Source organism: Marinomonas sp. KMM3893, from assembly GCF_004352855.1.
Taxonomy (GTDB): Bacteria; Pseudomonadota; Gammaproteobacteria; order Pseudomonadales; family Marinomonadaceae; genus Marinomonas; species Marinomonas arenicola.
Map to the genome: position 1 here is coordinate 633202 of NZ_SJSC01000002.1, position 57671 is coordinate 690872.

The 57671-nt window shown below is 46.1% G+C and carries 52 protein-coding genes and 9 tRNA genes (1 of these 61 running past the window's edge); 39 read left to right on the forward strand and 22 right to left on the reverse strand.

Annotated elements, in window-relative coordinates:
- From E0D71_RS07365 to grxB, 3 genes are all read right to left on the reverse strand, one after another.
- Positions 1–169 carry the 5' portion of a putative quinol monooxygenase gene (locus tag E0D71_RS07365; protein ID WP_133002662.1) on the reverse strand. It extends 122 nt beyond the left edge of the window, so only the first 169 of its 291 coding nucleotides appear in the window; its start codon is at positions 167–169; the stop codon falls past the left edge of the window.
- A 313-nt stretch (positions 170–482) separates the two neighbouring features.
- Entirely contained in the window at positions 483–1508 is a 1026-nt protein-coding gene (locus tag E0D71_RS07370) for a zinc-binding alcohol dehydrogenase family protein (RefSeq protein WP_133002663.1), read from the reverse strand.
- Between the two features lie 37 nt (positions 1509–1545).
- Entirely contained in the window at positions 1546–2178 is a 633-nt protein-coding gene (gene grxB / locus E0D71_RS07375) for a glutaredoxin 2 (RefSeq protein ID WP_133002664.1), read from the reverse strand.
- 379 nt (positions 2179–2557) lie between these two features.
- Between grxB and E0D71_RS07380 the strand changes: the two genes are divergently transcribed.
- The 8 genes from E0D71_RS07380 to E0D71_RS07415 all read left to right on the forward strand — a co-directional run bounded on the left by E0D71_RS07380 (position 2558) and on the right by E0D71_RS07415 (position 12090).
- Complete coding sequence (locus tag E0D71_RS07380; RefSeq protein ID WP_133002665.1) at positions 2558–3325, forward strand: FCD domain-containing protein; 768 nt, start codon at positions 2558–2560, stop codon at positions 3323–3325.
- A 66-nt stretch (positions 3326–3391) separates the two neighbouring features.
- Complete coding sequence (locus tag E0D71_RS07385; protein ID WP_133002666.1) at positions 3392–4417, forward strand: LacI family DNA-binding transcriptional regulator; 1026 nt, start codon at positions 3392–3394, stop codon at positions 4415–4417.
- A 156-nt stretch (positions 4418–4573) separates the two neighbouring features.
- Positions 4574–5668, forward strand: a complete 1095-nt coding sequence (locus E0D71_RS07390; protein ID WP_243711966.1) for a mandelate racemase/muconate lactonizing enzyme family protein — start codon at positions 4574–4576, stop codon at positions 5666–5668.
- Between the two features lie 105 nt (positions 5669–5773).
- Positions 5774–6736 carry an ABC transporter substrate-binding protein gene (locus tag E0D71_RS07395; RefSeq protein WP_133002667.1) on the forward strand — a complete coding sequence of 321 codons (963 nt, stop codon included), beginning with the start codon at positions 5774–5776 and terminating at the stop codon, positions 6734–6736.
- A 73-nt stretch (positions 6737–6809) separates the two neighbouring features.
- Positions 6810–8375 carry a sugar ABC transporter ATP-binding protein gene (locus tag E0D71_RS07400; RefSeq protein WP_207923342.1) on the forward strand — a complete coding sequence of 522 codons (1566 nt, stop codon included), beginning with the start codon at positions 6810–6812 and terminating at the stop codon, positions 8373–8375.
- Positions 8376–8410: 35 nt separating this feature from the next.
- A complete protein-coding gene (locus tag E0D71_RS07405) occupies positions 8411–9415 on the forward strand; it encodes an ABC transporter permease (RefSeq protein ID WP_133002668.1) in 1005 nt (334 codons plus the stop codon).
- Positions 9415–10419, forward strand: a complete 1005-nt coding sequence (locus tag E0D71_RS07410) for an ABC transporter permease (protein ID WP_133002669.1) — start codon at positions 9415–9417, stop codon at positions 10417–10419. Before E0D71_RS07405 ends, E0D71_RS07410 begins: the two co-directional genes overlap by 1 nt.
- 42 nt (positions 10420–10461) lie before the next feature.
- On the forward strand, positions 10462–12090 hold the full coding sequence (locus E0D71_RS07415; RefSeq protein WP_133002670.1) for a GMC family oxidoreductase: 1629 nt from the start codon (positions 10462–10464) through the stop codon (positions 12088–12090).
- 93 nt (positions 12091–12183) lie between these two features.
- Here E0D71_RS07415 and E0D71_RS07420 read toward each other — a convergent pair whose 3' ends face one another.
- From E0D71_RS07420 to E0D71_RS07430, 3 genes are read right to left on the reverse strand one after another with little or no spacing between them, the layout of a single operon-like run.
- The gene (locus E0D71_RS07420) at positions 12184–13176 is read right to left on the reverse strand and encodes a DctP family TRAP transporter solute-binding subunit (protein ID WP_207923343.1); all 993 of its coding nucleotides are present in this window, start codon (positions 13174–13176) and stop codon (positions 12184–12186) included.
- A gap of 19 nt (positions 13177–13195) precedes the next feature.
- The gene (locus E0D71_RS07425) at positions 13196–14476 is read right to left on the reverse strand and encodes a TRAP transporter large permease subunit (RefSeq protein WP_133002671.1); all 1281 of its coding nucleotides are present in this window, start codon (positions 14474–14476) and stop codon (positions 13196–13198) included.
- Complete coding sequence (locus tag E0D71_RS07430; protein WP_133002672.1) at positions 14473–14955, reverse strand: TRAP transporter small permease; 483 nt, start codon at positions 14953–14955, stop codon at positions 14473–14475. The genes E0D71_RS07425 and E0D71_RS07430 overlap by 4 nt, the downstream gene beginning before the upstream one ends.
- Positions 14956–15199: 244 nt before the next feature.
- On the opposite strand from E0D71_RS07430, the gene E0D71_RS07435 reads away from it, so the two are divergent.
- The 4 genes from E0D71_RS07435 to aldA are packed head-to-tail and all read left to right on the forward strand — an operon-like array spanning position 15200 to position 20196.
- Complete coding sequence (locus E0D71_RS07435) at positions 15200–16696, forward strand: mannitol dehydrogenase family protein (RefSeq protein WP_133002673.1); 1497 nt, start codon at positions 15200–15202, stop codon at positions 16694–16696.
- Entirely contained in the window at positions 16693–17712 is a 1020-nt protein-coding gene (locus tag E0D71_RS07440; protein WP_133002674.1) for a zinc-binding alcohol dehydrogenase family protein, read from the forward strand. The genes E0D71_RS07435 and E0D71_RS07440 overlap by 4 nt, the downstream gene beginning before the upstream one ends.
- 16 nt (positions 17713–17728) lie before the next feature.
- Positions 17729–18739, forward strand: coding sequence for an Ldh family oxidoreductase (locus E0D71_RS07445; protein ID WP_133002675.1), 1011 nt, complete (start codon positions 17729–17731; stop codon positions 18737–18739).
- 14 nt (positions 18740–18753) lie between these two features.
- Positions 18754–20196, forward strand: a complete 1443-nt coding sequence (gene aldA / locus E0D71_RS07450) for an aldehyde dehydrogenase (protein ID WP_133002676.1) — start codon at positions 18754–18756, stop codon at positions 20194–20196.
- A 113-nt stretch (positions 20197–20309) separates the two neighbouring features.
- Here the strand turns inward: aldA and uxuA are convergent, their stop codons facing one another.
- Together uxuA and E0D71_RS07460 are read right to left on the reverse strand one after the other, a co-directional pair.
- A complete protein-coding gene (uxuA, locus tag E0D71_RS07455) occupies positions 20310–21491 on the reverse strand; it encodes a mannonate dehydratase (protein ID WP_133002677.1) in 1182 nt (393 codons plus the stop codon).
- A gap of 11 nt (positions 21492–21502) precedes the next feature.
- Positions 21503–22972 (reverse strand): mannitol dehydrogenase family protein, encoded by a 1470-nt coding sequence (locus E0D71_RS07460; RefSeq protein ID WP_133002678.1) that lies wholly within the window; start codon positions 22970–22972, stop codon positions 21503–21505.
- 437 nt (positions 22973–23409) lie between these two features.
- Between E0D71_RS07460 and E0D71_RS07465 the strand changes: the two genes are divergently transcribed.
- Positions 23410–24138 (forward strand): FCD domain-containing protein, encoded by a 729-nt coding sequence (locus tag E0D71_RS07465; protein WP_133002679.1) that lies wholly within the window; start codon positions 23410–23412, stop codon positions 24136–24138.
- 81 nt (positions 24139–24219) lie between these two features.
- Here E0D71_RS07465 and E0D71_RS07470 read toward each other — a convergent pair whose 3' ends face one another.
- Positions 24220–27279, reverse strand: coding sequence for a response regulator (locus E0D71_RS07470; protein WP_133002680.1), 3060 nt, complete (start codon positions 27277–27279; stop codon positions 24220–24222).
- 287 nt (positions 27280–27566) lie between these two features.
- Between E0D71_RS07470 and E0D71_RS07475 the strand changes: the two genes are divergently transcribed.
- The 3 genes from E0D71_RS07475 to ppnN all read left to right on the forward strand — a co-directional run bounded on the left by E0D71_RS07475 (position 27567) and on the right by ppnN (position 30993).
- Positions 27567–28232 carry a glutathione S-transferase gene (locus E0D71_RS07475; protein WP_133002681.1) on the forward strand — a complete coding sequence of 222 codons (666 nt, stop codon included), beginning with the start codon at positions 27567–27569 and terminating at the stop codon, positions 28230–28232.
- A gap of 20 nt (positions 28233–28252) precedes the next feature.
- Positions 28253–29518, forward strand: coding sequence for a cell division protein ZapE (gene zapE, locus E0D71_RS07480; protein ID WP_243711967.1), 1266 nt, complete (start codon positions 28253–28255; stop codon positions 29516–29518).
- A gap of 101 nt (positions 29519–29619) precedes the next feature.
- A complete protein-coding gene (gene ppnN, locus E0D71_RS07485) occupies positions 29620–30993 on the forward strand; it encodes a nucleotide 5'-monophosphate nucleosidase PpnN (protein ID WP_207923344.1) in 1374 nt (457 codons plus the stop codon).
- 80 nt (positions 30994–31073) lie between these two features.
- On the opposite strand, the gene glsB is transcribed toward ppnN, so the two are convergent.
- From glsB to E0D71_RS07505, 4 genes are all read right to left on the reverse strand, one after another.
- Entirely contained in the window at positions 31074–31985 is a 912-nt protein-coding gene (gene glsB / locus E0D71_RS07490; protein ID WP_133002682.1) for a glutaminase B, read from the reverse strand.
- 112 nt (positions 31986–32097) lie between these two features.
- Positions 32098–32922 carry an NAD(+) diphosphatase gene (nudC, locus tag E0D71_RS07495; RefSeq protein WP_133002683.1) on the reverse strand — a complete coding sequence of 275 codons (825 nt, stop codon included), beginning with the start codon at positions 32920–32922 and terminating at the stop codon, positions 32098–32100.
- Between the two features lie 72 nt (positions 32923–32994).
- On the reverse strand, positions 32995–34020 hold the full coding sequence (tdh, locus tag E0D71_RS07500) for an L-threonine 3-dehydrogenase (RefSeq protein WP_133002684.1): 1026 nt from the start codon (positions 34018–34020) through the stop codon (positions 32995–32997).
- Between the two features lie 11 nt (positions 34021–34031).
- Complete coding sequence (locus E0D71_RS07505; RefSeq protein ID WP_133002685.1) at positions 34032–35228, reverse strand: glycine C-acetyltransferase; 1197 nt, start codon at positions 35226–35228, stop codon at positions 34032–34034.
- Positions 35229–35403: 175 nt separating this feature from the next.
- Between E0D71_RS07505 and E0D71_RS07510 the strand changes: the two genes are divergently transcribed.
- From E0D71_RS07510 to E0D71_RS07550, 9 genes are all read left to right on the forward strand, one after another.
- On the forward strand, positions 35404–36474 hold the full coding sequence (locus E0D71_RS07510; RefSeq protein WP_133002686.1) for a polysaccharide deacetylase family protein: 1071 nt from the start codon (positions 35404–35406) through the stop codon (positions 36472–36474).
- Between the two features lie 62 nt (positions 36475–36536).
- Positions 36537–36627, forward strand: a tRNA-Ser gene (locus E0D71_RS07515).
- Between the two features lie 48 nt (positions 36628–36675).
- Positions 36676–36751, forward strand: a tRNA-Asn gene (locus E0D71_RS07520).
- A 3-nt stretch (positions 36752–36754) separates the two neighbouring features.
- Positions 36755–36831 (forward strand) — tRNA-Pro (locus E0D71_RS07525).
- Between the two features lie 26 nt (positions 36832–36857).
- Positions 36858–36933 (forward strand) — tRNA-His (locus E0D71_RS07530).
- Between the two features lie 14 nt (positions 36934–36947).
- Positions 36948–37023, forward strand: a tRNA-Lys gene (locus E0D71_RS07535).
- A gap of 37 nt (positions 37024–37060) precedes the next feature.
- Positions 37061–37136: transfer RNA gene (locus tag E0D71_RS07540), tRNA-Asn, on the forward strand.
- Positions 37137–37138: 2 nt separating this feature from the next.
- Positions 37139–37215: transfer RNA gene (locus tag E0D71_RS07545), tRNA-Pro, on the forward strand.
- A 31-nt stretch (positions 37216–37246) separates the two neighbouring features.
- Positions 37247–37322 (forward strand) — tRNA-Lys (locus E0D71_RS07550).
- Positions 37323–38091: 769 nt separating this feature from the next.
- Here the strand turns inward: E0D71_RS07550 and E0D71_RS07555 are convergent.
- The 6 genes from E0D71_RS07555 to E0D71_RS07580 form a co-directional block, all read right to left on the reverse strand.
- A tRNA-Tyr gene (locus E0D71_RS07555) sits at positions 38092–38175 on the reverse strand.
- A 54-nt stretch (positions 38176–38229) separates the two neighbouring features.
- Positions 38230–39192: a ProQ/FINO family protein gene (locus tag E0D71_RS07560; RefSeq protein WP_133002687.1), complete on the reverse strand. Its 963-nt coding sequence runs from the start codon at positions 39190–39192 to the stop codon at positions 38230–38232.
- A 182-nt stretch (positions 39193–39374) separates the two neighbouring features.
- The gene (locus E0D71_RS07565) at positions 39375–39851 is read right to left on the reverse strand and encodes a hypothetical protein (RefSeq protein ID WP_133002688.1); all 477 of its coding nucleotides are present in this window, start codon (positions 39849–39851) and stop codon (positions 39375–39377) included.
- Entirely contained in the window at positions 39848–40078 is a 231-nt protein-coding gene (locus tag E0D71_RS07570; protein WP_133002689.1) for a cell division protein ZapB, read from the reverse strand. The genes E0D71_RS07565 and E0D71_RS07570 overlap by 4 nt, the downstream gene beginning before the upstream one ends.
- Positions 40079–40134: 56 nt before the next feature.
- A complete protein-coding gene (locus E0D71_RS07575; protein WP_133002690.1) occupies positions 40135–41325 on the reverse strand; it encodes a flagellar assembly protein T N-terminal domain-containing protein in 1191 nt (396 codons plus the stop codon).
- A complete protein-coding gene (locus E0D71_RS07580; RefSeq protein ID WP_133002691.1) occupies positions 41325–41942 on the reverse strand; it encodes an LPP20 family lipoprotein in 618 nt (205 codons plus the stop codon). Before E0D71_RS07580 ends, E0D71_RS07575 begins: the two co-directional genes overlap by 1 nt.
- Positions 41943–42276: 334 nt before the next feature.
- Between E0D71_RS07580 and dinB the strand changes: the two genes are divergently transcribed.
- From dinB to E0D71_RS07625, 9 genes are all read left to right on the forward strand, one after another.
- A complete protein-coding gene (gene dinB / locus E0D71_RS07585; protein ID WP_133002692.1) occupies positions 42277–43338 on the forward strand; it encodes a DNA polymerase IV in 1062 nt (353 codons plus the stop codon).
- A gap of 68 nt (positions 43339–43406) precedes the next feature.
- On the forward strand, positions 43407–44387 hold the full coding sequence (locus E0D71_RS07590) for a hypothetical protein (RefSeq protein WP_133002693.1): 981 nt from the start codon (positions 43407–43409) through the stop codon (positions 44385–44387).
- Between the two features lie 187 nt (positions 44388–44574).
- The gene (locus E0D71_RS07595) at positions 44575–45243 is read left to right on the forward strand and encodes a dienelactone hydrolase family protein (RefSeq protein ID WP_133002694.1); all 669 of its coding nucleotides are present in this window, start codon (positions 44575–44577) and stop codon (positions 45241–45243) included.
- Between the two features lie 29 nt (positions 45244–45272).
- Complete coding sequence (locus tag E0D71_RS07600; RefSeq protein ID WP_133002695.1) at positions 45273–46070, forward strand: inositol monophosphatase family protein; 798 nt, start codon at positions 45273–45275, stop codon at positions 46068–46070.
- Between the two features lie 83 nt (positions 46071–46153).
- A complete protein-coding gene (locus E0D71_RS07605; protein ID WP_133002696.1) occupies positions 46154–46618 on the forward strand; it encodes a DUF2489 domain-containing protein in 465 nt (154 codons plus the stop codon).
- A 53-nt stretch (positions 46619–46671) separates the two neighbouring features.
- Complete coding sequence (locus E0D71_RS07610) at positions 46672–46986, forward strand: hypothetical protein (protein WP_243711969.1); 315 nt, start codon at positions 46672–46674, stop codon at positions 46984–46986.
- 41 nt (positions 46987–47027) lie between these two features.
- A complete protein-coding gene (locus tag E0D71_RS07615) occupies positions 47028–47858 on the forward strand; it encodes a mechanosensitive ion channel domain-containing protein (protein ID WP_133002698.1) in 831 nt (276 codons plus the stop codon).
- Between the two features lie 95 nt (positions 47859–47953).
- Entirely contained in the window at positions 47954–48463 is a 510-nt protein-coding gene (gene greB, locus E0D71_RS07620; RefSeq protein WP_133002699.1) for a transcription elongation factor GreB, read from the forward strand.
- On the forward strand, positions 48460–49323 hold the full coding sequence (locus tag E0D71_RS07625) for a DUF72 domain-containing protein (protein WP_133002700.1): 864 nt from the start codon (positions 48460–48462) through the stop codon (positions 49321–49323). The genes greB and E0D71_RS07625 overlap by 4 nt, the downstream gene beginning before the upstream one ends.
- A gap of 70 nt (positions 49324–49393) precedes the next feature.
- Here the strand turns inward: E0D71_RS07625 and E0D71_RS07630 are convergent, their stop codons facing one another.
- A complete protein-coding gene (locus E0D71_RS07630; RefSeq protein WP_133002701.1) occupies positions 49394–50404 on the reverse strand; it encodes a D-cysteine desulfhydrase in 1011 nt (336 codons plus the stop codon).
- 150 nt (positions 50405–50554) lie between these two features.
- Between E0D71_RS07630 and E0D71_RS07635 the strand changes: the two genes are divergently transcribed.
- The 5 genes from E0D71_RS07635 (at position 50555) to E0D71_RS07655 (ending at position 55846) form a co-directional block, all read left to right on the forward strand.
- Entirely contained in the window at positions 50555–51460 is a 906-nt protein-coding gene (locus tag E0D71_RS07635; RefSeq protein ID WP_133002702.1) for a LysR family transcriptional regulator, read from the forward strand.
- A 661-nt stretch (positions 51461–52121) separates the two neighbouring features.
- Complete coding sequence (gene hisD, locus E0D71_RS07640; RefSeq protein WP_133002703.1) at positions 52122–53435, forward strand: histidinol dehydrogenase; 1314 nt, start codon at positions 52122–52124, stop codon at positions 53433–53435.
- Positions 53436–53445: 10 nt separating this feature from the next.
- Positions 53446–54636 carry a DegT/DnrJ/EryC1/StrS aminotransferase family protein gene (locus E0D71_RS07645; protein WP_207923345.1) on the forward strand — a complete coding sequence of 397 codons (1191 nt, stop codon included), beginning with the start codon at positions 53446–53448 and terminating at the stop codon, positions 54634–54636.
- Complete coding sequence (locus E0D71_RS07650) at positions 54636–55367, forward strand: amino acid racemase (RefSeq protein ID WP_133002705.1); 732 nt, start codon at positions 54636–54638, stop codon at positions 55365–55367. The genes E0D71_RS07645 and E0D71_RS07650 overlap by 1 nt, the downstream gene beginning before the upstream one ends.
- 167 nt (positions 55368–55534) lie before the next feature.
- Positions 55535–55846: an NGG1p interacting factor NIF3 gene (locus tag E0D71_RS07655; protein ID WP_133002706.1), complete on the forward strand. Its 312-nt coding sequence runs from the start codon at positions 55535–55537 to the stop codon at positions 55844–55846.
- Here the strand turns inward: E0D71_RS07655 and E0D71_RS07660 are convergent.
- Together E0D71_RS07660 and E0D71_RS07665 are read right to left on the reverse strand one after the other, a co-directional pair.
- The gene (locus E0D71_RS07660; RefSeq protein ID WP_133002707.1) at positions 55824–56369 is read right to left on the reverse strand and encodes an NUDIX hydrolase; all 546 of its coding nucleotides are present in this window, start codon (positions 56367–56369) and stop codon (positions 55824–55826) included. The genes E0D71_RS07655 and E0D71_RS07660 overlap by 23 nt on opposite strands.
- A 10-nt stretch (positions 56370–56379) precedes the next feature.
- Complete coding sequence (locus E0D71_RS07665; protein WP_133002708.1) at positions 56380–57636, reverse strand: HlyC/CorC family transporter; 1257 nt, start codon at positions 57634–57636, stop codon at positions 56380–56382.
- Between the last annotated feature and the right edge of the window lie 35 nt (positions 57637–57671).

Below are 57671 nucleotides of genomic sequence, written 5' to 3' on the forward strand. Positions count from 1 at the left end.
TCTCATAGAACATAAAATGCGTGGCTAGTTGGTTATCTTGATGAAGGTCGTAGTTGATGCAGCCTTCTTCGGCGCGAGTGACATCAATCAGTTTCAGCAAAGCGGTTTTGACGAGTTCAACTTTGTCTTCTTTTGCTACGATATGGGCAACGACGGTTAATTTAGTCATGGTTCAATCCTAATGGTTTTTTATAGTGAAGGTGTGCCAGATGCCACCTTGTGCCTGTTCAATAGGCACATAGTATGGAGGTTATGGCAGTGGATAAAGCGCTTAAAAACGGAATGATTTTCAAATTAAAATTGAAAGATTTTGAGCTGGGTGATTGTTACCCTAAGCGCTAGGCTTAAAAAGCGTTCGAAATGATTGTCCGCTATCCTCTGGTTATCTTTGAGTATCCTCTGGTGTAAAAAAGGCAGAGAAAGGCGCATAAAAAAGCACTCAGTGTTGAGTGCTTTTAGTGGGTCTTTTAACAGAAAAGAACTTAAAACTGAATTGCGGTTTTCCCAATGGATCGGCTGCTTTCAATGCGTTGGTGAGCGGTTTTGAACACCTCTGCCCTGAACCCCGTTAAGGTTTCAGTTAACAAGGATTTTAAGCGTCCAGCGTCCAGTAAATTGGCGATTTGGAATAAAATCTCTTGTTGTTTGATCATGTCGTCAGTTTGGAACAAGGAGCGAGTAAACATAAGTTCCCAAATAAAACCTGCGGATTTACCTTGTAGTTTTGATAGATCAACGCCCCCATCAAACTCAACGATAGAGCTGATAAAGCCTTGAGGCGCAATCAGTTCAACCATCGCATCCCAATGGCCTTTGGTGTCCGCAACATTGAAAATATAGTCAACGTGCTCAATGCCTTGCGCTCGAACAGAGTTAACAAGATCATGATGGTTAACCACATAATCCGCGCCCATTTCCGTTACCCACTTCTCGGTTTCTGGTCGAGACGCGGTCGCAATAACCGTCAGGTTTGTTAGTTGCTTAGCGATTTGTATAGTCGAAGAGCCGACACCGCCAGCACCGCCAATAACCAAGAGTGTTTTCTTTTCTGTTGGCGTAACTCTTAGGCGATCGAAAAGAGCTTCCCAAGCGGTCAGAGAGACGAGCGGCATAACCGCTGCTTCGGCATCAGTTAGGCTTTTAGGGGCATGCGCTGTGATGCGATGATCAACGGCTTGGTATTCTGCATTCGACCCTGGACGAGTCACATCACCCGCGTAAAAAACACGATCGCCAATATTAAAACCGCTGACTTTTTCACCTTTGTCGACAACGATACCAACCGCGTCATAGCCAATAACTTTAGGCTGTTCTAGGGTTTTGTCGGCCGCTGAACGAATGCGAATCTTGGCGTCTGCTGGGTTGATCGAATTGGCTGTGACCTGTACTAACAAGTCATGCTCACCGGGTTTTGGTAAGTCTAGCGTGATCTCCACTAAGCTGTTTTCTTGCTCAATAGCTAGGGACTGAGTAAAGCCAACGGCTTTCATCGTAGAAGGTAAAGACATAGTCTGCTCCGTTAAAATAGAAGAATGAATGTAACGCTTACTTTAGAAGCGACAAGGGTAAGTGAGTGCTTTGGTTTTGCATCCAGGTGTCTAATTGAATAGGCCATTGGACGCTGTCTTCGGAATAAAAGCCGCGTAAAATCGAGAAATAAATGGCTTGATCGATTAAAGGAAGTTGAGACACGCCACCTTTAAAACAAAGGTACTTTTCAGCTTCTAGAATGAGCGGATTAAGGTAGTTAACTATCTCTCCTGTCTGCTCAAGTAAACGCTCAAAATTCAGCGTTTGCGTGTGTTTTTTCTCTCTCCATAGGGCTTTGCTTTCAGGCTTTAAAAACTCTTTTAACGACAAATTTGCCCACCGAGGGTAGCCAATGGCTTGCAGCAATGGAAACGCACGGCTTTGCCAATCAAGAGTATTTGCGGTGGCTGGTGCCGCCGTTGGATGATTTTTCAAAGACAGCAAGTACTGAATGATGTCGCCACTTTCTGCCATAGGTTCGCCATCTTCTTTAATCAGCAGTGGAACCATTTTGGTGCCAATGAATTTGTTGATGGTTGTGTTGTCGTCGTAATCTACGACAGTTTCTTTTATCTGGATGCCAAGAGAAGCCGCCACATAGCGAACACGAGCGCAAAAAGGGCAGTGTTCATAAATATACATTTCCATTGAGTAACACCTTTTTGAAACCCTAATAAAAGGGTTCTGAGTCGAATGAGATAGAGTCGTTGGAAGTAGAATAACGAAGAGGGTGCGCCAGAAAAACGCGCTTATAGCGGAATAACTATCAAATTTTTTTGGATAATAAGCCTCATTTGTTTAATAGAAACTGGATAGTCGGTGTGTTTTTGTGGCCATTGGCTTGGTTCGAGCTTGGACTAAGCTTTGTCAAAGGAGAGGATTGCGTGCATCTTGCCTTTTTCTTCTGTGAGGGAGGTGGTATTTTCTTAGAGCAAAGATAGCAGAATGTCAGATTTAGATGGTTTGAGTCTGGCAATAGTGTGGTGTTTGTATAAAATAATCGTCATTTACTCAATAAGAATTCTTTATGTCGTTCAGTGGTCGTCGCTACCAACAAGTCGGTAAGCAAATTCGAAATACATTACTCTCTGGCGAGTTGCCCGTTGGTGGGCGCTTACCTTCAGAGCGTGATCTCAGTGAGCGTTACGGCGCTAGCCGAGCGACCATTCGAGAAGCGATTATCATGCTGGAGCTGCAAGGCTTAGTAGAAGTGAAACAAGGTTCGGGCATTTTTTTCGTCGAGAATGTGGACAATAATTCATTGATTGGCGAAGCCGAAAGCAGCATTGGCCCTTTTGAACTGTTACAAGCTCGTCAATTGCTAGAGACCAATATCGCGTCTTTTGCCGCGACACAAATCACCGCCGCGCATGTGCGTGAAATGCGAGCCTTGTTGAAGGCGCAAGAAGAAGAAATCAATGGCGACAGTAAGCGCTTCAATGAGCTAGATCATAATTTCCATATGGTGATCGCAGACGCAACGCAAAACAATATGTTGATTCAGATGGCCCAGTCTATGTGGGACAGTGTGAGAACGGAAAACCCATTATGGGACGCCTTGAATGAACAGTATTTTCATGAGAAACGTTTGCAGTCTCTTTGGCTGTCTGACCATAAAAACATTTTAATCGCATTGCAAAAACGCTCACCTCAAGAAACCAAGCAAGCGGTGTGGCAGCACATTGAAAACGCCAAAAAAGAGCTGTTTAAACTGTCGAATGTTGAAGAGCCAGACTTTGAAGGTTATTTGTTCGCCGCCAATGCGGTGCCCACGTTAAATAATGATGTTGACTAAATTCCCCGTTGCCACGCTCAATGCTTTGTGGGTATATAAGAGTAAGTGTCTACGGAAGCCAAGATAATGGTACAAAAAAAACATTTAACCCTGAAAGACATTGCGAAAGAGTTAGGCGTGTCTACTGCCACTGTGTCTCTGGCGATCAATAATAGCTCCCTGGTTGCGGAAAAAACTCGCCTACTGGTGCTCTCAAAAATCAAAGAAGTGGGTTATGTTTATAACCGCCGAGCCGCGAGCTTGATCACAGGTAAGAGCGGCATGGTTGGTTTGGCCGTACACGATTTTACTAACCCATATTTTACTGAAGTGTGTGCCAGCGCCGAGAAAACGCTCGCGCAAGAAGGGCGCATGTCTTTGTTGTGCAATAGCCACGAATCGTTAGCGCTGCAAGAACGTTTTATTAACGCATTAATCGAGCATAACTCCGACGGTTTGTTGTTGTGCCCTGTGGTTGGCACCGAGGTGGCACAGCTGCAGCCTTTGTTAACGCGTGGTTTGCCGACTGTGTTAGTGACACGAGATGTGGAAGGCGCCAATATGGATTTCGTCGGCAATGACGAACGTTATTCTTTGCACCTTGCTACCCGCCATTTGATTAATCTAGGCCATAAGCGCATTGCGTTTGTCGGGGGCAATCTTGATGCCAAAGCCGCCAGAGACCGACGCTCGGGTTATGTCGATGCGTTGAAATTAAACAATTTGCCCTTTGATGAGGGCTTGTTGTTTGATTGTGAAAACAGCTCTGAAGCCGCTGAAAAAATCCTCCCTGACATATTGTCCATCGACTCACCACCAACGGCCATCGTCGGTTTTTCTGATCTGATTGCGCTGGGGGTGATCTCGGGTTTGATCGAGTTGGGTTTGCAACCGGGCAAAGACATTGCTGTGGTGGGGTGTGACAATATTTCGGAAAGTAGCCGTCATTATTCTCAGCTTACGACGGTGAATGTACAAAAATCACAAATCGGTCAGATGGCCGCGACCTTTCTTTTTCAGCGTTTGCTGAATCCACAGATGCCGCCACAAAGAAAGATTTTTGAATCTGAATTAGTGATTCGTCGTTCTTGCGGTGCTTATCTCGCTAGTTAATTGTTTTCCTTTATAAAAAGTCGAGTTTGTTGACGCTGCGTTCGAAATGAAATTTAAATCGATTTAAAAACAGCCTTGCCTGTGCTTTTGCTTTGCGCTATAAATTTAAATCGATTTAAAAAATAACAATAAAACGCTTTGTTTTGGAGATAAATAGTGGATAACTCGATCATAAAATCGATAGATGTACAGCTGTTTGCTGTGCCACTAGAAGAAGTGTTATCGGATGCTATGCATGGCGATCATACCCACTTTGAGCTGTTAACTGTCACCATCACCTTAGCGGATGGTTTGCAGGGAACCGGTTATACCTACACAGGCGGCAAAGGTGGGCACGCCATTCGCTCATTGATTGAAGCCGATTTAAAGCCTATTTTGTTAGGAAAAAATGGCGCAGATATCGAACAATTGTACTCTGCGATGGAGTACCACATTCACTATGTTGGTCGTGGTGGTATTGCGGCGTTTGCCATTTCTGCTATTGATATTGCGCTCTGGGATCTGCGTTGTCGCCGATTAGAAAAACCTTTGCATCAAATTTCAGGCAACCTTAACCGCAAAGCGAAAGCGTATCGTGGCGGCATAGATTTGAATTTTTCTCTAGAGCGTTTATTGGAGAACATACAAGGCTACCTAGACGATGGCTTTAACGCCGTAAAAATCAAAGTAGGTAAAGCGGACCTTGCAGAAGATGTGGCGCGAGTGAAGGCGGTTAGAGAGCTGATAGGGCCTGATGTTCCCTTTATGTTGGATGCCAATTATTCGATGACGGTAGAGCAAGCGATTGCCGCATCAAAGGCGTTTCAAGCCTATGATATTTTGTGGTTTGAAGAGCCAACCATTCCAGATGATTACCTTGGTTTTGCAAGGATTGCAGACGCGACGAATATTCCTCTGGCGATGGGGGAAAACCTGCATACGATCCACGAATTTGGCTATGCCTTTGAGCAAGCCAAGTTGTCTTATATTCAACCGGATGCGTCCAATTGTGGTGGCATCACAGGCTGGTTAGCGGCGGCACGAATGGCGAACAAATTTGCTATTCCTGCGTGTTCCCATGGCATGCAAGAGTTGCATGTTAGCCTAGTCGCGTCACAACCCAACGCGGGTTGGGTAGAGGTGCACAGTTTCCCTATTGATCAATACACTATGCGACCTTTGGTAATAGAAGATGGGATGGCCATTGCGCCTGAGACGATTGGGATTGGTGTTGATTTTGATTGGGATAAGCTTTTTTCATTTAAAATTTAAATCGATTTAAATTCATGGAGGTGCCGTTAAGGTAAGAAAGAATGTGTGACATTGCTCGTTTCAACATTTAGCGCGAAAAATAACAATAAATTAGGAGATGTTAAAATGATTTTCAAAATGACCGTGGTTTCTGCACTCATTGCTGTTGTGTCTAGTGCGGCGCTGGCTGACTTGCCAACGCTAGAGAAAAAAGATCGCTACAAAGTAGGTTTTGCTCAAACCGAGAGTAATAACCCATGGCGTATCGCCGAAACAAAAAGCTTTAAAGATACCGCTAAAAGCTGTAACTGGGACTTGGTGTATACCGATGCCGCCGGTTCTGCTGCCAAGCAAGTGTCGGATGTAGACTCCATGATTGCGCAAGGCGTGGATGTCATCTTCTTACCACCTCGTGAAGAAAGGCCGCTACTTCCTGCGGTATTGAGAGCCAAGGCACAAGGTGTCCCCGTCTTTCTTGTTGACCGCAGTGTCGATGAAAAAGTGGCCAAAGCTGGCCGTGATTACGTGACCTTTCTGGGTTCTAACTTTATTGAGCAAGGGCAAATTGCGGCCCAATGGCTGATTGAAAAAACCGGTGGAAAAGGCCTTATTTTAGAGCTTGAAGGCACCACTGGCTCCTCTCCTGCAAACGATCGTCGTAAAGGTTTTGATGACGAAGTTGCTAAGCATCCAGGAATGAAGATTCTGGCCTCTCAGTCAGGCGACTTTGCCCGCGATAAAGGGCGCAAAGTGACCGAGACATTATTGCAAACTTACCCTAATGCCAATGTGATTTATGCCCACAATGATGAAATGGCGATCGGTGCGATTCAGGCGTTAGAAGCCGCCGGTAAAGTGCCAGGCAAAGACGTATTGATCGTTTCTGTGGATGGTACTCGTGATGCCTTGCAAGCCATTATCGACGGCAAAATGGGCGTGACGGTTGAGTCGAGCCCTTTCTTTGGTCCACTCGCTTGTAAGACGATGAAGCGCTACGCCAATGGGGAAAAAATCGAACCTTGGGTGCGAGTCAAAGACCGCGTGTTCACGATTGATAATGCCGCTAAATACATCGATGACGCTTATTAATCTCACTTTGTCATGAAAAGAAGCAAGCCGTTGGCTTGCTTCTTGTTTTTTAGAATTTTGAATTGAGGTTTCCATGACTAACGTAGATTCGATAGACGTACCTAATGCGGATCATAAACCAGCCCAGCGAAACGAGCCGGAAGTGGTTTTGTCCATGCAGGGTATTCATAAGCGTTTTGCCGGTGTGCCTGCTTTAACCAATGCAAAATTGGAACTCAAGGCTGGGGAAGTGCACGCCATTATTGGTCAGAATGGCGCGGGCAAATCAACACTCATTAAAGTGTTAAATGGTGCTTATAAGCTGGATGAAGGTGAGATTCATTTTATGGGCGAGGCGGTCAGTTACGCGTCGCCTCACCATGCGCAGATGGCGGGTATTAGCACGATTTTCCAAGAAGTAAATTTAATTGCTTATCGTTCTGTAACAGAGAACATTTGTTTGGGCCATGAGCCTAAGCGGTTTGGCATGGTGGATTGGCGCAAAGCCCACGCTCATGCACGAGAAACCTTGGCGCGTTTCGGCCTAGAGCTGGATGTAGAGCGACCATTAGGGTCTTTTAATATTGCGATTCAACAATTGGTTGCCATTGCGCGAGCGGTCGCGCTCGACGCCAAAGTGGTGATCATGGATGAGCCGACCTCCTCATTAGATGAAAAAGAAAAAGAAGTGTTATTCCGCGTTATTAAAGAGCTGCAAGCCTCTGGTGTGGCGATTCTGTACGTCAGCCACCATTTGGATGAACTGTTTCAAATCTGCGATCAAATCACGGTAATGAGAGATGGGCAAACCGTCGATCAAAGGCCGATAGGCGCCATGAATAAGCTGGATATGGTCGCCGCTATGTTAGGGCGAGACCCTGAGGAAATCGCCAAAGGTGGCGCCACTAACTTTGCCTCTACAGGCTCAAGCAGCGATGAAGTTCTCTTGTCGATCGAGCACTTAAAGGGCGCCGCTGGCCTTAAAGACGTGTCTTTTAATCTGCATAAATCTGAGATTCTAGGTCTGGCTGGGCTGCTGGGCGCGGGACGCTCCGAGGTAGCTCGGGCTATTTTCGGCCTCGATCATGATTTGAAAAGCGGCAAGATGACCTTGTCGGGTAAAGAGGTGGATTTTAATCATCCTATTCGAGCGATTGAGGCGGGTTTTGGCTTTTGTTCTGAAGATCGAAAAGAAGATGGGATCATTCCGCAGTTGTCTGTACGTGAAAATCTCACCTTGGTGTTGCTGCCTCGTATTGCCAAATATGGCCTGATCGATGAGGAAAAAGAGCGTCAATTAGTGGAAGACTTTATTCACCGGCTTGGCATCAAAACCGCCTCAATGGAGCAGCCTATTTCGCAGCTATCGGGAGGAAACCAACAAAAAGTATTGCTGGCTCGATGGTTGGTGACTCACCCCAATATCTTGATTCTAGATGAGCCAACGCGTGGCATTGATGTGGGCGCGAAAGGCGAAATTCAAGCGCTTATTCGACGCCTAGCCGACGACGGTTTGACCGTATTAATGATTTCTTCAGAGTTCGAAGAGCTGGTGGAAGGGGCGGATAGAGTCATTGTTTTACAAGACGGCCATAGCATTCAAGAGCTGGCCAATGAGCAACTCACTGAGAATGCCATCATGAAGGCCATTGCTCAATAAACTCACGGTGATGTGAGATGAATGGAGACAACAGAATGAACACGTCTATTTTAGAAGAGCAGCGTAAAGTGCCTCGCACTCTGTCCGCAAGGGCGCTGTCACAAGTGAAAAACAATGGTGCGCTATGGGCGTTTTTTCTATTGTTGCTGATCAATATTTTGATCACGCCTAACTTTCTACAAATCCAAACCCTGTACGTCAATTTAACTCAGGTGGCGACGGTCGCCATCGTGGCGATTGGCATGACCTTGGTGATCGCATCGGGTGGGATTGATTTGTCTGTAGGAGCGTTAATGGCATTGGCGGGCACCATAGCGCCGATGATTTTCCTCTCAGATTTTGCCGCTTCTTCTCCTGCGCTAGGGTTATTTTTGGCCATTGTGGTGGCGATCAGTGCCGCAGGGTTAGCGGGCTTATTTAACGGTTACTTGATCAGTGTGTACAAAATACAGCCTATTATCGCGACCTTGATTTTGTTTATTTCAGGGCGAGGCATCGCACAAGTGCTGACCAATGGTGAGCTGCAAACCTTTGATAATCCAAGTTTTGAGTTTATTGGCACAGGGCGAATTTTTGGAATACCTGTGCAGGCGATTATCACCATGGTACTGGCGCTTTCCATTGCTTGGGTATTAAAGCGTTCTATCTATGGGCGTTTTTTGTTGGCCGTAGGAGGGAATGAAAAAGCCGCTGAATTGGCTGGGGTGCCGGCGAAAAAAGTCAAAATGATCACCTATATGGTGTGTGGTTTGTTGGCGGGTATTGCTGGGCTTATTACCACGGCGATTAACTCTGCGTCCGACGCGAACCAAACCGGACAATTGATGGAGTTGGACGCTATTTCCGCCGCTATTGTGGGGGGCGTGCTGCTAACCGGTGGTAAAGCACCGATTCTGGGTGCTGTGTTAGGCGCGGCCATTATTCAGTTGGTGGGTTATACCTTGTTGGCAAATGGGGTGCATGATGCGGTCGCTATGGTGGCAAAAGCCATCATCATTATTGTGGCTGTGTATCTTCAGCAAGTGAAGGGAGCGAAATAATGAACATTCTTTCTATGGTTTCTAATTTGCCGGGTATGAAACGAAAAGCGCATTCCTCACGACAGGCAGAAGGCGTGTTGGTTGCCCTGGTGGTGATTACCTTATTTGCGAGTTTGCGCTATGACGCCTTTTTGAGTGAATACAACATCATGACCTTTTTGGCCTACAACTCGATGTTTATTTTAATCGGCCTTGGTATGTGTTTTGTCATTATGACGGGCGGGATTGATTTGTCCGTGGGCTCGGTGGTGGCGCTGTCGAGTGTGGTGGTGGCTAAGGTCAGTGAATATGGCATTGAGGTTGCTTTGCCGGTGGGCATTTTGGTTGGGGTGACAACCGGTGCGATCAATGCGTTTGTGATTACTCGGCTCAAGATTGTGCCTTTTATTGCGACCTTGGCGATGATGCTAGGCGCCCGTGGGATGGCCTTGGTGATCTCTGGAAATCAGTCTGTGGATGTGTCGTGGGAGAGTAACTTTACCCAGTTTGGTTTAGGGAAAATGTTCGATTTTATCCCTTGGCCTGTGGTGGCGATGTTGGTGGCGTTTGCTTTTTGTTGGTTGCTGTTAGAGAAGTTTGCGTTTGGTCGTCATGTGCTGGCCATCGGCGGTAATGAAGAAGCCTCAAAGCTGATGGGGCTGGAAGTAAATCGCACCTTATTTGGTGTGTATGTCTTAAGTGGTGCCTTGGCAGGATTGTCGGGTGTGATGTTGGCATCGGGCTTTGGTGCGGGTCAGCCATTAGAAGGTCTTGGCTGGGAGTTGTCTGCGATTGCGGCTGTGGTCGTTGGTGGCACTTTGCTGACGGGCGGTTTGGGCTCGATTACGTCAACCTTATTGGGGGCAATCTTATTGGGGCTAATTTTTAATATTTTAAACTTTGAAAATGGCCTAGGTACCATCAGTTTCAGCGCCTACTGGCAGTCGGTTATTCGTGGTGGGTTCTTGTTAGTCGTGGTGATTATTCAAGCCAAAATCATGAACCGCAAAAAAGCGCATTCGTAAGGGATTTTTGGTCTCATTGTAAGGGCGATTCTGAGGTTTAGTATGCATTCTCATTATAAGTATATTGTTGTTGGTGGGGGCGCGGCGGGCGCAGTAGCGGCGGCGACGTTGGCACGAAAAGGCACGGGAAAAGTGTTGTTACTAGAGGGCGGCTATAGCCATAAACACCCATTGCTGGACATGCCGGCGGGTATTTTTAAGATGATAAATGGCAGCAAATACATGCACTATCACCATACGGTCCCTCAAGCGCATTTGGGTGGGCGAGTGCATGATATTCCACAAGGGAATGTGCTGGGTGGTGGCTCTTCGGTGAACGCGCAAGTGTATATGCGTGGGCGACCAAGTGATTATGATGAATGGGATTCCTTGCTGGGTGGTCAATCGGGTTGGTGCTGGCAAGATGTTTTGCCGCATTTTAAAAGCATGGAAGCCAATAACCGTTTGTTAAATGATTACCATGGGCACGATGGTCCTGTGTTGGTCTCTGACCCCAAATACATCGATGATTCTTCCCGAGAGTTTGTGCAGAGTGTTCAGGCGCAGGGCATTCCTTTTAATGATGACTTTAACGGTGTGCGGCAAAAAGGCGTTGGATTTTATCAATTTACCAACCGTAACGGCCGTCGTAGCAGCACGGCATATGCGTATTTAGACCCCAGTGTTGCCCCTGATAATCTTGATATCAAGTTGCAGCATAAAGTACACAGGGTGTTGATAGAAGAAGGGAGAGCGGTTGGCGTTGTGTATGAAAACGACCGTGGCGCAACCGAAGAAGTGCGTCTTGCACCAGACGCCGACGGGGAAGTTGTGTTGGCCGCTGGTGCCTTGATTACCCCCAAGTTGTTGATGCTTTCAGGCCTGGGCGATGCCAAGCAATTACAGCAATTTGATATCGATTGTTTGGTGGATTTACCCGGAGTGGGAGAAAATCTAATAGACCATCCAGAGGTGCCGGTGATCGCCACGGCCAAGCAAGGCTTTGGGTATTATAAACAAGGCGACGGCTGGAGAATGTTGTTGAATGGTTTGCAGTTTAAGCTTTTTGGCAGTGGTCCTGTGACCTCTGCAGGGGTTGAAGCGGGGGCGTTTGTAAACCCTGAAAACCCAGCGGAAGAAGCAACGATTCAAGCGTTTTGCGTGCCTATGGTGTATTTGGATCGAGACGTGCTGAGTCTAGTGGACAATGAGTACGGTATGACGATTACCACCGTGGTTATTAAGCCTGTATCAAGAGGCTACGTACGGTTGGCGTCTGCTTCGCCTGCTGATGCTCCCTTGGTGTGTCCTAATCTATTAAAGGACGAGCAGGATATGCGAGCCATGATGGCAGGTCAGCGCTTTTTCATTCGCTCGTTCCAGACGGCGCCATTGGCAAACTCCATCAAATCCATTGTGATTCCAGACATAAATAACTTAACGGATGAGGCGTTAGAAGAGCATTGCCGACAAACCGTTAAAACCAATTATCACCCTGCGGGCACTTGTCGTATGGGGCGTAGCGATGACGCAATGGCGGTACTAGACAGCCGCTTGCAAGTGAATGGCGTGAGAGGGTTGAGAGTGTGTGACATGTCGGCGGTCCCCAATATTAATGCGGGTAACACCAATGCGGTTGCTATGATGTTGGGGCGTCGGTGCGCAGAGTTTATATTACAAAAAGATCAATAAGGCGTCAGAGCGATAGGAAAGCAGTCGCGACAAAAACGTAAGACATAAAAAAGGAGCTTAATACGATTAAGCTCCTTTTTTTGTGGCTCAGTGTTACTTGGAAGCGGCTAAGATTTCATTGACCATCTTGTCGCCATATTGGTTAATAAAGTTCGTCCAGACCGGTTTAACGGCTTCGCGGAACGCAGCCGAGTCGACGTCACGGTTGACTTTCATGCCATAGGATTCTAACTCAGCGATCATCTTGTCTTCTTTCTCTATGCTTAACTTACGTTGCATTGCGACGGCGTCTTTCGCCGCGTCGAGAATGATTTTCTGGTTCTCTTCGCTCAGTGAGTTAAGCTTTTTTAAGTTCATTGCAAGCACTAACGGAGAGTAAGAGTGACGCGTCAGGCTCAGGTATTTCTGTAGTTCATAGAACTTAAACGACAGCACGATAGGGATCGGGTGATCTTGGGCATCAACCACGCCTGTTTCTAGGGCCGTATAAAGCTCAGAAACCGGCATTTGTGTTGGGTTCGCCCCTAGGGTTTCGAACATGTCACTGAGTGCCGCGGAGCCGTTAACGCGCATTCTTAAGCCTTTTAGATCGCCAGGCTCGCGAATTGGACCGCGATTGTTGGTGATATTACGAAAGCCATTTTCTGGAAACCCTAGGCCTTTTAGACCTAGTTTCTCCATGTCATTCAATACGCCTTGGCCGACTTTGCCGTCTAACACCTTGTAGGCGGTTTTTCTGTCAGGAAACATAAATGGCAAGGTAAATGCTGAAGACTCAGGCAATAACCCTGAATATAGACTCAAACCATTGATGGTGAAATCCATAATCCCCATGCGGGTGCCTTCGATCATTTGTGAGTCGGAGCCCAGCTGCCCATGAGGGAAAATGTTAATTTTCAAATCCCCATGACTGCGTGATTCGACTTCTTTTTTGAAGAACACTGACATCGCCTGTTGTAGGTCTGATGCCGGTGCAGCATGGCCCAGTTTGAGGGTTGTTGCAGCCATTGAGTAGCTCGCAGACATCGCCAGAGTCATCGCCGAAGCAAGACCCATACCCTTCAGTAAAGTTTTCATTTTTATCATTATTTTTCTCCTTGAGGGTTTAACCAATTATTAATTTCATCGGAACAGTGATAATGCTAGGAAATACTATGAAGAGTATTAGTAGCAAAACATAGGCGCCAATAAAGGGCATGATGCCTTTTATAGCCGCAGACATAGGGACTCGAGAGACCCCGCAAACCACATTCAACACATTCCCCACTGGCGGTGTGATCAAGCCAATTGAGGTGTTGATAACAAACATCAAACCAAAGTACACAGGGTCGATCCCCGCCATTTTCACCACTGGCATTAACAGTGGCACCAGAATCAAAATGGTCGGACTTAAGTCCATCACCATGCCGACTAAGAAGACCAACAGCATGATCACTGCCATTAATAAGCGAGGGCTATCAACCAAGGGTTCGAGCAGCTCGGCAAGTTGTTGAGGCAATTGCGCCACCGTAATCAACCACGCAGCGACCATGGCGCAACCAACTAGGAACATCACCATGGCGGTAGAACGACCGGCACGGCCTAATACCAAATACAATTTACGGAAGGTTAATTCGCGGTAAATAAACACCGACACCAAGATGGCGTACACAGCGGCAACCACCGCCGCTTCTGTTGGTGTGAAAATCCCGAAACGAATCCCACCCAGAATGATAAAAGGCAGGAAAAGTGCCCAAATACCGTCTTTCAGTGCGGCTAAGCGCTCTTTTGCAGAAGCCTTTTGTTCGACTGGCAATTGTTCTTTGCGCACCAAGAAAAACCATAAAAACAGCAAGGTCAGGCCCATAATAAGCCCTGGAACAATACCGCCGATAAAGAGGTTTTTAATGGAAATGCCCCCCGCGACACCGATCAAAATAAGCGGAATAGACGGTGGAATAACAGGCGCGATAATGCCACCAGAAGCCAGCAAGCCAATCGAAGAGCCTTCTGGGTATTTGGCGTCCCGCATCATCGGATAAAGAATACTCACCAAGGCGGCCGCATCGGCCACCGCCGATCCAGACAAACCCGCCAAGAGAATCGAGGTCAGGATCGCTACATAACCAAGGCCACCTTTACGGTGCCCAACGAAGGCGTTGGCAAGACGCACAATGCGCATCGACAAGCCGCCCACCGACATCACTTCGCCAGCGACTAAAAAGAAAGGAATCGCCAACAAGGTAAAGCTGTCTACGCCGTTGATCAGAGCGTTCGACAAGATGTCTGCACTGAACAAATCCATGTGGAACATCAGTGCCATTGAGGACAGCAATAACGCAAACGAAACCGGTAGACCCAATAAAATCGAGCCCATTAAGACGACTAAAAAGATCGTTAATGTCATTCTTGATCCTCCATATCCATCAACCAACTAGGGTTGAAGATACGAACCAAAGAAATCATCGCGATCAATAAGCCGGAAAAAACGCCGGCCAGAGCAAAGAGAGCCATTGAGAGACCTGTTAACGGGGAAATGTTATTCCAGTTGGCAATGGTTTGGTTCATCGCCCCTACAAATAACATGCCGGAAGAGACAAGAATAACCACCCAGATGAGGCGATTCAGAATGGGGACGGCGCTAGGGAAGAAGCGCTCTGAGAATTCAGCGATAGCAAGGTGTTCGCCACGACGTAACACCACAGCGGCACCCAGAAAAACAATCCAGACTAGGCACAGTCTAGACAACTCCACCGAGGCGCGAATGCCGGATGAAAAGCCATAACGCATCACCACATTGGTAAATACCAGCACAATCATAGACGCGAGCACTATGGTGATAAACACATCTATAAATTGCCACATCCACTTTATTATTTTTTTCATGATGACAGCCTTTGAAAACTTTTAGACACTGATTTTATTTTAATTGTTATTTTATAAAGTTAACCATCATTTCCATTGATGTGAAATACCTTCTTTGGTCATTAGGCCTACCGCATATTAATAGCCTATCCCTATAGTTTGCCAGTCATAAATAAATGCTTATCCCTTGGTGATTTAAATTTTATTTTTTGGATTGATATGTTATATATTAAAAAAAAAAATTGGTCAACCAATAGGAAAAGCTATGTACCAAGAACCGTCTTTTCAGGCTTTTTGTGACGCAGATGATGTCATCAAAACAGACTATTCAAGAGCCACACTTCAGACCAAAATAGTTCATTTAGGCTTTGGTGCTTTCCACCGAGCTCACCAAGCTGTGTTTACGGATCTGGCTAATCAAGAGGCGGACCCAAGTTGGGGCATTTTTGGTATTAATTTATTTCGCAAAGGGCCTTTAACTGAGCAGTTTTGTGCGCAAGACAATCAGGCTGTGTTATTGGAAAAAGCCGGGCAGGAAACAACGAAAAGACTGGTTCGAAGCTTTACTGGTGCGATGAATGTGGAAGACCAAGGGATTCAAGCGGCGCTGGCTAAACTGTGCGAACCCGCAGTGGCTATTGTCTCGCTAACGGTGACCGAAAAGGGCTACTGTTTAACCCCAGAAGGCCGTATTAACAGGGATAACGAGCTTATCGCAGCGGATCTAAAGAACCCGCAGGCGCCACGTTCTGCGATTGGTCTTATTGGCGAAGCCTTAAGACTTCGTAAGACATTGAAATTGCCCGCTTTTACGGTGATGTCGTGTGACAATATTCCAGAGAATGGCGGTAAAACAAAAGCGGCCGTGCTGGAATACGCAATGCTTTTGGACCCTGAATTAGCGTCTTGGATTGAGCAAGAGGTGACCTTTCCAAGCACCATGGTAGATCGTATTGTGCCCGCCATGAGCGACGCGAGTTTCGATGAGATAGAGCGGGAAACAGGGGTAAGAGACCCTTTTGGTTTAATCAGTGAAAGCTTCAAACAATGGGTGGTTGAAGACCAGTTCTGTAGTGGTAGACCAAATTGGCATCTTGCCGGTGTAATGATGGTCAATGATGTGCTCCCTTACGAAGAAATGAAATTAAGAATGCTCAATGGCTCCCATTCATTTTTAGCGTATGTTGGTGGTCTATGTGGGCACGATTATATTTATCAGTGCATGCAGGATTCATTATTAAAAGACATCACCTTGGCGCTAATGATTAATGAGCAAGCGCCTTCTCTTTCTAGTCAATTAGATGTGGATTTAAAACAATACGCAGAATTATTAATAGCGCGTTTTAGTAATCAAAGTATAAAACATCAAACCGCTCAAATCGCGATGGACGGCTCACAAAAACTCCCCCCTAGAGTCATCGATTCCATTCTTACCTTGGTGTCCAAACCATGTTACGAAAGCGCTCAAGCGCCACGCATTCTATTGCTGCTGTTGGCTGGCTGGATGCACTTTATTCAAGGAAAGCATCGTCCTGATTTTCAATTTATTGACCCCGAAGCGCAGACATTAAACGCTTTGTTGGCGGTGGATGACGACAAAAAATGCGCGTCATTACTGCAGTTTAAAGCGGTGTTTAGCGATGCTTTTATTGCGCATCAGGATCTGGTACAGCAAATCACTCACTTTTATTACGCCATCGATGAACAGGGCATTAGAGCCGTTTTAGATGGATTCGTACCCTTACTAAGGAGTCCAAAATGAAGTCTTTAATCTGTAAGCAGCCATTTGATATTCAATACATTGAAAGCCCTAAGCCGAGCATCAAAAAAGACGAGGTGTTGCTAAAGATAAAAGCGGTGGGTATCTGTGGTACGGACATTCATGCTTATACCGGCAATCAGCCTTTTTTCTCTTATCCACGTATTTTAGGGCATGAAATTTGTGGCCTAGTGGAAGAAGTGGGGGCGAATTGTCCGGCCGAGTTACGCCAGCAATTTGTGGTGGTCATTCCTGCTATTGCCTGTGGTGAGTGCGCGCCTTGTAAGGAAGGTAAGACCAACTGTTGCGATACGATTTCTTTATATGGCGTGCATCAAGACGGGGGTTTTCAAGACTATTTAGCGGTCAAGGCGAGCAATGTGATTCCTGTGCCTAGCTCGATTGATCCAGCGGCGGCGTCCTTGGTGGAGTGCTTTGCGATTGGCGCGCACGCGAATCGACGCGCTGAGTCCAAGGAAAATGAAAATATCTTGGTGGTGGGCGCAGGGCCTATTGGCTTGGGCACGGCGTCGGTGGCATTGGCAAATCGTGCCAATGTGGTGTTGGCCGACGTCAGTGAAGAGCGCAGAGCCCATGCAGAAAAAGTATTGGGGATTCAAACGCTCAACCCGCTTGATGGGAACTATCTGGAGAATTTGTCACTCGCCTTCAATGGCAATCTGGCTTGTACCGTGATGGATGCAACAGGCAATAAAGCGTCGATGACAAACAGTGTGAACTTGATTCGACATGGCGGAAAAATCGTTTTTATCGGTCTTTATATCGGGGATTTGCAACTCGATGACCCGACCTTCCATAAAAAAGAAACAACCCTAATTGCCAGTAGAAACGCGACCTTCGAAGATTTTGTTCGAGTGATTGACCTATTTGAAGAAAAAGTCATCAGTGAAAAGATCATGGTCAACCAAGAGTTTGATTTCGATACCATTGGCTTGGATTACGAGAATAACGTGGTCAAAAACAAAGAACTTGTGAAGGGCGTTATTCGTTTTAACTAATCGTAGGAAACCTGTTATGACAACAATAAGAATAAACATTAAAGACCTATATGCATTAGCGTTTAACAAACTGCGTGACGCGGGCTACCCTGAAAAAGTCGCAGAAGAAGTGGCCGATGTGTTGGTTCATGCAGATTCAAGAGGGGTTCACTCCCATGGTGTGATTCGTGTCGAGCATTATTGCCATCGCTTGGCAGAAGGCGGCATGAACGCGGAGGCGGCGCTGTCGATTGAACACATCGCCCCGTCTGTAGCGATACTGGATGGCGACGATGGAATGGGGCATTGCGCCATGATAGCGGCCACCAAAGAAGCCATGTGGTTAGCAAAAGAAAATGCGTTGGGTTTCGTGAGTGTGAAAAATACCTCCCATTGTGGCGCCTTGTCGTATTTTGCTCAAATGGCGGCTGAGCAAGGCTTGATCTCCATTGCCATGACACAAACCGATACTTGCGTGGCGCCTTTTGGTGGTGCCGAGCGATTTTGGGGAACCAACCCCATTGCCTTTGGGTTTCCGGTAGAGAATGGCGATCCGGTGATCATCGACATGGCAACCAGTGCTACGGCGTTTGGTAAGCTTTTGCACGCTAAAGAAACAGGCAGTGAGATCGCCTTGGGATTGGCCATCGATAAAGACGGTATAGAAACCACAGACCCTCATGCCGCCACGACATTATTGCCCTTTGGTCAGCATAAAGGCTCTGGTCTGGCACTGGCCATTGACGCCCTGACGGGCATGTTAGTGGGTGGTAACTTTAGTAATCATATCGTGCGCATGTACGATGATTACGACAAGATGCGCAAGCTGGCGAGCTTAATGATTGTCATCGACCCAAGTAAGTTTGGTGGTCACAGTTTTGCTGGCATGATGGCGCAAATGGTGATGGAACTGCACCAAGTAAAACCGGCACCAGGGTTTGATAAAGTGATGGCGCCGAATGAACCTCAGATTGCTTATTTGGCCGATTGTGAGAAAAACGGTGTGCCGATTACCGAGTCTATTTATCAATACTTAAGCCGTACTTAAGCAAGGAGCGTCTTATGAAAGAATATTCTATGTTCGTGAATGGTGAGTGGATCAAGGCAAAATCTGGGCGCACTGATGAGGTTATTAACCCCTCGACAGAAGACGTGATCGCACGCATTCAGCATGGTGACCGTGAAGATGCCGATGCGGTGATGGCGGCCGCGAAAACCGCGCAACTGGCTTGGCGTCAGCGACCTGCACGAGAGCGTGCTGAGATTATGCGGGGTTTTGCCGCAGAGATTCGCAATCGTAAACAATCGCTCGCTGAATTGCTGGTGCAAGAACAAGGTAAGTTACTTAAGGTCGCGTTGGGCGAAGTGGATGCTGCCTGTGGCTTTATTGAGTACGCCTGTGATTGGGCACGCCAAATGGACGGCGACATAGTCAAATCAGACAACCCTAATGAGCACATCTGGATTCATAAAGTTCCGCGTGGGGTGATTGTCGCCATTACCGCGTGGAACTTTCCACTGGCATTAGCGGCACGGAAAATCGGTCCTGCTCTTATTGCTGGCAATACCATAGTGGTGAAGCCGACCACGGAAACGCCATTGGCTACTTTGGAGCTTGGGTATATCGCGCAAAGTGTTGGTTTGCCGAAGGGGGTATTGAACATAGTCACAGGCGGTGGGCGTACATTGGGAGACGCTTTGGTGCGTCACCCTGATACCAAAATGGTGTCTATGACAGGCAGTACGCCAGCAGGGCAAGCCATTGTTAAAGCGTCGGCGGATAATTTAGCGCATGTGCAATTAGAACTGGGTGGCAAAGCGCCTTTTATCGTGATGGCGGATGCGGATCTTGAGCAAGCGGCGGCCGCGGCCTTGCATTCACGTTTTGATAACTGTGGACAGGTTTGTACCTGTAATGAGCGTATGTATGTCCACGACGCCATTTACGATGAGTTTATGGCGTTGTTCATTGCTAAGGTGAAACGTCTCAAGGTGGGAGACCCAATGTTGGCGGACACAGATCTTGGTCCTAAAGTGAACCAAAGAGAAGTGGAAGCCATGGAGCGTTTGGTGGCCCAGAGCGTCAAAGAAGGCGCGCAAATAGCCACAGGCGGTGCACGTTTGAAAGAAGGGCCTTATGAAAAAGGCTTTTGGTTTGAACCCACGGTACTAACCCATGTAAGCCAAGACATGACGATTGTTCATGAAGAGTCGTTTGGGCCGATTCTTCCTGTGATCAAATTTAGCTGCCTAGATCAAGTGATCGCGTATGCGAATGACAGTGAGTATGGCTTGGCGGCCATGGTTTGCACAAAAGAGATGAAAACCATTTTACGTTTGGTGGATGAGCTGGAAGCGGGCGAGGTTTACATTAACCGCGGTCATGGGGAGCAGCATCAAGGCTTTCATAATGGCTATAAACTCAGTGGCACTGGCGGAGAAGATGGTAAGTACGGCTTTGAGCAGTATCTAGAAAAGAAAACCTTCTACGTGAACTTTGATTAAGCGGATGATGGGCTAAAAAATGACCCTAAATGATGATGTTAATACACCATGATTTAGGGTCTTTTTGTGCGCTTAGCGGTGCTTGTTATTCTAAAAGCCTTATTCTAAAGGCATTATTTTAGTACATATTTTTTCAGGGCAAATTCCACACCACGAATTTCGGCTAAGCCCTTCATTCGGCCAAGGGCAGAATAGCCAGGTTTCGAGTCTCGGCGCAAATCGTCCATGATTTGATGGCCGTGATCTGGGCGCAGTGGAATAGCGCTGCCTTCCCCTGTTTCTTGGCGACGTTTTTCTTCTTTCAATAACACTAAAATCACGTCTGAAATGTCGGCATTGCCTTCCAAATGGGCAGCTTCGTGGAAGCTTCCCCTAGTTTCTTCCCGTTGTGTAGAGCGCAAATGAGTGAAGTAAATGCGGTCAGCAAAGCGGGTAGCCATGGCGCATAAATCATTGTCTTCACGAACACCATAAGAGCCAGTGCAAAAAGTGATGCCATTGGTTTTTGACGGCACTCGATTGATCAACCACTGGATGTCTTCTTTGGTCGAAACGATCCGTGGCAAACCTAAAATAGGGCGTGGTGGATCGTCTGGATGCACCGCAAGAGACACACCACAGGCTTCGGCGACAGGCACAATATGATCTAAGAAGTGAGCGAAGTTTTCTCTCAAGGTGTCTTTGTCTATGTGGTCGTAGGCGGCCAGAGCCGTACGAAAGTTCTCTAATGTATAGCTTTCTTCTGCGCCGGGCAGGCCTGCCAAAATGGTGCCGATTAATTGCTCTCTGCCAGTGTCATCTAAGGCCGCTAAATGGCTTTTCGCAGCGTTAATTTCAGCTTCGCTGTACTCGGCTTCGGCGCCTTCTCTTTGTAAAATAAACAAATCAAACGCCGCAAATGCCGTTTGATCAAAGCGCAGCGCACGGGAGCCATCGGCCAAGGTGTAGCTCAAATCCGTTCGGGTCCAATCCAATACTGGCATAAAGTTATAGCAGACGGTGGAAATGCCACACTCCGCTAGGTTACGGATGCTTTGTGCGTAGTTTTCAACGTATTTTTGGTAGTTGCCGGTACGCTGTTTGATGTCTTCATGAACAGGAATACTTTCTACTACGGACCAGCGCATGCCTGCCGCTTCAATGGTGGCTTTAACTTCTTGAATTCGCTCAATAGGCCAAACCTCACCATTGGGCAAATCATGCAAGGCGGTGACTATGCCGGTTGCGCCAGCTTGTCGAATGTCTTGCAAACTAATCGGATCTTGGGTTCCGAACCAACGCCAAGTATGTTCCATAAAATACGCTCCTAATGGTTATTGTTTGTTGATCGACATGCGCTTTGCATCAAGTCCAAGAGGCTTTCTTTGCGCTGCAAAGCGTCGAATAATGAGGCCAAACGCGTTATCAGCGAGCGGTTGGTCATCATGATGGGTGGGAAAACGTCTTGTTGTGCTAAACACGCCGAGACCAATTCAAACGAGTTGGAATATTGCGCCAATACAAGCGCGAACAACTCGGCTTCTAGGGGATCATTGATCGATGTTTTTTGTTGAGCGGCTTGTTGAATGTAAAATAGCCAGCCTGCAATCCCCAGCTCCGTCGCCGCAGACGAGGCCTGTTTTTGCTGCTGTTCTATTAACCCACTAAGCCAGCGTTGAGGCAGCTTTTGGCTCCCATCCATGGCGATCTGAGAGAGTTGATGCTGCAAACTGTCGTTCTCAAAGCGCGTTAGCAATTGCTGGCTGTATGCCATTAACTCTTGTGGTTTGCATGTGGGTAACGTGGGGGCCACTTCCTGTTGCATATAATGCTCAAGAAACGCTCGGATCGTGGTGTTTTCCATGGCGTGAGCAACGGTCTGATAGCCCGCCAGTTGCCCTAAATAGGCCAATAAAGAATGGCTGCCATTGAGCATTCTGAGCTTCATGGTTTCGTAAATGGAGACGTCCTGAACCATTTGCACCCCCGCGCTTTCCCATTGAGGGCGCCCGAGGGGAAAGTTGTCTTCGACCACCCATTGGCAAAAGGCTTCACATTTCACCACAGTGGGGGTGGTAATGCCGGTGTCAGCTTCTATTTTCTGTAGATCGTCTGCAGAAAGCGCAGGAACAATGCGATCGACCATCGAGCTTGGAAAAGCAACTTCTGCTTCTATCCAGGTGGCCAATGACGAGTCTTGTGCGCTGGCCATGCCGAGTACGGCGTTTTTGGTTCTGATGCCGTTGTGGGGCATGTTGTCGCAAGACAAAACGGCAAAGGCTGGCAGGCCTTGCGCACGTCGCTGTTTAAGCGCATTAACGATCAGCCCTAACGCTGTTTTTGGGTCGTCTGGGTGTTGGATATCATGCAGGACCGCTGGGTTTTCCAGTAGCAAATCTCCGCTTGATGGTGACAAATAATAGCCTTTCTCTGTCACGCTTAAGGTGACTATCTTGGTGGAGGCGGCGCTCATTTGTGCTAATAATCGCTGACGCTCTTGCTGATCTTTGGCAAAAAAAGCCTGCTTAATGGCTTTTATTTCACGTACCACTAGATGTTGACTGTCGGTGTACTCGACCACTGGGTAGCTGTAATTAGCCGCTTTGAGTTGCTCAACCAACTGATAGTTAGAACGAATGTTCGCACTGGCTATCATCCAATCGCCACCATGTTGAGCGAGTGTCTTTTCTAGGTACACCGCTTGATGAGCGCGGTGAAAAGCCCCCAGACCGATGTGCACCAGACCCACTTGATGCTGGCTTGGGTCGATTGCACTGGGAATCTGTTGAATGTTCATTTTATACCCTCTGCCCACAGGCTGATTAATCTAATAAAGACGGAAGCCACAGTGAAATAGCCGGAATATAAGAAACCAGTAAAAGCACTATGATGTTACAGACAGAAGCACTATATGGACGATCAGAATTTCCTCTGGCGGCTTTTCATTGATCTCAAAAATAGCGCTGCTAAGTGTTTGTGGTATTGGCTCGCTGGTGGTGCTTAATTTTGTATTGATTAAGCGTTTGTGAGGTTTTGCCAAGTATTTTATTTTGGCATACCAAATTCAATCTGCTGGCTAAAAGTAGCGTGAAAAAAAGACAAAAACAAGGCCTCAGTTAAAATTGGCATACCAAATTTAGGTTTAAAATGAGTTTTTTGATTAAATAATCGACTTCCATGAGTGCTTCGGTAAAAATGGCATACCAGATTGTTTGATACTTTTAAGAAAATATTATGGCTGAACGACTGTATAGAGAGATTGGGCAAAAGATTAGGCTCGAAATAGAAAAATCCGCGTTACAGGTGGGGGATAAACTGCCGACGGAGCGTGTTTATGCAGAGCTTTTTGGGGTCAGTCGAACCTTGGTTCGAGAAGCCTTCATCATGCTCGAAATCGAAGACTTGATTGAAGTGAGAAAAGGCTCAGGCAGCTACTTAAAAAATACACTTTCTTCACAAACGTCACTGCCAGAGATATCCGATGTAGGGCCGTTTGAAATGCTGCAAGCTCGACAAGTTCTCGAAAGTGCGATTGCAGCGCAAGCGGCGCTGTCTATTACAAAAGCGGACATTCAGAAACTGCAAGAAACCTTGGCGTTGGAAGGGGCTGAACTGAACTCTGTCGAGAAAGCCAATTCGGCAGACAGAGAGTTTCACTTGTTAATCGCAAAAGCGACGCAAAACACCTTGCTGTTAGACACGGCGACTCGATTGTGGGAAATGCGCGACAGTAATCCTATGTGGCACCAGCTGCACGCACGGATCAAAGACTCTTCCTACCATGGTCAGTGGATTGATGATCATAAGGACATTTTGACGCAATTGAAAAAGCGCAGTGAAAGTGGCGCAAGACAAGCCATGTGGCAGCATTTAGAGAATGTAAAACAAACCTTGTTTGCTTTATCAGATACCGAAGCGCCAGATTTTGACGGCTATATATTTGCCCAACCTAATAAAAGTTAAGCAGTCTAGGAAAGGTGCGAATCAGTCGTCTAAGCCTCAGGTCTTAAGAGAAATCGTCAATTAAGGCGCGACGCTGACGCCTTATTGCTTGGTGCGTTTCAATGTTTCAATGTCCTCCATGAGTTCTGTGAGTAGGGGAGTGATTGAAATGTCTTTTTCATTCAATTGCGCTTCAAACTCTGCACAGCTTGCAAACAACGACATGGCACCTATGTTGCCACTGACGCCTTTTAACTTGTGTACGTAGGCTGTTTTTTCCGCATAGGTTAATGTTTCATTGCTGACATTAAGTTCTGCATAGTCGGCTAGGAAAGAGTCTAATACTGTGTAATAGGCATCACTGCCGATCCATTTGAATATAGTGTTTGATAGATCAAAGCGGTCCATTTGATTGAGCTCGTCTAAGCTTATCCCACTTGTTTTGGGGGTGGCGATTGGGGCGCTATCTACGGATTTCTCTTTGTCTATCACGGTTTGCTCTGGCCAATAGTCGATGATGGCTTGCATCAACTTGTTCATATCTATTGGTTTTGGAACATGGCTATTCATACCCACTTCTTTGGACGTATGAAACTCCTGCTCTGTGACGCCTGCTGATAATGCAATGATAGGGAGTTCGTCTAAGGAGAAGCTATGTCGAATGATCTTGGTGGCTTCTAATCCATCCATCACGGGCATTTGAACGTCCATAAAGACGATATCAAAATCATTGTTGTGCACGCTATCAACCGCTTCTTGGCCATTGTTGGCGAGCACGACATTAATGTTAACGCTTTTAAAAATCTCCGAAATAATACTTTGGTTGGTTAAATTATCTTCCACCAGCAGTATTTTTGGCGCCCCGATGCGAGCAACTCGATCAATAATCTTAGCCTCTAATGTTTTGACTAGGTTGCTACTGTCATCTTCGACAAGCTGAATGTTAGGCACTAATTCTAGGTTTTGCAGCAGCTCTAGAAAGTTAGAGACAGTAACGGGCTTCTTAATAAAATACACTTCGATAGCCGTGTCTTTGTAGGTTCTCGCGTTTTGCTCGTTAGATGACATTAACACCAGCTTGGTTAGGCCGAGCTGCTTAGCAGAAAAACGGTCGATCACAGTTTGCACATCGTCTAGGGAAACAGGGTTCTCGATGTCGAAGATGATGAAATCGAGCGGGTTATCGCTTGTTGAAAGTGACTGAATGGCATTCTCTAGCTCATCTTGAGTGGAGATGGCGGTGGCATTACAGCCCCAATGGCGAAAGAGCTTATTAATAAAGTCTGAGCTTTTGTTTATTTTGTTGATGACCCATACGTTGAGTGCGTAGATGTTGATTTTTTCACGATCGATCACGCTCTCTTCTTTCACCACGTCTAGCTCTAGAGTGAAGCCGAACTCTGACCCTTTACCCAGTTCGCTTTTGATTTCTAAGTCAGATCCCATAGAGCGTAATAGTTCTTTGGAGATCGATAACCCTAAGCCTGTGCCGCCATTCTCTTTTGATAGCGTGTTGTCGGCTTGGGTGAATTTTTCACCTAATGTCGCAACCAGAGAGTTGGACATGCCAACGCCTTGGTCTATGACGGCACAAGACAGTGTTAATGTCTTATTGCTGTTCGTGGTGTAGCTCACGGCAAGCGTAATGGGTTTGCCACCACTGAATTTAATGGCATTGCTGAGTAAGTTGTTAATGACTTGTTCAATTCGATATTCATCCCCTAAGCAATAGTAGAAGAATAAGCTAGGTTCCATATCCAGTAATAATTCAGAGCCGTTTAAATTAGCGGAGCCATTGAAGGTTGATATGCTGCGCTCTATGGTAAGGGATGGTCTAAATTCCGATTTGGAAAGAACAGACTTTCCGCTTTCTATTTTGCTTAGGTCTAAAATGTCATTGATGATTCTGCGTAAGCCATCGGAAGAATCTTTGATGATTTTCAGGCGTTTGACGATTTTCTCATCTAGGTCTTCTTTGAGCAGTAGCTCTAGCAACCCTGATATTGCGGTCATTGGGGTGCGTATTTCATGGCTCATATTGGCGAGGAATTGAGATTTAAACGCTCTGGAGTTTTCAGATATTTTGAGTTGCTTGTTCAGTTCACTGTTTAATCGGATGACTTTTTGATCAGACCTGTGAATTAATATTAACAGCAAGATCCCAGATATTAATGCAATAAGCCCAATGATGGATGAGTCAAGGAGATTGTCTTTAAATAGACGATCCAAATAGGTTTGTTTGGTTGAAACAAGTAGATAAATGCTCTCTTCTGCTCTTACTTGTGGGGCGTAATCGACGCCACCAAGGGTGTGGTAAGGTAGATTTTTAGCGCCTGATTTGATGGCTTCGAACTCATCTCTCTTCTGGTAGAAACCTTCTAACGTCTGCTTATTTCCATTCAAAACGCCATTGCTGAGTATGTCTAGGAAAGAGGAATCAGAGAACGAGTTAGAATAACGCAAGCTGCCTTGCTCGTTAAATAAATCAACATCGATGCCCGGTGAGCTTAGCTGATTCAGTTTCTGGAAAAGGTCATTTAAATTGAAGTTGATGACGATAATGCCTTGGAACTGATTTTCAGCGTCTTTAATCGGTGTGGCCAGTCTTATCGTTGGCTGATAAGGCGTTACTATGACGTTGTTTTCTATATTCAAATCCAGTTTAGACAAATAGATGTAGCCACTGCTTAACTTCTTTGCTTCGGTGAAGTAGTAGCGCCCGGATTTGTTTTGTAATTGGTCTTTGTTTACGACGCTAATCTCGTCTTTTTTACCCTTTTCCAAGGTTCGATTCATGCGATAGCGTTCCAGGCCATTTTTATCAATCCATCGTACTTGAGTGACGGACTTATTCATCAAGAATGAATTTCTAAAGATGGTATCAAGGTCGTTATAGGCGCCTTTGGTTGAATCTTTTATTTTAAATATATCCTGCTGAACGCCTTGAAAGGTAACGTGAATGGTGGTGTCTACGCTGTCCCAATAGAATTTATTTAAGATGCTGTCTGCGTTGCTATAGACACGATTCACTTCAGAAACCACATGGGAGTTGGAAAAACTTTCCCTGCGCTCAAAATCCAAATAGACAAGCACAATGGAAACTGCCAGCACGAAAGGCAAAATAAGAATGGCAATGAATCTTGGCTTCAGTATGTTATTCATAATAGGGGTATCAGCCTAAGCAAATGCATGAGCATTTGTATTAGAGGGTTATAAAAATGTGAGAAACGGTATGGTTAATAACGATAGGGATAACGCATCGTCTTCTATATAAAGAGCCGAAGCGTAGCCAATCTCATTCAGGTCTCTACTCTATCGTTTAGCGTGAAGGTGAACAAGTATTCCTGCGCCAAGCGCTGAGAAACTGGTCAGATAAGTCATCCAATAAGAGGTCTTACTCGTATAGGGTTAAAGGTACTCACAATTCCTCTGACTCATAAGGAGATAACATGATAACGCTTCACCATTTGGAACAATCTCGCTCACAGCGAGTGTTGTGGTTACTGGAAGAATTAGGGCTGGCTTACGAGGTGATTCAATATCAGCGGGACCCTGTCACCCTGGCCGCACCAGAGTCGCTTTTCAGTATACACCCTCTTGGCAAAGCGCCGATTTTGAGTGACGGCGAGCTGGTGATTGCAGAGTCTGGTGCGATTATCGAATACTTGATTGAGCGGTACGATCTGGATGGGCGTTTCAGACCTGCTGCAGGGCAGGCTTTATTAGATTATCGTTATTGGCTGCATTTTGCGGAAGGCTCCTTAATGCCACTATTGGTGATGAAGCTAGTGTTTACCAAGATAACGACCAGTCCAATGCCTTTTTTTGCCAAGCCGATTGCCAAATCGATTGGTCAAAAAGTTCACTCGAGTTTCTTACTCCCTAGATTGATACCTCAGCTGGCGTTTATTGAGCGTACTTTAGCAGAACGTACTTGGTTTGCTGGTGATCGTGTCTCTGGGGCAGACATTCAAATGAGTTTTCCCTTGATCGCAGCAAGCGCTCGTCTTGACCTGTCTGCTTATCCTAATATTGACCGCTTTATAAAACAGGTCGAAGCCATGCCTCATTACCAAAAAGCGATAAAGAGAGTGACAACCGGCGAGGCTGCGTAAGCGTCTAATTTGGTGATTATGTGGAGGAAATAGACACTTTGCTTGATGATCGACAAACAAAGTGTCTTGAGAAACCTTTAGCCAGCGGCGACAATATTGCTTTATTCATCAGCGCTTATCTTTTTATGTCCTCACCGATCACTGTGTACGAAGAGAAACTACGACATCAAGACATTCGTTTTGACGAACATCAGCAGGCGGCGCTGTTGGCGTTAGATGGTGTCTACACAAACCTTATGGCGGCTCGCTCACAGAACCGCGTTGTCGTCTCCTCTGATCTTCCATCTAATCCGGTGAAAGGGGTGTATCTATGGGGAGATGTGGGCCGTGGAAAGACCTTTTTAATGGATCTCTTTTACGAGTGTTTGCCAGAGGGGATGGGGTTAAGGCTGCATTTTCATCATTTTATGGCACGTTTGCACCGTGAACTTAATTTGGCGTTCGGTCAAAAGAACCCATTAGAAGGCATTGCTAAGCGCTTAGCGACAGAGTGCAAGGTGTTGTGCTTCGATGAATTTTTCGTCTCCGACATTGGCGATGCCATGTTGTTAGGCGGGTTGGTCGAGTCGCTCTTTAAAGAGGGTGTCTTACTGGTTGCAACCTCTAATATTCCCGTAGAAGGCCTGTTCCAGAGCCAATTGCAAAAACAACGCTTTGAACCGTCGATTGCGTTATTGCAGCGCAACTTAGAGAGTATTCATCTGCATGGTGAAGAAGATCACAGGATGCGTCACAAGGGAACGGACCCTGTGTATTTTGTGCAAGATGAAAATGCCTTAGAGCTGGCTTTTTTAACCTTGTCTCATGGGCGGGTATCTTCGGCACCGCTTAGCGTATGCCGTCGGGCCATTGCCGTTAGAAAGGCGTCTGACAATGTTGCTTGGTTTGATTTTTTTGACCTGTGTGATGGGCCGCGATCTTCTTTAGACTACATCGAACTGGCGCAGCGTTTTCCTTGTATTTTTGTGTCTGGTATTCCTGTATTAAGCAACGAACCCTATGAGCGGATAAAAGCGCGAGGCACGGAAGATGGTGCCATTGGGTCAGGGCAAACTGGTGAGCGGGTGGTGTCTTTGGGCATTAATGACGACGCAGTACGACGTTTTATTAGTTTGGTCGACGAATGCTATGACCATCAAGTGGTGCTGTATTTAAGTGCTGATGTGCTATTGGCCTCTCTTTATCAAAATGGCGCCTTGTTGTTCGAATTTCGGCGAACTTACAGCCGTTTAACCGAAATGCAGTCCCTTCACTACCAATCGATTCGAGGTTATTTGGCTAAATAGCGCGCGTTTGTCGCTTTTCTCCATTTTTTATGGCTTGATAAATAGGCTATCCGTAACCAAGATAGCGACTAAGACAATAACATATGAAAAGGAGAGCGATCATGTTGTACGAAGATCGCGTTGATGCGCTAGTCGCACCGAAAGGGGCATTGGAGATGTTATCGCAAGATGAGATATCTCGCATGTCCGATGATTCTGGTTCACTTCATTCTTTATTCCGCAGCTGCGCATTGGCCATTTTAAACTGCGGCAGTGACTCCGATGACGCGAACGCCGTCATGGAAGAGTTCAAAGATTTTGATGTCCGTATTATTCAACAAGAGCGTGGCGTCAAACTGCAATTAAAAAATGCCCCAGCAAGCGCCTTTGTGGACGGCAAAATGATCAGTAGCGTGCGCGAAATGTTGTTTAGCGTGCTGCGTGACATTATTTTTACTTATCACGAATACAATTTAGCGCGCGGCCTAGACTCGGCAAGCTCTGATAAAATCACCAATGTGGTATTTGAATTGCTGCGCAATGCCAATGTGTTTCGCCGCATTCAAAGCCCAGACATGGTGGTCTGTTGGGGAGGGCACTCGATTGCTCGTAACGAATACGATTACACCAAGCGAGTAGGTCATCAACTTGGATTGCGTGAGTTAAATATCTGTACCGGCTGTGGGCCTGGCGCGATGAAAGGGCCGATGAAGGGCGCGGCCATAGCGCACGCGAAACAGCGAATTCATACCGGTGTTTACTTGGGGTTAACTGAGCCTGGCATCATAGCAGCAGAGTCACCTAACCCGATTGTGAACAAGCTGGTGATCATGCCAGACATCGAGAAGCGCCTAGAGGCCTTTGTTCGTACTGGACATGGCATCATTGTGTTTCCTGGTGGAGCGGGTACTGCTGAAGAAATTCTGTATATTTTAGGTATTTTGCTGCATCCCAAAAATGCCAATGTGCCTTTCCCATTGATCTTCACTGGACCAAAAGAAAGTGCGGATTACTTTGAGCAGATCCACGCTTTTATTGGTGATGTGTTAGGGAAAGAAGCGCAAGAGAAATACCAAATCATTATAGAAGATGAAGTGGCTGTGGCGCGTGCGATGAAGCAAGGCTTAGAAGACGTACGTCATTATCGTAAAGCGCACCAAGATGCCTTTTATTATAATTGGAAGCTGTACATTCCAGAAGAATTTCAGCATCCGTTTGAACCGACCCATGACAAAGTACGTGGCTTGAATTTGCACTTTGGTCAGGAAACGCATTTATTAGCGGCGGATTTACGTCGTGCTTTCTCGTCTATCGTCGCTGGTAACGTTAAGGCGCAAGGCGTGGCTTATATCAAAGAGTTTGGCCCTTTTGAAATCCACGGTGATAAATTGCTGTTGGAAAAATTAGACGCGTTATTGCAGGCTTTCGTTACTCAGCAGCGCATGAAGTTGCCAGGCAGTGAATACATTCCTTGTTATAAGGTCGTGACTGGTTGAGTCGCTAGATTAAGTAACACGCGCAACAAAAAAAAGGCCCAGTGCCTTTTTTTTTATTGCGCGATTAAGGTGGCTAAAGATTAGCCAAAAACAGACCAGCCGATACTGTCTGAAAGGGCTTCTAAAGCCGCAATGCCTGCCAAGGAGTTGCCTGATGTATTTAATTCTGGCGACCAGACACACACCGAAAAGCGGTTTGGTACTATGGCAACAATACCGCCTCCGACACCACTTTTACCAGGTAATCCAACACGATAGGCAAAGTTTCCGGCTTCGTCGTATAAGCCGCTGGTGGCTAATAGTCCATTGACCTGTTTGGCTTCGCGAGCGCTAATAACTTGTTCGCCACTGTGCTGGCAATAGCCCTTGTTGGCTAAGAAGCTAAACGCTTTCGCAAGATCAATGCAGCTCATGCGCATGGCACAGTTATCAAAATAATTGTGCAGCACGTCTTCTACGTCATTATGAAAGTTGCCAAAGGCTTTCATTAAATACGCCATGGAGGCATTGCGCGCACGAAACTCGTACTCTGAATTTGAGACGGTTTTATCGGAGGTTAACCCCTGGTTCCCCGATAAGCGGCGTATGTATTCACGCATGGCGTAGTGCGGCGAGGCAAAACGGGACTGATTCATGTCACTCACCACCAATGCGCCCGCATTGATGAAAGGGTTACGGGGGATGCCCGCCTCATACTCTAGTTGAACAAGAGAGTTGAATGGGTTGCCGGATGGCTCACGACCCACTCGTTGCCACATGTCTTCACCATAATGTTTCATAGCAAGCGTTAAGCTGAAGACCTTTGAAATACTCTGTATCGAAAACTCAGTGTCCGCTTGTCCAGTGTGAAAAAGTTCACCGCTGTTGCTATAGATGGCAATGCCAAATTGATTTGGGTCCACGTTGGCGAGTGCTGGGATGTAGTCAGCGACTTTACCGGCACCGATTAACGGGCGCACTTTTTGTTCTATGCTGTGTAGCAATTCATCCACAGGTGGTTACCTATTTAATGCTTATCGAAAGGCGGGTTTATACAGAAAAATGATGCGTCACGATAGCGCTTGTCGGCGGGTGATGCCAACAAGCGTTTTCGTGTTCGAATGTTTACTTATCTGGGTTTTGTTGTATCCATAGGGCGTGTTGTCTAATGATTTGCCCTGAGATAGTCACAGGGCTAGGAATATTCGGCAGATTATCGATATCCCACCACGCGGCTTCTTCTATTTCGCCTGGCGCCGGTGTCAGTTCGCCGCCATCGTAATCGGCAAAGAAGCCGACCATTAACTGATGGGGAAAAGACCAAGGTTGGCTGCTGGCATAGCGAATGTTTTTAACCTGTATGCCCACTTCTTCTTGGACTTCGCGGGCGACCGCTTGCTCTAACGTTTCACCGGCTTCAACAAAGCCTGCAATGTTGCTTTGCATGTCTGTTTGCATCTGTGTGCCTCTGGCGAGCAGTAGCTTATTGCCTTTTTTGACCGAGACTATGATGCAAGGTGAAATCCTAGGATAGTGGCGTAGATTACAGGTTGGGCAGATTTTAGTGTGTTCTGTGGTGTGCCTGTTGCGCATTTCTGTGCCGCAGCGACCGCAGAATCTGTGGTCTCTATCCCAGGTTGAAAGCTGGTGGGCGCGGCTCAGTAGAAGATAGTTGGCTTCGTTTTGTAAGAAGAGTAATTCACGCAAGCCCATCTCGCGAAAGCCTCTGGGCATGTTTTCAAAACGGCACACAAACACATCTTGTCGTGAATCGTCTGCAGAAAGCCACTGACCGCAATACACAGCACGCATATTCGCGTCAGGCTGAAAAGCCGTAAAAGGAATAAGGAAACGTTCTTCTGATTCGATTAAAACTTGGTTTTTATGCAATAAAATATAAAGCGCATCCTGATGAGGAGTAGGGTGCGCATGGGTACCGATTTCTAACATGAGAAGGCTCTGTTGAGTGCAAAAAGATTACGCTAACGCGAAGCTCAGTTTGACGCAACAGAGTCGGTAGGATTAATCCCAATTAAGGATAACTTTCCCTGATTGGCCAGATGCCATCGCCTCAAATCCTTCCTGAAACTGCGAAATAGGGAAGTGATGTGTCACAATCGGGCTAATATCGAGACCAGATTGCAGCATGGCCACCATCTTATACCAGGTCTCATACATTTCTCGGCCATAGATACCTTTAATGATAAGCCCTTTGAAAATAACTTGGTTCCAATCAATGGTGGTTTCTTTGCCAGGAATGCCGAGCATGGCAATTTTGCCACCGTGATTCATGCATTCCAGCATGGATGAAAATGCAGCCCCATTGCCTGACATTTCTAGGCCCACATCAAAGCCTTCTGTCATGCCGACTTCTTTCATGACGTCTTTTAATGACTCTTGGCTAACATTGACGGTGCGAGTCGCGCCCATTTTCTTTGCCAGCTCTAAACGGAAGTCATTGACGTCGGTAATCACCACATTTCTTGCGCCAACGTGTTTGGCGATCGCGGCGGCCATGGCGCCGATTGGACCTGCGCCGGTAATCAATACATCTTCGCCCGTAAGGTCAAAAGACAAGGCCGTGTGTGTGGCATTACCAAATGGGTCGAAAATGGCAGCCATGTCGTCACTGATGTCGTCAGGGATTTTAAAAGCGTTACTGGCTGGGATTACTAAATACTCACCAAACGCGCCAGTTCGGTTAACCCCAACGCCTAATGTCTCACGGCATAAATGGCGTCGGCCTGCTCGACAGTTACGGCAATGACCACAAGTGATGTGACCTTCACCAGACACTCGATCGCCGATATGAAAGCCGTTTACTTCAGCGCCGATTTCAGCGATCTCGCCGACAAATTCGTGACCAACGGTCATTGGCACAGGAATGGTGTTCTGCGCCCACTCATCCCAATGGTAAATGTGCATGTCAGTACCGCAAATGGCGGTTTTATGTATTTTAATAACGACGTCGTTATGGCCGCATTCTGGGTATGGTGCGTCAGTCATCCAGATGCCTTTTTCTGCGTGTAGCTTGGCAAGCGTTTTCATGGTGTGACTCCTTAAATAATGTTCAGAGAACGGCCAATTTTGGCGAAAGCATCAATCGCGTGATCAAGCTGCTCTTTGGTTAATGAGGCTGACATTTGAGTGCGGATTCTGGCTTTTCCCATAGGCACCACAGGGTAGGAAAAACCGGTGACATAAATCCCTTCTTGATAAAGTGCGTTGGCCATTTCCTTGGCTAATTTGGCGTCGCCAAGAATAACGGGAATGATAGGGTGGTCGCCGGGCACTAGGTTGAACCCTAATTGGCTCATCTTTTCTCTAAAATAAGCGCTGTTCGCTTTAAGTTGCAAGCGAGCGTCGTTGCCTTTTTTGATGAGCTCTAAAATTTCCAATGTGGTGGCGGTAATGACTGGCGCCAATGAGTTGGAAAATAAATAAGGGCGTGAACGTTGGCGCAACCATTCAACAATGGGTTTTGAGGCGCTGGTGTAGCCGCCCGATGCGCCGCCTAAAGCCTTACCTAAAGTGCCGGTAATAATGTCTACTCGACCCATGACGTCGCAGTACTCATGGCTGCCGCGACCATTTTCACCTAAAAAGCCAACGGCATGAGAATCGTCAACCATCACGAGAGCGTCGTATTGGTCGGCTAAATCACAAATGGATTTAAGGTCAGCAATAATGCCGTCCATGGAAAACACACCGTCGGTGACGATCAGTTTTGTTTTAGCCCCATCGGCGTCTGCTTGTTGTAGTTGTGCTTCTAGTTCTTGCATATCGTTGTTGGCGTAGCGGTAGCGTTTGGCTTTGCATAAACGAATCCCATCAATGATGCTGGCATGGTTAAGAGCATCACTGATAATCGCGTCTTCACTATTCAGCAAGGTTTCAAATAAACCACCATTAGCATCAAAACAAGACGAGTAGAGTATGGTGTCTTCCATTTGTAAAAACTGGCTAATCTGGGCTTCTAATGTGGTGTGAATATTTTGTGTGCCACAGATAAAGCGTACAGACGCCATACCATAGCCAAAAGTATCTAGCGCTTCATGGGCTGCTTGTGTGACATCTTTATTGTTGGCAAGACCTAGATAGTTGTTGGCGCAAAGGTTGATCAAGCTAGCATTGTCGGCGGTGGTTACTTGGCTAGACTGCGGAGACGCTAACGCTCTTTCTTCTTTATAAAGGCCTTGGTCTTTTAGCTCTTCTAGCTGGCGCTCGAGGTTTTGAAAAAATGTAGATCGGTTCATGCTAATTCTCTCTTTAATGCTGCGATATGATGAAATTAAGTGTAGAAGGCTTGTTGGGTCTCGTGTAGATGCAGTGAAGTATCAAAATGACCGTAACAGTTTGTTTTCGATGGCTGGCTTTTTGTTAAAGCTGTCGCGTAGAATGAGCACAAATTTTAAGCAGAGAGACGATTGAATGTTATCTAAAGTACGTAGCAGTGTGCTGATCAGCACCATGATGATGAGTGTTGGGGTCAGTGCTCAGGATTATTTGCCGATTCTTCAATACCATCATGTGAGTAAGACAACCCCTGCTTCTACCTCGCTTACGCCAGCTCAGTTTACCGAGCAGATGGATTACCTTAAAACCGCTGGTTTTCAAGTGGTTGATTTGAAAGACGCATTAGAGAAGTTGAAAAAACATCAGAGCTTACCTGATAAAGCGGTCGCGATTACTTTTGACGATGCGTATCGAGACATCTATCTAGGCGGTTTTCCTATTCTTAAGGAAAGAGGTTTTCCGTTCACCGTTTTTCTGAATACTAAGCCGATTGGACGAAATCATCACTTTTTGACTTGGCAAGACATTAAAGAGATGGAGAAGTCTGGTGGTGTGTTTGCCAACCATACGATCAATCATCCTTACATGTTAAGAAAAGAAGCGGGTGAAACCAACGATCAATGGTCAGCTCGTATGGCCCATGAAGTGGATACCGTAGAAACCATATTGAATGAGCAGCTAGGGCATTCTCCTAAAATGTTGGCTTACCCTTATGGCGAGTCCAACGATGTAATACGTGCACTGGTAAAAGAACGAGGCCTTATGGCGTTTGGTCAGCAGTCCGGTGTGGTCAGTGCGGATTCTAACTTTGAAGATCTGCCACGTTTTCCGGCATCTGGACGTTTTGCCAAACTGTCTACTTTAAAAGTGAAGCTGGCGTCTAAGCCTATGCCTCTTCTTAATGAAGAAAGTGGCGGGGATTTTGCGACGGATAAACCTGTGTCTATTCGTTTAACGTTTAAGCCGGGTAACTATCGCCTGAAAGATTTGGCCTGTTATGTCTCCGGCCAAGGCAAGGCGTCGTTGAACTGGATAGAGAAGAACGAAGTCGTGGTTACTGCGCCCAGCGCATTTGGTGTTGGTCGTGGAAGAATTAACTGCACCATGCCAGATCAAAGTGCGAAGCATTATTACTGGTATTCCAATGTTTGGATCCGTCCAGGGGCAGATCAGGGCTATGTAGTAGAAAAAGTTGGAAAAAGTTAACTTTTTTTAAAAAAGATGTTGCACTGAAATCTCAAATCAGTATTATACATCTCGCTCGCAACGGAGGGGTGGCAGAGCGGTTTAATGCACCAGTCTTGAAAACTGGCGTAGGTTAATAGCCTACCGAGAGTTCGAATCTCTCCTCCTCCGCCATCTTCCTTTTAGGAAGGTTGTTGTGTTGTAAGCAAAGATAAAATTAGTTCCTCGATAGCTCAGTTGGTAGAGCAAATGACTGTTAATCATTGGGTCACTGGTTCGAGTCCAGTTCGAGGAGCCAGATCGGAGTATAGCGCAGTCTGGTAGCGCGCCTGCTTTGGGAGCAGGATGTCGGGAGTTCGAATCTCTCTACTCCGACCATTTAATTTTATCGTCACCTAGTAATGGTGGGCGTAGCTCAGTTGGTAGAGCTCCGGATTGTGATTCCGGCGGTCGTGGGTTCAAGCCCCATCGTCCACCCCATTACTCTGATAGTTGGGTCGTTAGCTCAGTTGGTAGAGCAGTTGACTTTTAATCAATTGGTCACTGGTTCGAATCCAGTACGACCCACCAACTATCGTCAGAATATAATTCTGCAAACCTTATTAATTCCTCGATAGCTCAGTTGGTAGAGCAAATGACTGTTAATCATTGGGTCACTGGTTCGAGTCCAGTTCGAGGAGCCAATCGGAGTATAGCGCAGTCTGGTAGCGCGCCTGCTTTGGGAGCAGGATGTCGGGAGTTCGAATCTCTCTACTCCGACCATTAGGTTGTTAGAACATAGAAAATTATGAGCGGGTCGTTAGCTCAGTTGGTAGAGCAGTTGACTTTTAATCAATTGGTCACTGGTTCGAATCCAGTACGACCCACCATTCTTCTCATAATCCTCTCTCTTTTATTTCCCTTTCTTGTGTTAATTCCTAGATCTTTCTCTGATTCAATTTAAAATATTCTATCGTCTATCGTCTATCGTCTATCGTCTATCGTCTATCGTCTATCGTCTATCGTCTATCGTCTATCGTCTATCGTCTATCGTCTATCGTCTATCGTCTATCGTCTATCGTCTATCGTCTAGTTTAAGTAAGCTGCCTGTTTTTGTGGGCTGGAGTGCTTGTAAAAAAGAGTGACCAGATTCCTGTGTCCATGCTGGCCTACGAATAATTCAGAATTCCAGATCTCAGCGTAGGCTAGATGGAGTCCACTTGAGCTGTGTTGGTTGCAGGGTGAAAGCTTCGTTTTCAGTGCCGGATTCCCGTCGTGCCTCCGTTCGTGTTGGTCTACGATTTCAGCTCACAAATGGATGTGGTGTCGTCGATTATTTGGTCTTTAGCTCACATGGTGTCATTTGTTGGTTTGGCTTTCTGAGGTGCTCTGAGGGCTTGTGGTGTGATGTTTTCTGTTTAGTGTGGGTAACTTGTGGTTTTGTTTGTTTTAGTGGATTAAAAGGCTCTGAACGCACGTTTTGTGGATAAGCTTGTGCTTAACCGGTGTAGTTATTCAGTTTTTTCTTTTTTAATGTGGTGGTGTTTTTCTGTGGATAAGGTTTTGATTATTTGCTGATGTGGTGATAAGTATCAGAAAAATCTAAATAGGAATGTCATATTTATAGATAAAGGATTGATCTATAAAGAAAAGAATTAATGGTGGAGGGAGGTGGATTCGAACCACCGAAACTTTCGTGGCAGATTTACAATCTGCTCCCTTTGGCCACTCGGGAACCCCTCCACAGCAGCGCGGCATATATTATATGCCGCGCATCATCGTGTAAACACTTTTTTCTTATTTATTAAGAAGTTTTTCAAGTTTTGCCTTCATACGCTCTTCAGGAGACAGATTATCGTATGCGTCATCCTGGCGTTTTTGTGGGCTAGGTGCGTTTTTAGGCTTGTTGTTCGGCTTGCTAGCGGTTTTTTTGCTGGCTGGCGCTTTTGCCTTTGAGCGTGGTGTTCTGTCGCTCTTAGGGCGATTAAAGGTGGTTTTTTCCTTTTTAGGAATCATCGACTCAGGCAATGCTGGCTCGTTGTTTACAGGGGTGCCTTCAAGGTCAATGCGAGGTTGTCCTGACAATAGGCATTTTTTGTACCTGTCAGAGCGAGTGTAAGCGGCTAGGGCGCGTTTCTGCTTGCTGGCATTGAAGTCATCATCAAGAACCATGTCTTTATCGATACCGACCTTCAGAGGTTTAGGCTGGTTCCAATCAAACGCTTTTGGATAACGGTCTTCTAGCATCTTAATTAGGCGGCGGTTATTTTTTTGATTCTTCTGACGCTTCTTTTGCTCTGGCGTCAGTGTCGCTGCTTCTTGCGTGCTTTCACTTGCTGGTTGTACATCGTTTGTGGTGGTTTCCACTTGGATTTCGTCTTGTACTTCTGGCAAGCCGTTAAGCTCTGGTTGTTGTATTGTCATGTAATCAGTCTGTTCTGTTGTCGTGGTTGTGATGCTGGTTTCAGCAAGAGAGTTCAGCAAGTCAAAGCTCAGTTGATTTTCCACTTCGCTTTTCGGTGCTGGGGTATTTATTGTGTCAGCCGGTACGAGAAGATCTAAAGAGTCTTCAATATACAATTGTAATTGATCTTCAGTCGAACGCGATACCATGTTCTGTAAAAGATCCATTGAGGCGCTACTGCTGTCAGGTGAATTTGCATTCTCCGTTTTCAGTTGTGCGATTTCCTCGTTGGCGGCTTTTAGCTTTTCGATAAGCTGGTCGACCTCAGCTTCGAGTTTGGCGATTAATTGTTCCATACGCAAGGCTCAATTCTATAACGGTGTTAATGGAATGCTTGGGGTGTTTTTCACTCCAATCATTTCTTGCCGTTGAGTATCATTCGGCTGAACGACCGAGATAGTTGGATTACTTTTATGCCATATGAAAGCAGAGGCAGCCAATAAGCAGATAAATAAGCTAGACATTAATTTCATATTGCTTAGAAAGTAAGTCCAGCTCCGACCATCACGTGTTGATCGTATTTGGCGCTGCTACTGTTTAACAGTTTTACAAAGACATCCAATCGACTTGTATTCGATGTTGCAATGCGAAACCCTGCTTCTGGGTAATAAACATTGTCGTCAAAAAAGTCGACACCAAGGCCAATATAAGACCACATTGGAGAGCCTGGTATTATTTGGAATGCAGGGGTGGCGCTGTAGTAGCGGCCACCTAAAGCAATCGCACTTTCAGGGTCATCACCCAATGAAAAAGCAAAACCACCGTACATAGAGAAGTTAGATGGTGTTGTGAATTCCATCATGGTTCTCAGAATAGAGGTTGTGCTGCCGGTATCATTGTCTGTTGAAGGACGAGCGGCCGTTGCTTCAAAGCTCAATAAGCTTGCAACTTGTCCTTCTTCAGCAATTGCGCTTCCGCAGAAGAAAACTAAAGTGGCAAAGAGTAAAGATCTCATTGTTTATTATCCAATTGGTTAAGACGGTTTAGCATCTCAGATAAAGAAGATTCCCAGTTTGATTGCTGTTCAGATTTTTGAGTTAGCATGGTTTCTAATTCACTTTTGCCTTCGCTTAGCTCGTAATTCTGCATTTCTAGTTCAGAAATTTTCTGACGTAGAGAAGAGATTTCTTCAACAGCTTCGTTAATGCGTTGTTCTAGGTGGTGAAGTAATTCGTTGTTCATTGTGTTTATCCTAAAGTATATAAAATCGCTTTATAAAAATAGCGTTAGTGTGAAAATTACCAAGCAATCACAACATCTTGTTGCTGAACATTTAATATCTGAGCGTCAACGGCAAGCTCACCAATGGAAAAGTTGGGTTGCACTTGCTTGATAGTAACATTGATATTGGCATTATTCAGTTGTGTCTGCGCTGTTTGGTTTTGATTGTGGATTTCAAAGCGACGGTAGACGCTTAGTTTATCGCCTTGTTTAATTCCAGATAAAGAGCCGGCAGAAATATGAACGCGGTTGCCTTCGGTGCGAAATATGCTGGCAATAAAAGGTTGGCAGCGTAGTTTCTCACTGGTATCAATCGCGCTTTCTCTTAAGATCTCTCGGACCACTTTACCGTAATGAACCGTCCAGAACTTGGCACTGCCAAAGCCTACACGTGCATTGTCTGCGATGTCCCACTCACCAATTTCGCTGTAGCGTTTTTGGAAAAAGAGTGCGCCGCTGAAACTGTCATAGATGTATAGATCTAGGACGAAGTTTCGTTCTTTTTGGATACCATCCTCTTGATTGTCAGAGGGACTATCGGGTGTTCTTAAATACAGCGGGCTAATGTCACGAATGACGCCGCTGATAATATATTGTACGCCCAGCTGCTGGCCGATACGAGTGACATTGCTTAACGCGCCTTCGTCGTTGATCGCCGATGGTGCATTAATAAGATCTGGGTAAATGGCGACGTTGGTTGCGTTCAAAGCCCGAAGAAAGCCTTGTTTGTTGATCGCATTGGCTAGATCTCTAGGAAGCTCCCTAGAAATATTATTGAGTCGCCCTAAGCTGGCTTGCTCTGGGTCTTGAAGTTTAAAGCCCGTCACGCCGACGGATTTTTGATAGAAGTTGGTCGCTCCATTGCCGCACTGAGAATCAGGTGTGACATTGACGCGAGCGACAACCGTAAGAAAGTCACCTTTGCGCTCTTCATGGAGGATTTTAGCTTGTTGAACGCGCCCAGCACTGCGAATTTGTATGTCGGAATCCAAATCGCCATTTTTTAGTCGATCATTCACACTCACTCTAGAGCTGGATTGCAGAACGGCTTGTTTGATTGCTTGTTGCGTTGCTCGATAGCGTGCATCGTCTACATCGTCGTTATAGACAATGGCCTTCCCGGTTGCGGTAACCGATTGCGCAAAGCTGGGTGCGATGGACAGCACCGAGAGCGCGATAAACAGACAATACTTACGTGTGAAAGACATTATTCAATCGTATAGAAATTAGCAGTGGAATTCGAGCGAGAGGCGTTCACTGTTTTGTAATTTTGGTGTGTCTGACATTGTGGGTTATTGGCAATATTGCTTGGCGAGCTAACGCATTCGCGGAAATTTTCCTGTAATGCCATTTCAACCACTGTTTCAAAGGTGCCATCTTCGTGTTCACGCTGAGATACGACCTTAGCGCCGACAAGGTAGGAGTCGATGTAAGAACGCAATTCGTCGTGTTGTAGCACCATATTATTCAAGGAGCTTGAACCGTCTAATTTCAAACCGTAGACACGTTCAGAAAGGTTTCGGTACGCATCAAGAGTGGAGCTGCGCAGCGCCATAAGGCGAGCCTGAGACTTAGAAAAACGTTTACTGGTGCTTACCGCAGCATAACCGGTTGCGTTAACAATAATTGGGGGTTGCTTCACGACGCGGCGAACTTGGCTTTGCGTGTTGGTGTTGATCAGGCCGTTATTGCCAACGTCGACTGTGTTGCCGTTACAAGGTCCAACTGTGTTGCACTCTTCGCCTGTTCTTTGGAATAAATTCTGACACCCCGCAAGCGCTATACTCATTATGGCGATGGAAAATAATTTAAAACCTGATGTCATAATGGTGTCCCTGTCGTGTTTTATATAAAAAATCATGATAATTCTACGGTATAAAAGTGCATTTAATGGTGTAAAGAAGCAAGAAGCAGGCCACGGCTTGCTTTGATGCATTTTATACGATGCAAAATGTAAACTATTTTGCTTGTTAGCGTCCATGTTTGCTGGTGTAAATAAGCAAATTTCTGCTGTTTTTTTGGGAAATCTATACTTTCTCTTGGTTTTTTCTTTTTTACCTTAAGCAGTGTGGTAGCACAATGGCTCGATTGCGCTAGGTTGTTTTGCTTTGCTAAGTGTGTAGACTGTTTTTATATACAGTGTTTTCCTGAGCGTGACTATGTCTAACCCACGTAAAATTATTCACATTGATGCCGATTGCTTTTATGCCGCCATTGAAATGCGCGATGATCCTAGCTTATGCCAAGTGCCATTGGCGATTGGTGGTTCCTCCCAAACCAGAGGCGTATTAAGTACCGCTAACTATATCGCGCGCTCTTTCGGCGTTCGCTCTGCAATGCCAACGGCGGTGGCAAAGCGATTGTGCCCAGCTTTAATAGTCGTGCCTGGGAACATGGAAAAATATCGCCTTGCCTCGCGGCAAATGCATGCCATTTTTCGCCAGTACACAGACATTATTGAGCCGCTTTCTTTGGATGAAGCCTACCTTGATGTGACGGATTCTGACGCCTGCCAAGGCAGTGCGACGAGAATCGCTGAGCAAATTCGCCAGCAAGTTTTGGCGCAAATTGGTATCACTGTATCCGCTGGTGTGGCGACCAATAAATTCATTGCAAAAGTCGCCAGTGATTGGCAAAAGCCAGACGGCCTAACCACTATTTCCCCAGACCAACAGTTTGAATTTGTCTCGCAATTACCGGTTAAGTGCATTTCAGGTATTGGCAAGGTCTCTCAAGAGCGGCTTGCGGCGTTAGGGGTGTTTGTTTGCTCAGACCTTCAGAAAGTCGATTTCTCTATTTTGCAAAAAAACTTCGGCAGCATGGCTTTTCGCTTGTCTCAATATGCCCTTGGTATTGATCATCGGCCTGTGCAAACTTCCCGTGAGAGGAAGAGTGTGTCTGTGGAACATACGTTTGCCGAAGATCTGCAATCCTTGGAGTCGTGTTTGGCGCAATTGCCTGAGTTGCTCGCGAGTCTCGATCAGCGCATGGCTGGTCGTGGTTTTGATGCCCAAGTGAGCAAGTATTACCTCAAATTGAAATTTAACGATTTTAAGCAAACAACGATAGAGCAAGCGATTCAAAGTAGATTTTCGAAAGAGGTCTTTGTTGCTTTGTTAACGCGTGCCTACCAAAGGCAATCTCGTCCAGTGCGGCTGATTGGAGTGGGCTATCGTTTGTCCGCTCCCGCGCCCCGGCAGCTTGATATGATGTTTGAGTAGTGCTTAAAAAATAACCGCATTTTTATCTTGCTGCTATAGTTACTGAAGTAATGCGGAGGTACTGTCTTATGAATAGAAATCCCAAATTATTAAATGGCTGGAAGCATGAGGTGCCAGACTCGTTAGCGGGGCGTTTACGCTTTGAGGTTGAGCAAACTCTAAAAAGTTTGTACGCCAGCGATGCGTTAGTAGATCAATTAGGTGCTTTGTACTTACCTTTCTCAACTTGGTTAAGCAGTAAAGTGAAGTCGGCCAATGGCCCGTTAGTGGTGGGGCTTGGCGGGCCGCAGGGGTCAGGCAAAACGACCTTTAGTCGGGTCGTGAGCCGTGTGCTTTGTAAAGGCTTTGACATAAAGAGTATTGTGGTCAGTTTGGATGACTTATACAGAACGCGCAAAGATCGGCTCCATTATGCGCAGACCATGCACCCTCTATTTGCTACGCGAGGAGTGCCTGGTACTCATGATATTGATATGGCCTTGATGCTTTTTGAGCGGTTACGAACGCTGAAAGATGGCGAAATCATGAAGCTACCAGCGTTTGATAAATCCCTAGACGATAGAAAACCGGTGCATTTGTGGAGTGAAGTACAAGGTCCAGTGGACGTTATCTTTCTTGAAGGTTGGTGTGTTGGCGCATCGGCGTTAGGAGATGGACTGGATCAACCAATGAACCGTTTGGAAAAAGACAAAGATCAAGATGGGGTGTGGCGAAGTCTTATTAATCAGCACTTACAAGAAGGCTATAAAGACTTGTTCGCGAATATCGACATTATGATGTGGATGGAAGCGCCAGACTATGATGTTGTTTATCAATGGCGTAATAAACAAGAGCGCATGCTGGAAGCGCATCTGCATGATATTCATGGTGGTGTATTAGACACGCTTGATATCAAAGTGATGTCGCCAGAAGCGCTGAAAGGTTTTATGCAATATTACGAACGTCTTACTCGCCACCTTATGGCTACCATGTCTGAACGATCTGATGTTGTGTTTCGCCTTAATCATCAGCAAGAGGTGACGGGCTTGCGTTTTCCAACCGAGCATTAGTGCTGTGGCGGGTTAATCTCGTCGAGTTGTCATAGTAAAGAGTTATCTACAATAAATATTTGTCGATATAATAGGCCATTGCTTAAAAAAAGAAGTGAACGAGTTTAGACTGCTCGTTCGCTTTTTTTTAACCTTATAGCCTATTTTTTGCCTGTACTGTTTGGGCCTGTATTTATTGGAGTAAAGAATGACAGATTTGTTGCCTTGTGTATTAGTAGAGACGGCAGAAACAGCGGATGCAGCGATTATCTGGCTGCATGGATTAGGATCAGATGGGCATGATTTTGAATCCATAGTACCGGCATTAAAAATTCGCCCTGATCAAAAGTGGCGTTTTGTTTTTCCCCATGCACCGCAGCGCCCAGTGACGGTCAATGGCGGTATGGTGATGCGAGCTTGGTATGATATTTATGAAATGACGCTTGAACGCAAAGTAGATATGTTGAATATTGAAGAATCTTGCCAGCAAATCAGTGCTTTAATCGAAGCGCAAATCGCATCGGGAATTGATGCTTCTCGTATTATTCTGGCCGGTTTTTCACAAGGCGGCGTGATTGCTTATCAGCTAGCGTTAACCACCGAGCATACACTGGCAGGAGTGATGGCATTATCTACTTACCTGGCGAATAAATCTGATGTCCCTGCGGCGGCGGGCAGCCACAATGGTACAACTCCTTTCTTGATTCATCATGGATCTCAAGATCCTGTGGTGGCCCCTAGCTTGGCATTGGACGCGAAAAAAGCGTTAACGGATCAAGGGTTTAATGTTGAGTATAAAACCTATGAGATGCCTCATTCTGTTTGTCCGGAACAGATTGCTGATATTTCTGCATGGTTGCACGCTCGTTTAGCTTGAGTTGGCTGGGTTAACAAAAGGAGAGCAAGATGACGCTGAACACAGACAAGTTGTTGGCATTCGCTAAACGGATTGCCTCTCACGCTGGCACTATCATGGTGGAGGCGAGGGAGAAGAAAGGTTTTTCTGCCGATTACAAAGCGGATCATGAGTTGGTGACATCAACCGATTTGGCGATCGATCATTATTTATGCCAAGAAATTATCGCAGCCTATCCTGATCATCGTATTCTTTCAGAAGAGTCTTCTCCTAATTTGTCTTTGGATGCTGTGCCGACATGGGTGATAGACCCTATTGATGGCACGGTGAATTTTGCGCACCATCATCGTCATGTTGCTGTGTCTATTGGTTTATACGTTGACGGTCAGCGCTTGTTAGGGGTCGTGTATGCTCCTTTCCTAGACGAATGTTACTGGGCCATTAAAGGTCAAGGTGCGTATTTGAACGGTGAACGTTTGTGGGTTGCCGATGGGGTTAGCTTACGCAATGCGTTAGTGGCCACTGGGTTTCCCTACCAAAAAAATGCGCTCGAAAAGCTGATTAAACGGGTTTCAAATGTATTACATCAATGTCAGGATGTGCGACGTAATGGGTCCGCAGCATTGGATCTATGTTGGGTCGCGGCAGGGCGATTACAGGCTTATTATGAATCCGTAAAACCATGGGATATGGCGGCAGGAGCCTTGATTGCTGTAGAGGCAGGCGCTGTCTTAGGGCGCTATGATGAGGTTGAATCTGCCTGGCCATTGGAGATTAACGGTGATTCGTTATTGGTTTGTGCGCCATCATTATATGATGCGATGCAACAAGTGTTGGCCGTGGATTAGTATGATGCCACTGGGGTACTTGAGCCAACTTTCTTAAATTAAGTGAATGATGAGTTAATTCTCATGATTAATATTGGATTTTTATGTCTTTTACTGTCTTTATAATACTGATTATCGGCTGTATTGCGGTTATATCTGCGTCTCTTTGGTTTATTGCCCGCCAATTAAAGGTGAACCGTTTACGTGAAGAGAGAATCCGTGCCGGAGAATCTTTTGTGGCGGAAGAGCGACAAAAGCGAATTGATAGCATTCAAATTTTATTAAAAGCCGTTGGTACGGATGAAAAGCTTACCTGGATCGAAACCAGCATACGGGTGAAAAACTTACTCGATCAGTTGAGCGTAGATCTATCGCAACACGATGACATTTCGGCTTTTTATATTATCACTGAAAAAACTGAGCATATTCCGACGCACGAACAATGGAAGAGTTTACCAAAAGATGCGCGGGCTAAGTTCAGCAATGAGATGGCGCGTTACGAAACGGAATATCTTGAGCATTTGAAGCGTGCTAAAGCCGCTTTGTTGGTCTATTCTTTTGATTCATGATTTTACAGTTTGTTCTTTCTGTTTTTTTATGTTTTTGCTTGTTGGTTTCCTTGATGGTGTTTTATTTAAAGCACAAATCAAAAGTGCCTTATTATCGACTGAATCAGAGCGATTGTACTGCGCTATTGGAAAAAGCAGTAAATGGCGTCTTGCTCGAATATGATTGGAATGTTTTTATTGGCATGACAATTCGAGACAACGAACAATTTGAGCGGTTGCGGGAAGTTTGTCTTATGATTGATGATGAACATAAAAAGGGAGCCCAGCTTATTGGTGGGAAACTGTATGTTCGGTTTAGCAAAGCCGGGGTGAAGCAATTGGCCTCTTTGTTGGATGAGTGGCGACATAAAGTACATTATGCCGCTTAGCGGCTTATATCTTATTAACGTTAGATTAAGGATTAAAGCACATGAGCGATATGGAACAATTAGTAGATAAGGGCATTGAACTACTGCCTTGGATCTCAGAAATGGCAATTAACTTATTAATCGGCATTGTGATTTTCTTTGTCGGTCGGTTTATTGCCCATAAAGTGGCTCATTGGTGTGAGCATAGAATGCTTAAAGCGTCGGTTGATAAAGCGGTAGCCGGTTTCTGCTCTAGCATTCTTTATGCCTTGATGTTTGCCGGTGTTATCTTAATGGCGCTTGGGCAAGTCGGTGTACAAACCACTTCCTTCATCGCCATTCTTGGTGCGGCTGGTTTGGCGGTTGGTTTGGCCTTACAGGGGTCATTGTCTAACTTTGCATCAGGCGTATTGATCATTGTATTACGCCCATTTAAATCAGGTGATTTTATTGATGCTGCGGGTCAAATGGGTACGGTAGACCGTATCGAACTGTTTCATACCTACCTTAGAACACCGGATAATCGCATTATTATTGCGCCGAACTCAGCGATAATGAATGGCTCTATTGTCAACTTTTCGCGTGAGAAAACACGTCGTTTAGATTTGGTTATTGGTATTAGTTACGATGCTGATATTCGTCTGGCAAAAAGTATTATGGAAGAAATTGTGGCTGCCGATGAGCGGGTGTTAAAAGATCCAGCTTGGGTAATCGCGGTTTCTGAACTGGCAGACAGCTCCGTCAATTTTAACCTTCGTCCTTGGGTGGCAGCAGCGGACTATTGGGCGGTCAGAGCGGATCTTCTAGAAAAGATCAAATACACCTTTGATGAACGCGGTGTTGGTATTCCATACCCTCAAATGGATGTTCATCTGCATAAGCAAGAGTCTTAATTACTCGCATTATTGCTTTCAAAATGCCGCCAAGTGATTAACATTGCTTGGCGGCATTTTTTATTTTTATCATTGTACTAAATAGGTTGTTATTAATGACTCGGTATCGTCCACCTTCCCCGCCAAAATCCGCCTACATCACACAAGAGGGCGCTCAAGCTTTATTGGCGGAGCTAAAATATTTGTGGAAAGAAAAGCGTCCAGCGGTGACAGAAACCGTTCGTGAAGCGGCAGCACAAGGCGATCGCTCTGAGAATGCTGAATATATTTATGGTAAGAAGCAATTACGAGAAATCGACCGTCGCGTACGTTATTTAGAAAAGCGTCTGGATGTGTGTACTGTGGTCGATCGTTTTCCTGCGGATCAGTCAAAAGTGTTTTTTGGTGCTTGGGTAACGCTTGAGGACGAAGATGGCACCTTAAAAGAATATCGTATTGTCGGCGCGGATGAGTTAGACCATAACCCTGCTTACATTAGCATCGACTCCCCAGTTGCGCGTGCGCTGCTTAAAAAGGAAGAAGGTGACGAGGTACTGATTCGCTTAGCCGCTGGCGAGAAATGTTATGTAATCGACACCATAGAGTACCGTGCGCCAGCAGCATGAAAATTTATTATGGCATGGCCCAGTGGCAGCATCCGGCGTGGGTAAATTGGTTATACCCATCATCTTTGCCTGCCGCCGAACGAATTGCGCGCTATTCTCAGGTTTTTTCTACGGTTGAAGTGGGCAGCACTTTTTATACTAAGGTGGACCAAGCGCAGCTGTTGCGTTGGTATTCCGTGGTATCTGATGATTTTCGCTTTGCTTTTAAAGCACCACAAACGGTCACCCATAGATTATTTGATCGGCCATGGCGTGACATCGTTGAAGACTGGCGTGTTTTTATGGCGTCGCTGCAACCTTTGCAGTCCAAGCTTGGGCCGACCATGCTGCAATTTCCTGCAGCGTGTGATGAACGCTTGCTAGAGCGCATAATGTTGCTTTGCGATTTGTGGGATTTGTCTGCTCCTTTATCCGTGGAGACACGACATCTGGCGTATTTTGATAAAACAGGTTATGAGTCCTTGTTCTTAAAAGGGCTGGCGGAAAAAGGGGTGAATCGGGTGATTATGGATTCACGCCCCGTTTTTTCTACGCAAGCGTATTGTGACAGCTTGGTGGATGCGCAAAAGAAGAAGCCAAGAGTGCCTTGCCATCCTGTTGCAACCTCGTCTCATCCTGTGGTGCGCTTTATAGGGCATCCGGATTTGCCGCTAAATGACAAATGGTTGGATCAGTGGGCGGTGAAGTTGGCTCAATGGCTAGTGGCAGAATTAACACCAACGGTGTTTGTGCATTCATCTGATAACATTGCAGCGCCGACATTGGCGGCCACATTAGATCAAAGAGTTCAGCGCTTGTGTGGCGATTATCAGCCGTCGCTTCAGCTTCCCCAAAGCCAAGAGCAAGCGAGTTTGTGGTAGCAGCTTAAAAAATAAAAGCGCCTCTTTAGCAAGAAGGCGCTTTTTTGCTTAATACGAAGGGGAGGCGTAATTAGCAATAATCTTTAAAATCAAAGGCTTCTCGGTAACCAAATAACGCTTGGCTGCCACCTGTGTGTAGGAAGACGATGTTTTCATCTTTGCCAAATTCGCCTTTGCGAATCAAGTCAATTAGGCCAGCGGCGCCTTTCGCAGAATACACAGGGTCCAGCAAGATAGATTCGTACTGCGCAAATAACTCAATGGCTTCTAACCCACTTTGCGTTGGGATGCCGTAGCCATCGCCCACGTAGTTGCAATTTGCCACCACGTCTTCGCGCTTCACCACACCAGGAATGCTTAAATATTCTGCGGTTTTTTCAGCCAAGCGAAATACATTCGCTTCTTGGGTTTCTTGCGGTACACGCACCCCAATGCCCAATACTGGAATTAGACTGTTGGTGGCCACCAAGCCGGTGACCAAGCCTGCTTGTGTGCCTGCGCTGCCTGTTGCATGAACCACACGGTCGATTTTGAGTCCCATGTCATTGGCTTGAGCTAGCAATTCAAGTGCGGCGTTCACGTAGCCAAGTGCGCCAATTGGGTTGGAGCCACCTCCTGGAATAATGTATGGCTTCTTGCCTGCTTTACGCAGTTTTTCAGCCACTTCTTCCATGGCTTGATTCATGTCGGTGCCCGCTGGGTATTTGCTGAGCGTGGCGCCAAACAGTTGATCGAGCAAGACATTGCCATTGTAGTTGTAATCCACGTCCTTACTGCCGGTACGGTCTTCTAACAGAATTTCACACGCCATGCCCATTTTGGTGGCAATGGCCGCGGTTTGGCGAGCGTGGTTAGATTGGGTCGCACCTTGAGTAATAATGGTGTCTGCGCCTTTTTCGATGGCGTCTCCCATGAGAAATTCCAGCTTGCGTGTTTTGTTGCCGCCACCCGCTAAACCTGTGCAGTCATCGCGCTTAATCCATAACTTAGGGCCGCCTAAGTGTTCGCTTAATCGTGTCATTGGCTCAAGGGGTGTGGCTAAGTGGGCAAAATGTAATCGAGGGAAGCGAGAAAGATGCATAGGTATATCTCCATAAAGGGATGACGTTAAGTTGATTTAGAGATTACAGGCTCCATTTTCTACTGCCCAATGCTGTTTTATCTTGTCTCGGTTACTTTTCAGCATAGCAATGCTAACATCGAAAAAAGGCAGTTTTAGAAAGGGTGTCCCGTGGAGCTAAAGTGGTTAGAAGATTATCTGGCGTTAGCCAAAAATGGCAGTTTCTCGAAGGCCGCAGAAGCGCGCTTTGTGACTCAGCCCGCATTTAGTCGGCGCATTCGATCGTTGGAAAATTGGCTCGGTGTGAGCTTGGTCGATCGCACTCAATATCCCACTACGTTTACGGAGGCGGGCTCGGCTTTTTTAGAGCAGGCAGAAAGCCTAACCAAACAAATTTACGCCTCGCGCAACCATTTAACGTCTTTGGTGAACGATACGGCAGAAATGGTCGTTATGTCACAGCATTCGTTGGCCGTTTCCTTCGTCCCGGATTGGTTAGAACAAATCGAGCCTTTTATTGGTGACTCGCTGATTCGAGTTAATACGGACAACTTGCACGATTCTTTGGAGTCTTTTTTGGCCGGTGCGGGCGACTTTCTATTGTGCTTTTCTTCCCCCGATATTTTTAGACAATTGGATCGAGATGACATAGAGACGATCCAAATTACCACGGATCGTATTGTGCCTGTCACGGCGGTCAAGCCTGACGGCCATCCGGTTTATAGTGTGACGCAAGAGAGTCTAAGGTGGCTTACTTACCCTAAAGAATCGTTTTTAGGCAGTTTACTAACTCCCGAATGTTTGTCGGAGCCCGGCAGTGAGCTGACGCTCAACAAGGTATGTGAAAATGCATTGGCTGAAGGGTTAAAGGCTTTGGTTGCGAAAGGTTATGGGGTCGCTTGGCTGCCTGAGTCTTTAGTTCAAAACGAATTGGATGAAAATCGTATGGCGGTGCTGGAGTCCCCTCTTAAATCGATCGATCTCGATATCAATATTTACCGATTTAAAGGCAAACACTCCGACTTTTCGGAACGTTTTTGGCATTACCTTTCAACGCTGTATGAATCTGCGTGTTAAGTATCAGAAGGGCGTCACTATAAATGACGCCTTTTTTGTTTTCAGAGGGGCATGTTCATCAAAGAAGAGGGTCCTGCTGCCTTTTTTTTACCATACTAAGTGCAAACACAAGTGATCATCCGCCTAATTGCTGGAGAGTTTTCAGAGGTCAGAAAGGCGTAGCGACTTTAAGGGCTTAAAAACCTCTGGAGGAAGAGGGTGGTTAATGGTCTATCTTTTTGTTTTTGAAGGCTAAAAATCTTCAGAATAGATTTTTAAGCGCGTTTAAAAGGCGTCCAGCACGGCACATTACCCTATGCGAAAAAGTAACCGATCGCGATCAAAAAAGGCATTGGTCTCGGATTACGTAAATCTCTAAGGTGAAGGCTTACTCAAGGAAGAATATCTGTATTCAAACATATAAGAATAAATCTATAGGGGTAATGCAATGCAGCTTCCCAGTTTCTTTCGATGCTATTTTGTTCTGCTAACAAGGTTCTTTGAGCCAACGGCAAGGCCTCATTAGTATCAGAACACGGTGCGACGAATTTAATTTCTCTGATTACATAGGTGGTAACCCATTTGATTGGGTTACAAAGAGGCGTTTGGTCTTGAGTATAGCCCTAGCATGCGAGCCAATTGAGCGGCGCTAAAGGGTCCTCAGAACAGTGAGAGGTGCTTTATGGAATATTTGAAAAATGCGGTATCTGGTGCTGTCGTTGCGGATGAAGATGAAAAAATCCAAGCGGCAGTAAAAACCATGCTACATCGAATTCAAGAAGAGGGTGAAGAGGCTGTTAAAGCCTATGCTCTGCAGTTTGATAACTGGCAGGGGGAATTCATTCTCAGTGATGAAAAACGTCAGGCATTGATTGCCAGCGTTCCACAAAGTGTAAAAGACGATATTGATTTTGCCCACCGTCAAATTAAGCGTTTTGCTGAAGCTCAGCGTAATAGTTTGGTTTCTTTTGAAATTGAAACAGAGCCTGGCGTTCGCTTAGGGCAACGTGTTATTCCTGTTCAATGCGCTGGCTGTTATGTGCCAGGTGGCCGTTATGCCCATGCCGCTTCTGCGCTAATGAGTGTGGCGACGGCAAAAGCCGCTGGTGTGCCTTTTGTGGTGGCTTGTTCACCGCCACGTGGTGACAGTGTTAACCCCGCTGTGGTTTATGCGATGGACGTCGCAGGGGCGGATGTTATTCTCGAAATGGGTGGGGTCCATGCGGTTGCCACTATGGCGAAGGGCTTATTTACAGGGAAACCAGCCGACATTCTGGTAGGGCCTGGTAATGCCTATGTGGCAGAAGCAAAGCGCATGCTCTTTGGCTCTGTCGGCATTGATGTGTTTGCTGGACCAACGGAGTCCGCCATTATTGCCGACAAAACAGCGGACCCGATGACCATTGCTGTGGATCTTGTGTCACAGGCGGAACATGGAACTAACTCACCGGTTTGGCTATTTACCGACAGTCGTGAAATTGGCGAGAAAGTCATTGAAATCATGCCTCATGTGATTGCAGACATGCCCAATGCGGATGTCTGTGAAGCGGCGTGGCGTGATCATGGTGTGGTGATTTTGGCTGATGATCGTGATGAATTGGTTCGTATTAGTGATGAATATGCCTGTGAGCATTTGCAGATTTTGGCGCAGGATCTCGATTGGTGGAAAAACAATCTGAATAATTATGGTTCTCTGTTTTTAGGGGAAGGCAGCACAGTGACCCAAGGTGATAAGTGTTCAGGCACTAATCATATTCTACCGACGAAAAAAGCCGCCCGTTACAGTGGTGGTCTAAACGTACAGAAGTTTATGAAAGTGCTGACCTATCAAGAGTTGGATGAAGAGGCTAACTTGGCGTTCAGTGGCGCAGGCTCACGAATTTCTCGTACCGAAGGTATGGAAGGTCATGCCCGCGCTTGTGATTGGCGACTTCGTAAATTCTTCCCTGAAAAAGAGTGGGACTTCACTGTCTACGATCAGAAGCGTTACGACTGAGGAGTGGCTGGTGAAAGTATTCAATAAACCCTTTACTCAGCAGGAAGCGATCCCTGAAGAAGGCATTTCGGCGGCGCTTAATGTGATGCGTTCAGGTCGATTGCATCGCTATAACACGCTTCCTGATGAAAAAAGCGAAACAGATTTATTAGAAATCGAGTTCGCGGAATATCAGGGCGTGCCTTATTGTTTGGCTTGCTCCTCTGGTGGCTACGCTCTGCATGTCGCAATGCGTGCCGCAGGCGTGCAATCTGGCGATAAGGTCTTGTGTAACGCTTTTACGCTGGCACCTGTTCCAGGTTCTATTCATAACAGTGGCGCAGTGCCTGTGTTTGTCGATGTAGCGGATGATTATTGCATTGATTTAGAAGACCTTGAATCGAAGGCTGCCAGCTCGGGTGCTAAGTTTTTTATGCTCTCTCATATGCGCGGGCACTTGGCAGATATGGATCGTATTATGGCGATCTGTGAACGCTACCATTTGTTTTTAATTGAAGATTGTGCCCATACCATGGGCGCCAGTTGGAATGGTAAGAAGAGCGGCACATTTGGCGATATTGCGTGTTTTAGTGCGCAAACATACAAGCATGTCAATTCTGGTGAAGGTGGCTTTTTAACCACTCGTCATAGTGATGTGATGGCACGCGCCATTATGTATTCTGGGTCTTATATGTTGTATGAGCGTCACTTTGCAGCACCGCCAAAAGAAGCCTTTGAGCAAATCCGATTTGATACGCCAAACTACAGTGGTCGCATGGACAATCTTCGTGCGGCTATTTTACGACCTCAAATTGCGAACTTAGATGCCCAATGTGAGCGCTGGAGTTGTCGTTATCGTGTGATTGAAGCTATTTTGACGCCTTGTGCTGATATTTTGCTTCCTGAGCGGCCGGCCGCGGAAGCCTTTGTTGGTAGTTCCATTCAGTTTTCTTTGCCTTCATTCGGTGCTCCCCAAATGCTTGATGTCGTTAAGCGTTGTGGCGAGCGTGGGGTGGTGCTGAAGTGGTTTGGTGACGCCGAACCGAAAGATTACACGAGCCGTTATGACAGTTGGCGTTATCTTGAAGATATACCCAAGTTGCCTAAAACTGAGCAGATTCTGGCTTCCTTGTTGGACATGCGAATTCCATTGACCTTTAGTGAAGAGGATTGCGCCTTGATTGCTGAGATTATCGTTGAAGTAATAGGAGAGTGTGAATAATGGCGAAAGCAAGTGCGGGTAAAGAGAAGGTCGTCGGTGTTATTGGTGGCATGGGGCCTGAGGCAACAGTGGATTTAATGCAGCGCATTATTGACCTGACGCCGGCGGCCGATGATGTGGATCACATTCATGTGCTGGTAGACAATAACCCGAAAATCCCGTCTCGCATTAAAGCATTGATTGAAGGTGGCGGAGAAGATCCTGCACCTTGTTTGATTGGTATGGCACAGGGGCTAGTGAAGCAAGGAGCGGACTTTTTGGTCATTCCTTGCAACACGGCTCACCATTATTACCCTCAAATCGCCGCCGCGGTTGATGTGCCTGTGTTTAATTTGATTGAACTGACTGCTGGGCATGCGAAAGCGATGAACCCTAATCTAACGAAAGTGGGTTTATTAGCGTCTTCGGCGCTGCAAATTATTCATCTGTATGAGCCTTGGTGTGCCAAGTACGGTGCCGAGGTTCTTTATCCAGAGTCACAAAAACAACAGCAGGTTATGGCTTTGATTCGCGCAGTAAAAGCGAAGCGGCAGACGCCAGAACAATTGCAAAATTACCAACAAGCTGCGGAAGATTTAGAAGCGCAAGGTGCTGAGTGTTTGGTGTTGGCGTGTACTGAATTGTCGGTAATTGGCGATCAGTTAAAAACGTCTCTGCCGGTATACGATGCCTCTGAGTTGTTGGCGCATGCGATTGTGCGTGAAGCGTTAGGTCTTGATGCAGAGGATTAAGCTCTTTTTCTTTCTTGGTGTGACGGTCGGTGCTTAGGGTGCTGGCCGTTTTTTTTGCTTTTCTTCTTTCGCCGTCATCGTCTTCGCCTATGATTTGTTCGTCGTTTGGCATTAAATAGGCAAGCAGTGAAGTGAAAAGTAAAAGTGAAATTAACAGGAGAGGCGCAATGTACTCGTTGGTGTTTTATGTTCCAGAAACGCATCTAGAGGCAGTGAAAACGGCGGTGTTTTTAGCTGGTGCTGGCTCAATTGGCGATTACGATCAGTGTTGTTGGCAAGTGAAAGGCGAAGGGCAATTTCGACCTAACCTGAATGCAAACCCTTTTCTTGGTGAAGTGGGCGCGTTAGAAAAAGTAGAAGAGTATCGAGTGGAAATGGTGCTTAAGGATGACGTGAAAGCAGAAGTCACAAGGGCGCTGCTCAGTGCTCACCCTTATGAGGAAGTTGCTTATCACTTTATTCAGATACAGAGTCAATGATCAGGGTGTCTTCATGGAAGCCATACTTTCCTGTTTTATGATCCTCAATAAAGAGCTCTAGTGTTTTCGTAACGCTAGAGAACGCCAACTCGTCCCAAGGAATATCAGACAGTTCAAACAGTGCGACTTCTGAGCTTTCTGATGTGGCGTGAAAATCATCCTTTTGCAAATCGGCCAAATAAAATAAATGTATTTGATTGATATGAGGAATGCTGATCATGCTAAAAGCTTGTCGGCAAATGGCGTGAGAGCCGCTTTCTTCCAGTGTTTCTCTGAGGGCGCCTTCGCTTGTGGTTTCTTGGTTTTCCATGAACCCGGCTGGCAAAGTCCAATAGCCAAATCTCGGCTCTATGTTTCTGCGGCAAAGTAATAGTTTGCCCTGGTACATAGGAATGGTGCCGGTTATTAGGCGCGGGTTGTCATAGTCAATGTGCTCACAATTCGGACAAACGGCACGAACTCGGTTGTCGTTTTCAGGAATAATCATGTCTACTGCGTGGCCGCATTGTGGGCAAAATCTCATGACGATGTCCTTAGTGTTTTAGCTTTAGTTTGGCGAACTTCACAACCTTGTCTTCAATCTCTTGGATCTCAATGAGGTAATGGCCTACTTGCAGACTAATTGGGTGCTCTGGGATGAATTCCAGTGTTTCAATGATGAGTCCGTTTAGCGTTTTTGGGCCATCGGTTGGCAGATGCCATTCAAGGGTTTTGTTAATGTCTCGAATGTGAGTGGAGCCGTCCACTTTGAATGAACCATCATCCAATGGCTGTATTTCGTCTTCTTCTTCTTGAGTTGGCGGCGTGAACTCCCCAACGATTTCTTCTAATACGTCTTCCAGCGCAGCAATACCTTGAACATCACCGTATTCATCAACCACTATGCCCATTTGCTGGTGGTCTTTTTGGAAGTTCAATAGCACTGTGTTTAATGACGTACTTTCTGGAATGAAGTAAGGCTCAACGGTGGCTTTTAATAGCGCCGCTTTAGAGGGTGTTTGCTCGCGTAAGAAAACCGCCGCATGACGCGCGTGTAAAATACCAATGACTTTGTTTATTTCGCCGTTATAGACAGGCATGCGTGTATGGCGGCTTTGGCATATTTGTTCGATGATCTCTTCAATAGAGTCTTCAATGTCGATACCGACCACTTCATTTCGTGGGATCATGATGTCTTCTACTGAGACTTTTTCTAAGTCCAAAATAGAGATCAGCATTTCTTGGTGAGCCGCAGGAATAAGGCCACTGGCTTCATTTACTACGGTTCTGAGTTCTTCGGAATCCAGCGTGTCATGATTGCGTTGTGAGGCATTGACGCCGACCAATCTTAGTAGCCCGTTTGACAGCATGTTAATAAAGAACACAGCGGGGTAAAAAACTTTGAGCAATACCGCCAGAATCCAAGAGGCAGGAAAGGCAATTTTCTCTGGATGGATGGCGGCCAGAGTTTTCGGCGTCACTTCAGCGAAGATCAAGACGATCACCGTCAGTGCCGCTGTTGCAATCGCAACCCCAGCATCCCCCCAAATACGCACGGCAATAATAGTCGCAATGGCCGACGCTAGGATATTAACGAAGTTATTTCCGATTAGGATCAAACCAATTAAGCGATCAGGTCTTTCTAATAACGTGCTGACCTTGATGGCAGAGCGGTTCTTGCTCTTTACCAAGTGCTTTAGTCGATATTTATTCAGCGATAACATGCCAGTTTCAGAACTGGAAAAGAACGCAGAAAGAAAGATAAGAGAAACCAGTATTCCACTAAGAATACCTAAGGGAACATCGTTCAAAAAGGGATTGCCTCAACTGTTTAGATAAACGGATT

Bases quoted from the DNA above. Each gene is read 5' to 3' on its own strand.
- E0D71_RS07565 (WP_133002688.1), bottom strand. From the start codon at position 39,851: ATGAGATCTTTACTCTTTGCCACTTTAGTTTTCTTCTGCGGAAGCGCA.
- E0D71_RS07370 (WP_133002663.1), bottom strand. From the start codon at position 1,508: ATGTCTTTACCTTCTACGATGAAAGCCGTTGGCTTTACTCAGTCCCTA.
- E0D71_RS07570 (WP_133002689.1), bottom strand. From the start codon at position 40,078: ATGAACAACGAATTACTTCACCACCTAGAACAACGCATTAACGAAGCT.
- E0D71_RS07400 (WP_207923342.1), top strand. From the start codon at position 6,810: ATGACTAACGTAGATTCGATAGACGTACCTAATGCGGATCATAAACCA.
- E0D71_RS07395 (WP_133002667.1), top strand. From the start codon at position 5,774: ATGATTTTCAAAATGACCGTGGTTTCTGCACTCATTGCTGTTGTGTCT.
- ppnN (WP_207923344.1), top strand. From the start codon at position 29,620: ATGTTGTACGAAGATCGCGTTGATGCGCTAGTCGCACCGAAAGGGGCA.
- E0D71_RS07385 (WP_133002666.1), top strand. From the start codon at position 3,392: ATGGTACAAAAAAAACATTTAACCCTGAAAGACATTGCGAAAGAGTTA.
- E0D71_RS07405 (WP_133002668.1), top strand. From the start codon at position 8,411: ATGAACACGTCTATTTTAGAAGAGCAGCGTAAAGTGCCTCGCACTCTG.
- E0D71_RS07435 (WP_133002673.1), top strand. From the start codon at position 15,200: ATGTACCAAGAACCGTCTTTTCAGGCTTTTTGTGACGCAGATGATGTC.
- E0D71_RS07650 (WP_133002705.1), top strand. From the start codon at position 54,636: ATGGCGAAAGCAAGTGCGGGTAAAGAGAAGGTCGTCGGTGTTATTGGT.
- greB (WP_133002699.1), top strand. From the start codon at position 47,954: ATGACTCGGTATCGTCCACCTTCCCCGCCAAAATCCGCCTACATCACA.
- E0D71_RS07420 (WP_207923343.1), bottom strand. From the start codon at position 13,176: ATGATAAAAATGAAAACTTTACTGAAGGGTATGGGTCTTGCTTCGGCG.
- E0D71_RS07630 (WP_133002701.1), bottom strand. From the start codon at position 50,404: ATGCATCTTTCTCGCTTCCCTCGATTACATTTTGCCCACTTAGCCACA.
- E0D71_RS07625 (WP_133002700.1), top strand. From the start codon at position 48,460: ATGAAAATTTATTATGGCATGGCCCAGTGGCAGCATCCGGCGTGGGTA.
- E0D71_RS07660 (WP_133002707.1), bottom strand. From the start codon at position 56,369: ATGAGATTTTGCCCACAATGCGGCCACGCAGTAGACATGATTATTCCT.
- E0D71_RS07655 (WP_133002706.1), top strand. From the start codon at position 55,535: ATGTACTCGTTGGTGTTTTATGTTCCAGAAACGCATCTAGAGGCAGTG.
- hisD (WP_133002703.1), top strand. From the start codon at position 52,122: ATGGAATATTTGAAAAATGCGGTATCTGGTGCTGTCGTTGCGGATGAA.
- E0D71_RS07425 (WP_133002671.1), bottom strand. From the start codon at position 14,476: ATGACATTAACGATCTTTTTAGTCGTCTTAATGGGCTCGATTTTATTG.
- E0D71_RS07505 (WP_133002685.1), bottom strand. From the start codon at position 35,228: ATGAACCGATCTACATTTTTTCAAAACCTCGAGCGCCAGCTAGAAGAG.
- E0D71_RS07470 (WP_133002680.1), bottom strand. From the start codon at position 27,279: ATGAATAACATACTGAAGCCAAGATTCATTGCCATTCTTATTTTGCCT.
- E0D71_RS07475 (WP_133002681.1), top strand. From the start codon at position 27,567: ATGATAACGCTTCACCATTTGGAACAATCTCGCTCACAGCGAGTGTTG.
- E0D71_RS07615 (WP_133002698.1), top strand. From the start codon at position 47,028: ATGAGCGATATGGAACAATTAGTAGATAAGGGCATTGAACTACTGCCT.
- E0D71_RS07575 (WP_133002690.1), bottom strand. From the start codon at position 41,325: ATGTCTTTCACACGTAAGTATTGTCTGTTTATCGCGCTCTCGGTGCTG.
- E0D71_RS07595 (WP_133002694.1), top strand. From the start codon at position 44,575: ATGACAGATTTGTTGCCTTGTGTATTAGTAGAGACGGCAGAAACAGCG.
- aldA (WP_133002676.1), top strand. From the start codon at position 18,754: ATGAAAGAATATTCTATGTTCGTGAATGGTGAGTGGATCAAGGCAAAA.
- E0D71_RS07590 (WP_133002693.1), top strand. From the start codon at position 43,407: ATGAATAGAAATCCCAAATTATTAAATGGCTGGAAGCATGAGGTGCCA.
- nudC (WP_133002683.1), bottom strand. From the start codon at position 32,922: ATGTTAGAAATCGGTACCCATGCGCACCCTACTCCTCATCAGGATGCG.
- E0D71_RS07465 (WP_133002679.1), top strand. From the start codon at position 23,410: ATGGCTGAACGACTGTATAGAGAGATTGGGCAAAAGATTAGGCTCGAA.
- E0D71_RS07415 (WP_133002670.1), top strand. From the start codon at position 10,462: ATGCATTCTCATTATAAGTATATTGTTGTTGGTGGGGGCGCGGCGGGC.
- E0D71_RS07605 (WP_133002696.1), top strand. From the start codon at position 46,154: ATGTCTTTTACTGTCTTTATAATACTGATTATCGGCTGTATTGCGGTT.
- grxB (WP_133002664.1), bottom strand. From the start codon at position 2,178: ATGGAAATGTATATTTATGAACACTGCCCTTTTTGCGCTCGTGTTCGC.
- E0D71_RS07460 (WP_133002678.1), bottom strand. From the start codon at position 22,972: ATGAACATTCAACAGATTCCCAGTGCAATCGACCCAAGCCAGCATCAA.
- E0D71_RS07510 (WP_133002686.1), top strand. From the start codon at position 35,404: ATGTTATCTAAAGTACGTAGCAGTGTGCTGATCAGCACCATGATGATG.
- uxuA (WP_133002677.1), bottom strand. From the start codon at position 21,491: ATGGAACATACTTGGCGTTGGTTCGGAACCCAAGATCCGATTAGTTTG.
- E0D71_RS07610 (WP_243711969.1), top strand. From the start codon at position 46,672: ATGGTGTTTTATTTAAAGCACAAATCAAAAGTGCCTTATTATCGACTG.
- E0D71_RS07440 (WP_133002674.1), top strand. From the start codon at position 16,693: ATGAAGTCTTTAATCTGTAAGCAGCCATTTGATATTCAATACATTGAA.
- E0D71_RS07445 (WP_133002675.1), top strand. From the start codon at position 17,729: ATGACAACAATAAGAATAAACATTAAAGACCTATATGCATTAGCGTTT.
- E0D71_RS07600 (WP_133002695.1), top strand. From the start codon at position 45,273: ATGACGCTGAACACAGACAAGTTGTTGGCATTCGCTAAACGGATTGCC.
- E0D71_RS07580 (WP_133002691.1), bottom strand. From the start codon at position 41,942: ATGACATCAGGTTTTAAATTATTTTCCATCGCCATAATGAGTATAGCG.
- E0D71_RS07560 (WP_133002687.1), bottom strand. From the start codon at position 39,192: ATGGAACAATTAATCGCCAAACTCGAAGCTGAGGTCGACCAGCTTATC.
- tdh (WP_133002684.1), bottom strand. From the start codon at position 34,020: ATGAAAACGCTTGCCAAGCTACACGCAGAAAAAGGCATCTGGATGACT.
- E0D71_RS07410 (WP_133002669.1), top strand. From the start codon at position 9,415: ATGAACATTCTTTCTATGGTTTCTAATTTGCCGGGTATGAAACGAAAA.
- E0D71_RS07380 (WP_133002665.1), top strand. From the start codon at position 2,558: ATGTCGTTCAGTGGTCGTCGCTACCAACAAGTCGGTAAGCAAATTCGA.
- E0D71_RS07430 (WP_133002672.1), bottom strand. From the start codon at position 14,955: ATGAAAAAAATAATAAAGTGGATGTGGCAATTTATAGATGTGTTTATC.
- dinB (WP_133002692.1), top strand. From the start codon at position 42,277: ATGTCTAACCCACGTAAAATTATTCACATTGATGCCGATTGCTTTTAT.